Annotated in this window: 48 protein-coding genes, 1 tRNA gene and 2 pseudogenes (1 of these 51 running past the window's edge); 13 read left to right on the forward strand and 38 right to left on the reverse strand. The window is 42.0% G+C overall.

The genetic code is table 11. The features are described from left to right. Positions 1 to 160: 160 nt before the first annotated feature. From CQ839_RS19905 to sufB, 9 genes are all read right to left on the reverse strand, one after another. A complete protein-coding gene (locus tag CQ839_RS19905; RefSeq protein WP_103670100.1) occupies positions 161 to 2317 on the reverse strand; it encodes a transglycosylase SLT domain-containing protein in 2157 nt (718 codons plus the stop codon). A gap of 192 nt (positions 2318 to 2509) precedes the next feature. Beyond that, on the reverse strand, positions 2510 to 3112 hold the full coding sequence (locus CQ839_RS19910) for a hypothetical protein (RefSeq protein WP_103670045.1): 603 nt from the start codon (positions 3110 to 3112) through the stop codon (positions 2510 to 2512). Continuing rightward, complete coding sequence (locus CQ839_RS19915) at positions 3109 to 4395, reverse strand: AAA family ATPase (RefSeq protein ID WP_103670046.1); 1287 nt, start codon at positions 4393 to 4395, stop codon at positions 3109 to 3111. The genes CQ839_RS19910 and CQ839_RS19915 overlap by 4 nt, the downstream gene beginning before the upstream one ends. Positions 4396 to 4535: 140 nt before the next feature. Continuing rightward, the gene (sufD, locus tag CQ839_RS19920; protein ID WP_103670047.1) at positions 4536 to 5921 is read right to left on the reverse strand and encodes a Fe-S cluster assembly protein SufD; all 1386 of its coding nucleotides are present in this window, start codon (positions 5919 to 5921) and stop codon (positions 4536 to 4538) included. After that, on the reverse strand, positions 5921 to 6703 hold the full coding sequence (gene sufC, locus CQ839_RS19925; protein WP_103670048.1) for a Fe-S cluster assembly ATPase SufC: 783 nt from the start codon (positions 6701 to 6703) through the stop codon (positions 5921 to 5923). The genes sufD and sufC overlap by 1 nt, the downstream gene beginning before the upstream one ends. A gap of 123 nt (positions 6704 to 6826) precedes the next feature. Beyond that, entirely contained in the window at positions 6827 to 7156 is a 330-nt protein-coding gene (locus CQ839_RS19930) for a hypothetical protein (protein ID WP_103670049.1), read from the reverse strand. Positions 7157 to 7178: 22 nt separating this feature from the next. Then, the gene (locus tag CQ839_RS19935; protein WP_103670050.1) at positions 7179 to 7526 is read right to left on the reverse strand and encodes a papain fold toxin domain-containing protein; all 348 of its coding nucleotides are present in this window, start codon (positions 7524 to 7526) and stop codon (positions 7179 to 7181) included. Positions 7527 to 7528: 2 nt separating this feature from the next. Next, positions 7529 to 7921, reverse strand: a complete 393-nt coding sequence (locus CQ839_RS19940; RefSeq protein WP_103670051.1) for a hypothetical protein — start codon at positions 7919 to 7921, stop codon at positions 7529 to 7531. A 153-nt stretch (positions 7922 to 8074) separates the two neighbouring features. After that, positions 8075 to 9511, reverse strand: a complete 1437-nt coding sequence (gene sufB / locus CQ839_RS19945; protein WP_103670052.1) for a Fe-S cluster assembly protein SufB — start codon at positions 9509 to 9511, stop codon at positions 8075 to 8077. A gap of 231 nt (positions 9512 to 9742) precedes the next feature. Here sufB and sufR point away from each other — a divergent pair, with 231 nt between their 5' ends. Beyond that, the gene (gene sufR / locus CQ839_RS19950) at positions 9743 to 10420 is read left to right on the forward strand and encodes an iron-sulfur cluster biosynthesis transcriptional regulator SufR (protein ID WP_374937753.1); all 678 of its coding nucleotides are present in this window, start codon (positions 9743 to 9745) and stop codon (positions 10418 to 10420) included. A gap of 189 nt (positions 10421 to 10609) precedes the next feature. Beyond that, complete coding sequence (locus CQ839_RS19955) at positions 10610 to 10846, forward strand: NifU family protein (RefSeq protein WP_103670054.1); 237 nt, start codon at positions 10610 to 10612, stop codon at positions 10844 to 10846. Between the two features lie 39 nt (positions 10847 to 10885). Here the strand turns inward: CQ839_RS19955 and CQ839_RS19960 are convergent, their stop codons facing one another. Together CQ839_RS19960 and CQ839_RS19965 are read right to left on the reverse strand one after the other, a co-directional pair. Next, positions 10886 to 15103, reverse strand: coding sequence for a response regulator (locus tag CQ839_RS19960; protein WP_103670055.1), 4218 nt, complete (start codon positions 15101 to 15103; stop codon positions 10886 to 10888). Between the two features lie 373 nt (positions 15104 to 15476). After that, the gene (locus CQ839_RS19965) at positions 15477 to 16091 is read right to left on the reverse strand and encodes a Yip1 family protein (protein WP_103670056.1); all 615 of its coding nucleotides are present in this window, start codon (positions 16089 to 16091) and stop codon (positions 15477 to 15479) included. 67 nt (positions 16092 to 16158) lie between these two features. Between CQ839_RS19965 and aroA the strand changes: the two genes are divergently transcribed. Continuing rightward, the gene (gene aroA / locus CQ839_RS19970; protein ID WP_103670057.1) at positions 16159 to 17496 is read left to right on the forward strand and encodes a 3-phosphoshikimate 1-carboxyvinyltransferase; all 1338 of its coding nucleotides are present in this window, start codon (positions 16159 to 16161) and stop codon (positions 17494 to 17496) included. A 197-nt stretch (positions 17497 to 17693) separates the two neighbouring features. Here the strand turns inward: aroA and CQ839_RS19975 are convergent, their stop codons facing one another. Both CQ839_RS19975 and CQ839_RS19980 read right to left on the reverse strand, forming a co-directional pair. After that, complete coding sequence (locus CQ839_RS19975; protein WP_103670058.1) at positions 17694 to 20963, reverse strand: PAS domain-containing protein; 3270 nt, start codon at positions 20961 to 20963, stop codon at positions 17694 to 17696. Positions 20964 to 21071: 108 nt separating this feature from the next. Continuing rightward, the gene (locus CQ839_RS19980; protein WP_103670059.1) at positions 21072 to 21692 is read right to left on the reverse strand and encodes a hypothetical protein; all 621 of its coding nucleotides are present in this window, start codon (positions 21690 to 21692) and stop codon (positions 21072 to 21074) included. 130 nt (positions 21693 to 21822) lie between these two features. Here CQ839_RS19980 and CQ839_RS19985 point away from each other — a divergent pair, with 130 nt between their 5' ends. After that, positions 21823 to 22773 (forward strand): histone deacetylase, encoded by a 951-nt coding sequence (locus CQ839_RS19985; protein WP_103670060.1) that lies wholly within the window; start codon positions 21823 to 21825, stop codon positions 22771 to 22773. A 69-nt stretch (positions 22774 to 22842) separates the two neighbouring features. Here the strand turns inward: CQ839_RS19985 and rpsR are convergent, their stop codons facing one another. Both rpsR and rpmG read right to left on the reverse strand, forming a co-directional pair. Further along, the gene (rpsR, locus tag CQ839_RS19990) at positions 22843 to 23064 is read right to left on the reverse strand and encodes a 30S ribosomal protein S18 (RefSeq protein ID WP_055074037.1); all 222 of its coding nucleotides are present in this window, start codon (positions 23062 to 23064) and stop codon (positions 22843 to 22845) included. Between the two features lie 44 nt (positions 23065 to 23108). Beyond that, a complete protein-coding gene (gene rpmG / locus CQ839_RS19995; RefSeq protein WP_094535841.1) occupies positions 23109 to 23303 on the reverse strand; it encodes a 50S ribosomal protein L33 in 195 nt (64 codons plus the stop codon). Between the two features lie 239 nt (positions 23304 to 23542). On the opposite strand from rpmG, the gene CQ839_RS20000 reads away from it, so the two are divergent. Continuing rightward, positions 23543 to 24580: an aromatic ring-hydroxylating dioxygenase subunit alpha gene (locus CQ839_RS20000; RefSeq protein ID WP_258040806.1), complete on the forward strand. Its 1038-nt coding sequence runs from the start codon at positions 23543 to 23545 to the stop codon at positions 24578 to 24580. A gap of 88 nt (positions 24581 to 24668) precedes the next feature. Here CQ839_RS20000 and CQ839_RS20005 read toward each other — a convergent pair whose 3' ends face one another. The 7 genes from CQ839_RS20005 to nblS all read right to left on the reverse strand — a co-directional run bounded on the left by CQ839_RS20005 (position 24669) and on the right by nblS (position 30620). Continuing rightward, positions 24669 to 25286 carry a hypothetical protein gene (locus CQ839_RS20005; protein ID WP_103670062.1) on the reverse strand — a complete coding sequence of 206 codons (618 nt, stop codon included), beginning with the start codon at positions 25284 to 25286 and terminating at the stop codon, positions 24669 to 24671. A gap of 136 nt (positions 25287 to 25422) precedes the next feature. Further along, on the reverse strand, positions 25423 to 26469 hold the full coding sequence (locus CQ839_RS20010) for a DUF3326 domain-containing protein (RefSeq protein WP_103670063.1): 1047 nt from the start codon (positions 26467 to 26469) through the stop codon (positions 25423 to 25425). A gap of 5 nt (positions 26470 to 26474) precedes the next feature. Further along, positions 26475 to 26729: a Txe/YoeB family addiction module toxin gene (locus CQ839_RS20015; RefSeq protein ID WP_103670064.1), complete on the reverse strand. Its 255-nt coding sequence runs from the start codon at positions 26727 to 26729 to the stop codon at positions 26475 to 26477. Beyond that, the gene (locus tag CQ839_RS20020; RefSeq protein ID WP_103670065.1) at positions 26726 to 26977 is read right to left on the reverse strand and encodes a type II toxin-antitoxin system Phd/YefM family antitoxin; all 252 of its coding nucleotides are present in this window, start codon (positions 26975 to 26977) and stop codon (positions 26726 to 26728) included. Before CQ839_RS20020 ends, CQ839_RS20015 begins: the two co-directional genes overlap by 4 nt. Positions 26978 to 27021: 44 nt before the next feature. Further along, on the reverse strand, positions 27022 to 27786 hold the full coding sequence (locus tag CQ839_RS20025) for an ABC transporter ATP-binding protein (RefSeq protein WP_103670066.1): 765 nt from the start codon (positions 27784 to 27786) through the stop codon (positions 27022 to 27024). 22 nt (positions 27787 to 27808) lie between these two features. Then, positions 27809 to 28639, reverse strand: a complete 831-nt coding sequence (locus CQ839_RS20030; RefSeq protein ID WP_103670067.1) for an Rpn family recombination-promoting nuclease/putative transposase — start codon at positions 28637 to 28639, stop codon at positions 27809 to 27811. Between the two features lie 4 nt (positions 28640 to 28643). After that, positions 28644 to 30620, reverse strand: coding sequence for a two-component system sensor histidine kinase NblS (nblS, locus tag CQ839_RS20035; protein ID WP_103670068.1), 1977 nt, complete (start codon positions 30618 to 30620; stop codon positions 28644 to 28646). Positions 30621 to 30701: 81 nt separating this feature from the next. On the opposite strand from nblS, the gene CQ839_RS20040 reads away from it, so the two are divergent. Further along, entirely contained in the window at positions 30702 to 32306 is a 1605-nt protein-coding gene (locus CQ839_RS20040; protein ID WP_181016266.1) for a hypothetical protein, read from the forward strand. Between the two features lie 272 nt (positions 32307 to 32578). Continuing rightward, on the forward strand, positions 32579 to 33313 hold the full coding sequence (radC, locus tag CQ839_RS20045) for a DNA repair protein RadC (RefSeq protein WP_103670070.1): 735 nt from the start codon (positions 32579 to 32581) through the stop codon (positions 33311 to 33313). A 103-nt stretch (positions 33314 to 33416) separates the two neighbouring features. On the opposite strand, the gene CQ839_RS20050 is transcribed toward radC, so the two are convergent. The 4 genes from CQ839_RS20050 to CQ839_RS20065 form a co-directional block, all read right to left on the reverse strand. Next, positions 33417 to 33863: a Spy/CpxP family protein refolding chaperone gene (locus CQ839_RS20050; RefSeq protein ID WP_103670071.1), complete on the reverse strand. Its 447-nt coding sequence runs from the start codon at positions 33861 to 33863 to the stop codon at positions 33417 to 33419. Between the two features lie 117 nt (positions 33864 to 33980). Then, positions 33981 to 34403 (reverse strand): hypothetical protein, encoded by a 423-nt coding sequence (locus tag CQ839_RS20055; protein ID WP_219817823.1) that lies wholly within the window; start codon positions 34401 to 34403, stop codon positions 33981 to 33983. Between the two features lie 219 nt (positions 34404 to 34622). Further along, positions 34623 to 36284, reverse strand: a complete 1662-nt coding sequence (locus CQ839_RS20060) for a YARHG domain-containing protein (protein WP_103670072.1) — start codon at positions 36282 to 36284, stop codon at positions 34623 to 34625. A 48-nt stretch (positions 36285 to 36332) separates the two neighbouring features. After that, on the reverse strand, positions 36333 to 38393 hold the full coding sequence (locus CQ839_RS20065) for a GAF domain-containing protein (RefSeq protein ID WP_103670073.1): 2061 nt from the start codon (positions 38391 to 38393) through the stop codon (positions 36333 to 36335). A 357-nt stretch (positions 38394 to 38750) separates the two neighbouring features. Between CQ839_RS20065 and CQ839_RS20070 the strand changes: the two are divergent. Together CQ839_RS20070 and CQ839_RS20075 are read left to right on the forward strand one after the other, a co-directional pair. Beyond that, positions 38751 to 39221: pseudogene (locus CQ839_RS20070) on the forward strand (hypothetical protein); the annotation flags it as partial. A gap of 273 nt (positions 39222 to 39494) precedes the next feature. Beyond that, the gene (locus tag CQ839_RS20075; protein WP_103670075.1) at positions 39495 to 40073 is read left to right on the forward strand and encodes a Uma2 family endonuclease; all 579 of its coding nucleotides are present in this window, start codon (positions 39495 to 39497) and stop codon (positions 40071 to 40073) included. Positions 40074 to 40100: 27 nt separating this feature from the next. Here the strand turns inward: CQ839_RS20075 and CQ839_RS20080 are convergent, their stop codons facing one another. The 7 genes from CQ839_RS20080 to CQ839_RS20110 all read right to left on the reverse strand — a co-directional run bounded on the left by CQ839_RS20080 (position 40101) and on the right by CQ839_RS20110 (position 50156). Next, on the reverse strand, positions 40101 to 41288 hold the full coding sequence (locus CQ839_RS20080) for an LptF/LptG family permease (RefSeq protein WP_103670076.1): 1188 nt from the start codon (positions 41286 to 41288) through the stop codon (positions 40101 to 40103). 70 nt (positions 41289 to 41358) lie between these two features. After that, a complete protein-coding gene (gene lptB, locus CQ839_RS20085; protein ID WP_103670077.1) occupies positions 41359 to 42087 on the reverse strand; it encodes an LPS export ABC transporter ATP-binding protein in 729 nt (242 codons plus the stop codon). A gap of 83 nt (positions 42088 to 42170) precedes the next feature. Next, a complete protein-coding gene (locus CQ839_RS20090; RefSeq protein WP_103670078.1) occupies positions 42171 to 42767 on the reverse strand; it encodes an LptA/OstA family protein in 597 nt (198 codons plus the stop codon). After that, positions 42764 to 44341, reverse strand: coding sequence for a bifunctional pantoate--beta-alanine ligase/(d)CMP kinase (locus tag CQ839_RS20095; RefSeq protein WP_103670079.1), 1578 nt, complete (start codon positions 44339 to 44341; stop codon positions 42764 to 42766). The genes CQ839_RS20090 and CQ839_RS20095 overlap by 4 nt, the downstream gene beginning before the upstream one ends. Positions 44342 to 44581: 240 nt before the next feature. Continuing rightward, positions 44582 to 45673, reverse strand: a complete 1092-nt coding sequence (locus CQ839_RS25805) for a septal ring lytic transglycosylase RlpA family protein (RefSeq protein ID WP_103670080.1) — start codon at positions 45671 to 45673, stop codon at positions 44582 to 44584. Between the two features lie 740 nt (positions 45674 to 46413). Beyond that, complete coding sequence (gene larE / locus CQ839_RS20105) at positions 46414 to 47235, reverse strand: ATP-dependent sacrificial sulfur transferase LarE (protein WP_103670102.1); 822 nt, start codon at positions 47233 to 47235, stop codon at positions 46414 to 46416. Positions 47236 to 47438: 203 nt separating this feature from the next. Beyond that, positions 47439 to 50156: a valine--tRNA ligase gene (locus CQ839_RS20110; RefSeq protein ID WP_103670081.1), complete on the reverse strand. Its 2718-nt coding sequence runs from the start codon at positions 50154 to 50156 to the stop codon at positions 47439 to 47441. Between the two features lie 362 nt (positions 50157 to 50518). Between CQ839_RS20110 and CQ839_RS20115 the strand changes: the two genes are divergently transcribed. Further along, positions 50519 to 51076, forward strand: a complete 558-nt coding sequence (locus CQ839_RS20115) for a pentapeptide repeat-containing protein (protein WP_258040807.1) — start codon at positions 50519 to 50521, stop codon at positions 51074 to 51076. A gap of 154 nt (positions 51077 to 51230) precedes the next feature. On the opposite strand, the gene CQ839_RS20120 is transcribed toward CQ839_RS20115, so the two are convergent. Beyond that, positions 51231 to 51815: a hypothetical protein gene (locus CQ839_RS20120; RefSeq protein WP_103670082.1), complete on the reverse strand. Its 585-nt coding sequence runs from the start codon at positions 51813 to 51815 to the stop codon at positions 51231 to 51233. Positions 51816 to 51928: 113 nt separating this feature from the next. On the opposite strand from CQ839_RS20120, the gene CQ839_RS20125 reads away from it, so the two are divergent. Continuing rightward, entirely contained in the window at positions 51929 to 52168 is a 240-nt protein-coding gene (locus CQ839_RS20125; RefSeq protein ID WP_103670083.1) for a hypothetical protein, read from the forward strand. Between the two features lie 867 nt (positions 52169 to 53035). Next, positions 53036 to 53333: pseudogene (locus CQ839_RS26095) on the forward strand (hypothetical protein); the annotation flags it as partial. An 11-nt stretch (positions 53334 to 53344) separates the two neighbouring features. Here CQ839_RS26095 and CQ839_RS20130 read toward each other — a convergent pair. After that, on the reverse strand, positions 53345 to 54073 hold the full coding sequence (locus CQ839_RS20130; protein ID WP_103670084.1) for a Uma2 family endonuclease: 729 nt from the start codon (positions 54071 to 54073) through the stop codon (positions 53345 to 53347). Positions 54074 to 54217: 144 nt separating this feature from the next. Between CQ839_RS20130 and CQ839_RS20135 the strand changes: the two genes are divergently transcribed. Beyond that, positions 54218 to 55351, forward strand: coding sequence for a cob(I)yrinic acid a,c-diamide adenosyltransferase (locus tag CQ839_RS20135; protein WP_103670085.1), 1134 nt, complete (start codon positions 54218 to 54220; stop codon positions 55349 to 55351). 52 nt (positions 55352 to 55403) lie between these two features. Here the strand turns inward: CQ839_RS20135 and CQ839_RS20140 are convergent. From CQ839_RS20140 to CQ839_RS20150, 3 genes are all read right to left on the reverse strand, one after another. After that, positions 55404 to 55477: transfer RNA gene (locus CQ839_RS20140), tRNA-Arg, on the reverse strand. Between the two features lie 258 nt (positions 55478 to 55735). Then, positions 55736 to 57037: a TldD/PmbA family protein gene (locus tag CQ839_RS20145; protein ID WP_181016268.1), complete on the reverse strand. Its 1302-nt coding sequence runs from the start codon at positions 57035 to 57037 to the stop codon at positions 55736 to 55738. 62 nt (positions 57038 to 57099) lie between these two features. Beyond that, positions 57100 to 57671: the 3' portion of a M23 family metallopeptidase gene (locus CQ839_RS20150; protein ID WP_103670087.1), read on the reverse strand. It continues 322 nt past the right edge of the window; the window shows 572 of its 894 coding nt (coding positions 323–894); its start codon lies off the right edge, out of view; its stop codon occupies positions 57100 to 57102.

The following is a 57671-nucleotide window of genomic DNA, read 5'->3' on the forward strand; positions in this document are numbered from 1 at the left end:
CTTTCCCTCCGCTTGTCGTCGCTATTATCTTCTCCCTCTCCCTGATTCCTAATTGTTTTTTTACTTATTTTGAGAGCGGAATGTGGGTTGAAAGTGCTGCAAAAAGCTTAAAGTCTCAAGAGGCAAAGTGACCGCTATGCGGTCACTTTGGGCTTTAGTTTTAGAACTTAGATGAGGCATTGATATTATTAGGCTGTTCTAAAGCCGTAATCTGTTGTTGTACTGAAGGAGAATATAACCGCAGATAGTTCCAATAGTTACCTAAAACCTTGGACACATAATCTCTAGTCTCATCGTAGGGAATATTATTCACAAACTCATCAGGATCTCCCAAGCCTCTTGATTCTACCCATCTACCGATCGCACCAGGGCCCGCATTATAGCTAGCAACGGCAAGCATAGAGTTATCGCCAAAACGGCTGTGGGTATAGTCCAAATACCAAGTTCCAAAATTGATATTATCTTCAGGTCTATCAAGATTATAGCTATTCACTCCCTTTTTGCTAGCAATCCATGAGCCTGTATCTGGCATAATTTGCATCAGACCGATCGCACCTGAACGTGAACGAATTTGAGCTTCAAATCGAGACTCTTGACGCATCAAACCGATGACGAGAGCTGGAGAGAGTTTGCGATCGCGTGACCAATTTGAGATTACATCCCAGTAATGAAAAGGATAGAGCGAGTGTATATAAGCAGGATGCTGCTTAAGTTGAGCAATTTCGACCTTTTGAGCATTGGAAACATCAATCCAATTCAAGCTTTCCAGAATTTTGATACCAATCAAGTTGTCTTGATTGGCAACCCGTAGCACGCCATCAGTAAAAATCTCCCTTGGTTCCAGATTACGCTTGCCACGCAATTCTGTCACCCATTGAGATTGCGCATCCCGATCTAGTCCTAGAATATATAGCTCTTGTAGTTTCGCCGAACCCGCAGGTAAAGCTGTCCTTTCGCTGGGTATAGAGATCGCTGGTGCAACGTAACGTGCTGTCGTGAAGGTTCCCACATTCCATCCAAGAGAACTCGCCGATCGCCACGCGAAATAGGAATCAGGGTGTTGACGAATCGCAAACTCAAAAAACTTCTTAGCTTTAGCTTTATCACCAATTTGATTAGCCCATTTACCTGCCCAGAAGCTCGCTTCGGCTGCGGAGGTACTATCTGGACTATTGGCAATCAATGCGTCAACCGTGGCGATCGCATTCTTGATCTGTCCGCCACGTCCTTGACCTTTAGCAATTCGCCAACGCAATTCACCAGCATCATTACTACTGCCATAACGACTTAACAATAGATTCCGAACGTCGCTTGCGGTTTTGGGGCTACCAAGCTTATCTTGCAAGATCGAAGCCTTAATTGCTAAGGCTTCGGCTGCGGTATCGGGATAGCTTGTCACAATGCGATCGGTTGCGGAGATCGCCTCTTCAGGCGAGCCAATCTGCGTAATCCTAATTAAAGCGCGAGGAGCTTGAGGACTTTGAGGAAATTGCTGGACAACACGGTTATAAGCGGCGATCGCTGAGTCAAATTGTCTGCCACGATGAAGACTGCGAGCGTAATTGTATGCATTTATCGGATTGACTGTGGCGCGGGTATAGGCATTGGCGGCTCTGCCAAATTCAAAATTATTATAATATCCATCAGCGATCGCCCACCATTGGTCAGAGGTGAGTGAGGGTGAACTGGCAACTAGACGATTTAGAACTGGGACAATCTCTTTGGAATCACTAAAATAAGTCGCCAGATGCGCCATTAGATCAACTCGATTTGGATCTTGGGCTAGTAAGCGCAGGACAACTTCTTGCGATCGCGGATGAGCAGGAAATTTTTGTAAAAGCTGTTGATTTTGTCCTAAGGCAAACATTGCTTCGGCAGCTGCTGGACTATCAGGGAACTTGGCTAAAAGTTGTTGCCAAGTTGATGTAGCAGATTGGAGATCGCGCAGTTGAGTTTGGGCTTGTGCGCGTTTGAGCAAAACATAATCGGCTAAAACTGGATACTCAGTTTCCAATTTATCAAGAGCAGCGATCGCCTCGCGGGGCTTGCGGTTGTTGAGATGAATATCCGCAATTACCAAACGAGCGCGAACACGGTCAGTATCGTTACTATTAGAACTTTGCTGTTTAGCCTGAGTTTCTAATTTAGCAAGTCTTTGATCAATGGGAGAGTAAGTAAGTGGATCAAATGATTTGCCGTCTCGATTATTTCCTAAGCTTGCATTCAGAGTAATATCTGAGTCAGAAGAAGTGGTAATTAGAGGGGCGCTAGCTCCTGCTAATGTAGCACTGAGCATAAGCACAATAGACCAACGCATTAATTTTCTCATCTCGATACGTTCTTGATGCTCAGCATCCTAGCATTTTTCACTGGATGACTTATAGCACTTTTAGCGAAGTATAGAGGAAAAAAATAAGAGGCGAGGCAATTGCGTCGTCTCTTATTTTTTTAGGGTTTATGCTTTTGTTTTCTCAAATACAAAATTACTAAGCGATCGCTGTACTGAACTCTAATCATTCCTAACTAGCCATTCTTGAATATTTGTTTCTAAGTTCCCAATATCTTCAGGGCATCGTTTGCAAATGCGATCGTAACGATTAGCCGCTTCTTCTGCGAGGATTCCTCTACCTTGACAACGTGCTTCTAATAGCGATCGCTGTTCTGCAAATTGCATAAAATATCCTGTTTTAGATTTTCTCTCAGCACGAATTTCTAACCAATTCCAGTTTTTTGGAAGATCAATACATCCTGCTAAAACCCATACTTCTAATTCTTGCCAAGCATTTTCGCCTATAAACTTTTTGGGTTTTTGATATTTCTCTGCTAAAAATTCTTGCGCTCGTTTTTCAAGTCCATCAAGCTTTGCCCGTCTATCTTCATTGCCATCGCGATCAACACAGACCAAAAACAAGTCGGTCATACCGCCATATCTTTGCAAAATTTCTTGAATCTTTTCCCATCTCAGGGCTTCAGCGTGACCTCGAAGGCGTGGATTTTTGCAGACTGTAATTTTTGCTTTTGGCTTACCGATCGCAGTCATCATCGCTCTGACAATCGGTAGCACCATACTCTCATCATTGACAAAATCTTCGAGAATAATCAGAACATTCATGAGTCCTGCACCTCTTCATCTTCAAGGAAGTACATCGCATCTTCTAGCCATCCTGAATCTAGTAAGCTCGACAAGCCTTCATTTGCGACAAGTTCCCTAGCGTTGGGAATGTCCATAATTTTAGTTATACGTGACTCGGTGCGATCGCCTATTCGATACATTAAAGAAGCATATTCAAGGCTTTCGGGGCTTAAGAAATTCAACAAAAGCGGTGAGTGAGTGGTAATCACAATTTGCATTGAGCTATTAGCGACTTCTTGCTGCATAAGTTGCAACAGCAAGCTTAACCGATTGGGATGGATGCCATTTTCAGGTTCTTCAAAAAAGTAAAAGCGCGATCGCTGATTACCCAAAAGTGCTGCCAACAATCCTAAAAATCGCAATGTTCCATCCGATGCACTATAAGCAGTTGTTTTCTGTCCGCTTGCTTCTTCGATTCTCAGTAGAACTTTGCCAGTAAAGTCTTCGGGAAAGTCAAAATCTTTTGCATCCATTGGCGTTAATGATTGCAACCAATCCAATAAAATCGCCTTACGGGTTTCATCACGACAAATATCTAGCATTACCGATGACAAATTTTCACCGCGATCGCCTAAAACGTTTTGCCCCGCAAAAGTCGGCAATCTCATCACATCTGGACTGAGATCGAGAAATCTCATATCACCTATTGCATTTAAGGCAAGCTCACACAATTTTTTTGTGACTGGAATATCAAAATCTATGTCTATTTTACTAATTACCCCTTTTAGTCTATTTTCTTTCTCAATCTGAAAAAGCATTGGAATATAATTAGGGAAGTTGTCACCTCCACTGCTATGCCAAGAGTCATAAAAACGAACACTATTGTGATTATTCAGAGTAGAGTCGAAGGATGCAAAAATTGGATTATTTGTTTGTTTGCAATTCAAAACTTCAAAAATGATGTAGGGAAATGGACTAGATGAATCTAATTTAACCTCAATACGATAATCCATGTCATATTCTGTATCGCCATCATGGACAGAAAAGGAAATAGCGATCGCAAAAGAATCAGCCCCACAATAAGTTATTTCCTTTGTACCGCCGCGAATACCTCGCCATTGCAGCACACCACCTTCCCCATACTTCTCACCAATAATTTCAGCAATGCTATAGCCTCGTGAAATGCCATGCAAAAAACGAAAAGCATCACGAATATTGCTTTTACCTGAAGCATTAGTCCCTACTAAAACTGTCAAATCTCCAAGCGAAAGCTCGGCATTTTTAAAACTTTTAAAATTTTCTAAACGCAAACTCTTTAGCATTGAAATACTCAATAAGTAAGTTGTTGGAATTAAACGTAGGATGGGTTAGCGATAGCGTAACCCATCATTGACAACTAATTGATGCGTTACGTTGCACTAACACATCCTACATTTAATTAAGCTTTCCTACTTATAAGTCATTAACCCTTCGTTTTCTCAAGAACGAAGTTACTGAGCGATCGCTGTACCGAAACAATCGGAATTTGGTTAATCGCCTCGGTTGCAAAGGCATAGGTTAGCAAGTTAGCGGCACTCTCAGCATCAATCGCCCGACTTTGGAGATAGAAGATTTCCTCAGCATCGAGTTGACTGACGGTTGCACCGTGAGCGCATTTGACATTATCTGCAAAAATCTCTAATTGAGGTTTTGTGTCCACTCGCGCTTTAGGCGACAACAAGAGATTGCGGCTTAGCTGGGCGGAATCAGTCTGTTGAGCTAACTTCGCAACTTGGATTTTGCCATTAAAAACTGTATGGGAACGACCGTCAGCAATGCACTTGTGCAATTGCTTACTCGATCCGTGCGGATAGTTGTGAGCAATTACAGAATGTGTATCCGCATGCTGTTCACCATCAACAAATGCTAACCCAGTCAGCGAAGTTTGCGTTTGTTCAGCCATTTGATGCACGATCAAATTCTGGCGAGAGATCTTCGCACCGATGCTAATCGATTGATTCTTATAGACGCTATTTCGGGCTTGAGCGATCGCAATCATATTGATGTGCACCGCCTCATCACCTTGCCACTGTACCTTGGTATGATTGACTTCTGCACCTTCTGCTAGCCAAACTTCTGTTACCGTATTAGTAAAATAGGTTTGAGAATCAATTCCCACAAAAGTTTGAATAAAAGTCAAATTACTATGGCTTTCTGCAATCACCAAACAGCGCGGCTGAGTTATCAATGTTGCGCCAGCCTGTGGTGCAGATACAAACAAAAGCTGGATCGGCTTTTCGACGACTAGATTTTTGGGGACGAGTACAATCGCTACATCATTCAGACAAGCTGTATTCAGGCTTGTAAAATAATCATTCGCATCGGGATGTTGCGCGAGGTGCGATCGCAGTTTTGGCAGAATGCGATCGCCAAGAGTTGCCAATGTGCCAAGAACTAAGCCCTGTAAAGCGCCCGTTGTATCTGAGAACTTCTCACTATACTGCCCATTCACAAACACAATCAGATTATCAACGGCTTCAGAAGCTGAATGCTTAGCAATTAATGCTTCGACATCCTCTGAATTCCCCATCTGATTAGCAAAAGTTAGATTTCCCAAAGACGAAACATCAGTATATTTCCATTCTTCATCTTTGGTGGTTGGAAAAGAAAGACTCGCTAGGCGATCGCTAGCCAATTGACGAATCTCGCTCACAAACTGATCGGTGTCTTGGGAGATCGCGATCGGAGAACCTAAACTGATCACTTGGGAAGTAAACTTTTTACTGTCAACAGCCAATTTACTGCGAGTGCTTAATGCGCCCTTTAGTTCTGCTTGATTTTCCACTTGTTCAGAAACTTGAATAGCCATTATGCCAACACCGCCTCTTCTTCTTTGAGCCAGTCATAGCCCTTTTCTTCTAGTTCCAGAGCCAAGTCTTTGCCACCTGTGAGAATAATCTTGCCATTTTCCATCACATGAATGAAGTCTGGAATAATGTAATTTAGTAAGCGCTGATAGTGTGTAATTACTAATGAAGAATTGAGAGGGGTTGAGAGCTTATTCACTCCACCTGCCACAATCCTCAAAGCATCAATATCTAACCCCGAATCTGTCTCGTCTAGAATTGCCAAGGTTGGATCGAGAATTGCCATTTGCAAAATCTCATTGCGTTTCTTCTCGCCGCCAGAAAAACCTTCGTTAACACTGCGACTCAAGAAACTAGGATTCATTTCTACAATCTCTAACTTTTCTTGGATAAAGTCATCAAAGTCGATGATATCGAACTCTTCTAAGCCTTTGTGCTTTCTCAAGTTGTTATAGGACAATCGCAAGAAATCAGAATTAGTCACCCCAGGAATTTCTAATGGATATTGAAAAGCTAAAAATATACCTTCTCTAGATCTAATTTCTGGTGCTAAATCTAATAAGTTTTCACCCTTATAAATAATCTCACCGCCTGTGACCGTATAGGCAGGATGTCCTGCTAACACTTTCGAGAATGTGCTTTTACCAGAGCCATTTGGCCCCATAATCGCATGAACTTCACCAGCCTTAATCTCCAGATTAAGCCCTTTTAAAATCTCGACTCCACCAACTTCCGCAGTCAAATTCTTGACTGATAAAATCACTTCGCTATTTTCAACAATCATTTCTATTTCTCTTAACAGCTATTTAATATTGTAATATGTAGTGGACAGATATTGGTATGAGAAGGTCGGGAAACTATGTCTTACAGTGCTTTTACATTACGCAAAGCCAAAGAAGAATTAATATTAAACTGCGATTACATCTTCAACATGATCGCGAACTTGAAACTCTCTTAAAAATCTAAAAAACATTTCAAAACCTGTTTTTTCGTCATGACAGGACAGCATGATTAGCTTTGCCCATGAAGTAACAGATCTTACGCCTATTTTTTTTTGTAACCAAGGCTGAAACTCGTTGTAAAACGCTTCTTCTTCTTGGGTGAGTTCATCATTACTCTGGCTTCGGGCAAATTCATATCCAGCAAGAAACATAAATAGATCGCTAACGGATTGACGACCTAAATACATTCCTGAGTTTTTTTCGATTTTCTGCAAAAGTTCAAACAATCCAATCATTTTGTACCTCTCAAACAAATTATTACAAACTAGTCAGTTCCTCAACTACAAAAGCGCCACTCAGACAATCAAAATCTTTTATCCAATCTTCACGAGACAATCCTTCGGCGGACAAATTGTCAAATACCTTTCCCATGACTTCTACTCCATAATGAGTCCCATTTTCAGTTATTGATTCGTCTAACCCATAGCGATCGCTTGTCACAAAGTTTTCACTGCGGCGTTTGGTTCGTAACCGCAGTATTTTTGCTTCGATGCCACGCTTTTTTAGCCAACGCATTACGGTTAACGCACATTTATCACATTCCAATAGTGGATAGTTAATTGTAATTCTACCGACCGCTTGCCAAATTTCCTCCTGTCTTTCCATAGCTAAGATAAGTTTTTTTCGGTTTCAGTCTCATCTTCTTCCATAGGAACTACAAATTTCATGTTTTTATAGAGTAAATCAACTTCTATGTTAGAAGGTAGTCTGCGACCGCCTACTTTTTCCTTGATGCGCTTTTTATCAAACAGACGTAATTGCTCAAGAAATAAGTTTCTCTCAGTCTCCAAAGCATCTATTGCCTTATTTAGTCGCTCATTGGATTCCGATATGTTCTCATCAAATCCAAAAAATTTACTATATCGAAGATAAGTTACTTGAAATTTTTGCCTGATGAGCCACCGATAAACTTGTATACAAGAGCGAAAAGCAGATCGGCGGTAATGAAATGGTAAATCGTTTCTACGAACTATTCGCGCATGTGTATGAAAGCTGCTCATATCAACATTACATATTAGACAGAATTTTTACGGCTGATTTAACTATAAAAATTCTATCTAATTTAAAATATCTATCTCCATCTAAATTATTGTATACCACTTAAAAAGCAGAGATTGTAGTCTCTTCATCGCGAGAACAAAATGGCGATCGCTTTATCCAACACTATTCTCTAGCTTCAAAGCCAAGAGCTTATCAGCTTCAACAGCGAATTCCATCGGCAATGCATTAAATACTTCTTTGCAGAAGCCACTAATGATCATCGAGACAGCATCTTCAACCGCGATACCGCGTTGTTGGAAATAGAACAATTGCTCTTCGCCGATTTTAGAAGTTGAGGCTTCATGCTCAACTCTAGCGGTATTGTTTTGAACTTGAATATAAGGAAAAGTATTCGCTTGAGAGCAATCACCAATCAGCATTGAGTCGCATTGAGAATAATTTCTTGCGCCTTCAGCTTTGGGTGAGATTTTGACCAAGCCGCGATAGCTATTTTGAGAGCCACCAGCGGAAATGCCCTTAGAAACAATTTTACTGCGGGTGTTTTTGCCGATATGCACCATTTTCGAGCCAGTGTCGGCTTGTTGCTTATTATTTGTTAGAGCAACAGAGTAAAACTCACCAACGGAGTTTTCACCAACCAATACGCAACTGGGATACTTCCAAGTAATTGCGGAACCAGTTTCTACTTGAGTCCAAGAGATCTTTGAGTTTTTGCCTTGGCACAAACCACGCTTAGTCACAAAGTTATAGATACCGCCTTTGCCATCTTTATCGCCAGCAAACCAGTTCTGTACTGTGGAATATTTGATTTCGGCATCATCTAGGGCGACTAATTCAACTACGGCTGCATGAAGTTGATTGGTATCAAACATTGGTGCAGTACAACCTTCAAGATAGCTGACATAGGCTCCTTCTTCGGCAACAATCAAAGTACGCTCGAACTGTCCAGAGTCACCATTGTTAATGCGGAAATAGGTGGACAGATCCATCGGGCACTTTACGCCTTTGGGAATGTATACAAAGGAGCCATCGGTAAATACGGCAGCATTTAGTGCTGAATAGTAGTTGTCTGCGATCGGGACAACGCTACCTAGATATTTTTTGATCAGTTCAGGATACTCATGCATCGCTTCGGTGATCGAGCAGAAGATTACACCAACTTTTGCTAGATCTTTCTTAAAAGTTGTGGCGATCGAAACGCTATCAAAAATGACATCAACGGCAACATTGGTTAGACGCTTTTGCTCGTTAATGGAAATCCCTAATTTCTCAAAAGTATCCAGTAACTCAGGATCAACTTCATCAAGACTTGCTTTCTTTTTCGATTGCTTGGGTGCAGAATAATAGACGATATTTTGGTAATCGATCGCAGGATATTCGACATGTGCCCATGTTGGTTCTTGCATCTTTAACCATTGCCGATAAGCCTTGAGACGGAATTCCAGCATGTATTCTGGCTCATTTTTCTTAGCCGAAATCATGCGGACGACATCTTCGCTTAGACCGCGAGGAATCGTGTCCGACTCAATGGATGTAACAAATCCGTATTTGTATGGTTGGTTGACAAGTGCTTGAACCGTTGCAGTCATGTCAGTCGTGGCTCCTGATAATTGATGTGCAAAGTTAGTGCTTCGCGCTACCTTTGTTTGAATAAAACAACTTACTTGTTTCTTTACTAATTGTAGGTTACATTAACAACATGCAAGTTGTCAAAGTCATTTTTTGATAGCTCTGCCACTCTATCGAGTCTTGACTCTACGTAAGAGTCAGTTGTTGTCTGGAGCTTAATATTTATGAAAACTCCCATCGGTGTCGCTGAAATGATTTCAAGTGCACCAGACCTGAAGCTAGATCATAAAAATGACCATAAGCATGATGCTAAAAATGATACTAAGCAGGACATTTTGCAGCATCTGCTTAAGCGTGGAGAGGTAACAGCTCAGGACTTAGCGGAAAAGTTAGATATTAGTCCGCAGGCAATTCGTAAGCATTTAAAAGATCTTGAAACTGAGGGGCTGATCTATCACACTGCCGAGCAGTTGGGTATGGGTAGACCCCAATTTATTTATGCATTGACCACGGCAGGGCGCGATCGCTTTCCCGATAGTTACAACCAATTTGCCGTAAATTTCCTTGATACGCTGATTGATACTTTAGGCAAAGAGCAAGTGTCTGAGGTATTACAAAAGCAGTGGCAACGCAAAGCACAGAATTATAAATTGCAACTTGGAGGAGGTTCACTCAAGCAACGATTAGAAAAATTAGCCGAACTTCGCCGTAGTGAAGGTTATGTGACGGAATGGTTCCCTGTAGAAGGGACAGAAGGTTTCATTTTTACGGAATATAATTGTGCGATCGCCCATGTGGCTGAGTCTTTTCCCAGTGTGTGCGGACATGAGCTAGAAATGTTTGCAACCGTGTTGGATTGTTCCGTAGAACGCACGCATTGGATGGTTAATGGTGAGCATCGTTGTGGATACTTAATCCCAAACAATTAAAACAAGGAACCAATTTTTTGTGGCGAGGCTTCGCCTCGCCACAAAAAATTGGTTCCTTATTAGATTGCACAACCATTAGCTCTCAATTATTCTGTTAGCATAGATAGTAATAGTTATGGTTGTAGAGAATGCAGCACTTAGCACCGCATTCTCTGAGCCTATAGTTTTGAGATAAATACAGGAAAAAATATGAGTTTGACTCTGACTACAGAAAATGTCGAAAATGTTTTAGATGAGCTACGCCCTTATCTAATGTCTGATGGTGGCAATGTGGAACTTGTCGAAATCGAGGGACCAGTCGTGCGATTGCGCTTACAAGGTGCTTGTGGATCTTGTCCTAGCTCAGCGATGACCCTGAGAATGGGCATTGAGCGTAAGTTGAAGGAAGAGATTCCTGAAATCGATGAAATCGAACAGGTTTTTTAAACCCAAATAAATAAAGGCGGCACGAAGTGCCGCCTTTATTTATTTGGATGATAAAAGAGAATTTTGAATTTGTGAGAATAGAGATTGCATTTTCTTAAACATCTCTTGCATATTCTCTTCTTTTTGATTTTCCCCAACTTGTTGTAAATCATTAGCGATCGCAGCTATTGCAATCATCCCTAAGTTACTTGAGGCTCCTTTGATAAAATGAGCAATTCGAGCAATCTCATCGTAATTATTCTCAGAGATCGCCACTTCAAGTTGCCCTAAGCTTTCCGAAGTAGACTCGAAAAAAGTTTGGAGAATTTCAGCTTTAAACTCTTCACTACCATCAGCAATACTATCTATATAAGTCCAGTCAATTAATGATAGAGATTCGGAGTTATTAGAATTTGGATCTAGGGAATTAGTATCAACATTTATATTATCGATAATTGCCGTAGTTGTAACCTCAGAAGTGATAATCGAAGAAGATGCGATCGCATTCTGGGCAAAAATCTTTTTCTCCCATTCTGCTAATTTTCGAGCGACATCTTCTTTGCGTATGGGTTTACTGAGATAGTCATCCATACCACAAGCAATACAGCGATCGCGATCTTCCTTCAAGGCGTTAGCTGTCATCGCCATAATCACAATTTTACTTTTTTCTGAATCTAGCTGACGAATGGCGATCGTTGTCTCATATCCATCCATTTCAGGCATTTGGCAATCCATGAGGATGATGTCATAGTGAATGCATTCTAGGAGCTTAAGTACTTCCTTGCCATTACCTACTAAATCTGCATCATAGCCAAAACTACGCAGCTGATGTAGAACCACTTTTTGATTGATGGGATTATCTTCAGCAATCAAAATTTTAAGTTTAGAAGTCTTTTGAGGTGCATCATCAGCCAGCCTTAATGGAGTAGAAGGGAAAACTTTATGCTTAGCATCTATAGAAACCACTTCCACCAGTACTTCCAATAAGCGAGACTGTTTTACAGGCTTGACAAGATAAAACTCAAATCCCAGTTCTCTAACACGGCTGATACCACCTTGCTGGTTTAGAGATGTCAGCATGATTAATTTAAGATTTTTCAGGATTGGGTCAGACTTGATCTGTGCACCCAACATTTCGCCGTCAAGATCAGGCATTTGCATATCCAGAATTGCTAATTGATAGCGATCGCCTTCTTCCACGGCTGCTTGTAAAATCGCGATCGCATTAGAAGCATTTTGTAATGCATCAACTCGCATTTGCCAAGCAGTTAGTTGATAAGTCAGGATTTTGCAATTGGTTGCATTATCATCAACTATCAAGACGCGAACATCCTTAAGATTAACTTCTTGACGTGGTTTAAGCTGTGCGATCGCGACTGGCGACTGCTTCGCAAATGGAATCCTAAACCAAAAATGTGAACCCTTGCCTTCTTCACTATCGATGCCAATTTCGCCACCCATGAGATCGATAATTTGTTTGCAAATAGCAAGTCCTAAACCAGTACCACCATATTTGCGTGTAGTCGAAGCATCAACTTGGGTAAAGGGTTGAAATAGCTTTTTCTGAGCTGTCGCGGATATACCGATGCCAGTATCAATAATCCTAAATTCGATCACTGCCGTTGATTCAGTTTCTGAGTTGAGGGATACCTTAACGATAACTTCACCTTCCGAAGTGAACTTAACGGCGTTACTAACCAGATTGGTTAATATTTGCCTGAGACGCGATACATCACCACATAGGTAAATAGGCACATTTTGATGAACTAGTGACGCAAGCTCTAATCCTTTAACCTGAGCAAGCATGGCAAGTAAATCAGTTACTTCCTCAACACAGGTGTTAAGGTCAAAATCAATCTCTTCTAATTCCATCTCATGAGCTTCAAGCTTTGAGAAATCAAGAATTTCATTGATTAATGTAAGGAGATTTTCACCGCTAATTCTTACAGTTTCCACAAAATCTCGCTGGAGAGTCGAAAGCTCAGTGTCGGCAAGCAAACCTGTCATTCCTAATACTGCATTCATCGGCGTACGAATTTCATGGCTCATAGTCGCGAGAAAAGAGCTTTTCATCTTTGTTGCTATTTCTGCTTGATGACGAGCTTTGTCTAATTCAATATTCTGCTTAGAGAGTTGCTCGCGGCGTAATGTTTCTTGTTCTAATAAAGTAGCTTGGTAAAGAGCAATACCTACTTGATTACCAAGCTCCGCTAAAAAGTTAACTTCAAAACTACTCCAATGCCTTGGCTCGCTGCATTGGTGGGCGATGAGTAGTCCCCATAGCTGATCGCTTTCAAGGATTGGTACTACTAAGGTGGCTTGCACTTGACACTGAGCCATCATTTTCTTATAGCAATCGGGCATATCCGAATTAGGAATATCGTCATTTACGACTTTACGACCTTGGCGAAAATCTTCCCATAGTCCATTTCTAAAGCACGCATCTTTGATATCAGCTGTCAATAAAGCAATCCAAGGTGGCTCCACGGACTCAACAGCAACGACACCGTCCCATTCACCATCAAATCGATATACAACTACCCGATCTGCTTTGAGGTATTTTCTCACCTCTTCAACAGTTGTATTTAAGATCTCATTAACATTTAACGATTGTCGAATGCGTAGAGTGATTTGAGAGAAAACTATTGATCGCCAATTCTGCAAACGCACTTCTTCTTCGACTTGTTTGCGATCGGTGATATCAAGCCCTGATCCAATGATAAAAGCAATTTTATTTTCTGATTCAACTACAGCCGTAGTTGACCAAGAGATTAGCCGACGCTTACCACTCTTTGTTAACCAATGATTTTCGTATGAATTGGATAAACTGCCATTAGAAAATCGTGTAAAGGTCTTGCTAACTGCCGTAGCTTCTTCATGCGGCAGAAAAATCTTGCAAAAATTCTGATTTCTTACTTCTTCAAAGTAATAGCCAGTTACTCTTTCACATTCACGATTAAATCTAATTATTTTGCCTTCTAGATCTAATACAATTACAAGCGCACCAACTGTATCCAGCACTGTAACTGTAAAATCTCGTTCTTGCTTAAGGCTAGTTTCTAGTCGGCGACTTGTAAGTGTTTCATTGTAGACAGAATAAAACAGCAAACCAAGTATGCCTAAAGTCGAAAGCAGTGTAATTAAGGAAATATTAACAGCATTAGCAGTTGAAGCTTGCTTTTTTTGGAGCCATAACGATAAATCATCCCTAGAAATATTAATTAGTTCTTCTAGTTCAGTTTCAGTAAGATCTTCAGCATCCCAAATTCTTTTCTCTAATATTAGTTTCTGAGTAGGTTTTAGTCCAGAAGATTTATAAGACTCAACAATTTCATTCGAGTCTTGCAATCCTTTGCGAAGATGTTTTAATAAGAGTGTGATCGTTTCCTGATAGTCAACTCTACTCTTCTGACCATCCAGATTAGCTAACTGTTCTCTACTATTCTTCTGACTCAAGTACTGAAGTTTTAGAATGTCCACTTCCAATTCTGCGACCAAAAGCTTGTATGCCTCTAGACTTTCTTGATTACCTAAAAGAAGATATACTCCTACTGAATTTTTTAAATCACGGATTTGATTGAGTGGTTTCTGGATTTTCTCTAGTTCATCTTGTTTTTGCAAAAAATCAATATTTGAATCTTTTAAGCTGCTGAGATTTACATAAGAAATCACACCCATCCCAATAACAATTGAGGCGATAATTCCAGTCCAAAATGCAATCTTCTTAAGAAAGTTTTTCTCCGCAGGTTTAGCGCTTTTCGGTATGGATAAACGACTAATTTCATTTAAGCTACGGCGAGTTTCAATCAAATATGAAGTTTGGTTGCCAAGTGATTTGAGTGCTAATATTTGTTCTGTACTCAGCTCTCTTGGTTGTCGATCAATTACACAAAGTGTACCTAGAGGATAGCCTTCTGCCGTTTTAATGGGGATTCCCGCATAAAAGCGAATGTTAGGCGGTCCAGTTACCAGTGGATTGCTAGCAAATCTCTCGTCTTTAAGAGTGTCAGGAATTATAAAAATTCCATCTTTTAGGATTGCATGAGCACAAAAAGCTACGTCCTTCGGAGTTTCTGTTTCAATGATTCCAACTTTTGACTTAAACCATTGCCGCTCTTTATCAAGTAAACTCACCAAAGCGATCGGTGTTTGACAAATATAGGCTGCTAATTTCGTAATATCGTCAAAGCCTTGCTCTGGCTCAGTATCTAAAATATTGCACTGATACAGAGCTGCAACTCTTTCTATTTCATTCGATGGTTCTGGTGCTGAAATCATGTAAGTTTTGGGTTAGGAGTTTGGGATCAAGCTTCCCAAATCAAGATTTTTTAATTAGATATTTTTCGTTAATCCCAATTCAACTTTACTTATACCAAAACACAAAGTGGCGCAGCCACTTTTGTTTTTAAAACCCTTACAGGGTTTGGTTTTTAATTCACAGAAGTGTTGTCACACTTTTGTGAATTGGTATTACGCCAAGACTATAAAGTGTATATCTAATATATAGCAATCCTAAATGGTTTGTGGAAGAGAGCCCTCAAAAGTGGTAGTGCTCCAAAAAGCCTCAAAACTATAAACAAAATCCAAAGAGTGAGAGGTGGCACAAAGCGCCGCCTCTCACTCTTTGGATTTTGAATTAATGAAACAAAAATCACAGACTAATACTTAGTATCAACTTAAAGGTATTTGCTAGCCAAATTAAGGCAACTATGCCGCCAAATATTGCTAAAGGCACGATCGCTAAAGTTTTCCAGATTTTAATTCCTAATGCCACTGATGCGCTCCATACTTGCCAAACGATAAACCAGAACAGTACAGCGATCGCCGCAATAACACGAAATTGGGGCGGCAGGCTTAGCGCTGGAGCCATAAATAGCCAAGGTAAACTAGCAAAACCCGTCAGGGTTAGCAATTCGCGCATCTCGATATTCTTTTGAAAAACATTAGCTAATTGCTTAAGCAGAAAAGTAAAAAACATCCAACCAATAAATCCACTAATCACTGACCAAATGATTCTATAAATTACAAGTTGGTCAAGGCGTAAGGTTTCTAGAATATTTACTAAAGCGATTACGATCGTGGCTTGCGCAAAGTTTGGATTTGCCTTGAGCTGCTCAAAAGTCACTTGTGGCAAAAACAATGTCCCATAGAGGCGATCAAGAAACGTTCCCAGATTTTGTGGCGTTTGGGGATTGGTGTCACTGTTTAGGATGCTATCTGTAGCGATCGCATTTAAATCAGTAGAATTTGGCTCAGGGGGATTCATAAAAAGCTAATGCTAAATTTGCCGTGATTTTGTCTTACTCTAATACTAACTGCTAAATGACTCTAACATGATTGACCTCGATACTACTCAAACCCATCACCTTCTCAGCATTGATGCAAGCCAATTACCACAAGGTTTACATGGGAGAATTACGATCCCTGGAGACAAATCAATTTCGCATCGGGCGTTAATGCTTGGCTCACTAGCAGAGGGCGAAACCACCATTCGAGGGTTATTACTGGGTGAAGATCCGCGTAGTACTGCGGCTTGTTTCTCGACGATGGGTGCGGAGATATCTGAACTTAACTCGGAATTAGTAACGATTAAGGGCATTGGGCTAGGCAATCTTAAGGAACCGTTAGATGTATTGAATGCTGGTAATTCGGGAACAACTCTACGCTTGATGTTAGGGATTTTGGCAAGTCATCCCGATCGCTTTTTTGCCGTCACTGGCGATAGCTCTTTGCGATCGCGCCCCATGTCTCGCGTGGTCAATCCTTTGCGCCAGATGGGAGCAAGCATCTGGGGTCGGGAAAATGGAGCAAGAGCGCCACTAGCAATTTCAGGTCAAAATTTAAAGGCAATTCACTATCAATCACCTGTAGCTTCGGCTCAGGTCAAGTCCTGCATTATGCTAGCGGGTTTAATGATCGATGGCGAAACGATTATCACCGAGCCAGAGCGATCGCGCGATCATAGTGAAAGAATGCTAGCTGCCTTCGGGGCAAAAATCACAGTTGATATTGATACAAATACTGTCGCCGTTAAAGGCGGCGCAAAACTAGTTGGGCAGGAAGTGACCGTACCTGGAGACATTAGTTCGGCGGCATTTTGGTTAGTAGCGGCTTCCATTGTTCCCAATTCTGATTTAGTAATTGAGAATGTTGGGGTTAACCCTACTCGCACAGGCATTCTCGAAATTCTTGCTGAAATGGGCGCAGATATTACCTATGAGAATCAACGCGAAGTTACAGGTGAACCCGTTGCCGATTTGCGAGTAAGATCTTCCAGCCTCAAGGCTTGTAGGATTGGTGGCGCGGTAATTCCGAGATTAATTGATGAGATCCCGATTTTAGCGATCGCAGCTAGCTGTGCGGAGGGAACAACCATTATCGAGGATGCTGCCGAGTTGCGAGTCAAGGAAAGCGATCGCATTGTGGCGATGGTCAAGGAAATGACGAAGATGGGAGCGAATGTTACGGAACTTCCAGATGGGATGGAGATCGTTGGGGGTAAAGCTCTCACTGGTGCTGAAGTAGATAGCTATGACGATCATCGTATTGCTATGAGTCTGGCGATCGCTGCTCTAGTCGCCAAGGGCAAAACTTCCATCAATCGCGCCGAGTCTGCTGCCATTTCTTACCCCTCGTTTATTCCGACCTTGCAGGGTTTATACGCAAAATAAGAGCGATCACATCAAACTTTTAGGGGCTTAGCATTTGCGCCACCATTTTTATACTTCCACAGGAACCTTGATCCGCAAATGCTAAGCCCTCTCTGCTTTCACAGACAAATGATCCCTACGTTGTAAGGTTTTGGGCAAAGCATTCCCAAATAAATAATATCTAAAAAATTATAGATTGTGGTGGGAATGCTTTGCCCCTACGAACTCCTAACTTGAATCACAAAATGAAATGTTGCTCCTTGGGTAACTAGATGAGACTGCCAGTTTAAAGGAGGATTACCGCCAACTCCCCCAAAACTCTCAGCCCAGATCGTTCCATCCATTAGCTCAATTAATCTCCTACTAATCGCTAAACCTAAGCCAGTACCACCATATTTTCGGCTAATCGAGGTGTCAGCTTGCGTAAAAGCTTGAAATAGACTAGATATGCGATCGCCTTGAATACCGATGCCAGTATCAGTAACCGCAAATTTAAGTTCATACTGATCACCATCAGATAATGGGCTGCCACTAACCGCAACCGATACCTTGCCCTGAGGCGTGAATTTGATCGCATTCCCAACTAGATTAATCAGAATCTGACGCAAACGAGAGCTATCACCGATCACATTTAAAGGAACATTAGAGTCGATTGTGTATTGCAGTTCAATTGTTTTGTCTTTAGCTTGACCATTCATTAAATTGCAAACTGAACTTAAGACCTCGGCTAAGACAAATTCTCTTTGCTCTATTTGGAGCATCCCTGATTCAATTTTAGAAAAATCAAGAATATCGTTGATGACCGCTAAAAGGACATCACCACTTTCTAGGATAGTTTGCACAAAGTCTTTTTGATCTTCCGTAAGTTCAGTCGTGGCAAGCAACTGCGCCATCACCAAAACTCCATTCATCGGCGTGCGTATTTCATGACTCATGTTAGCCAGAAACTCACTCTTCGCTCTAGTTGCCGCTTCTGCATCTTCTTTAGCTTTTGCCAAAGCTATTTCTGACAGTTTCCGTTCTGTGATATCCCTTGAAATTTGGATAACTGTATCTTCAGCCAAGGGCGAAATATTGGAAGAAAACCATATTTCTCTGCCATCAATTTCTAAAACATAATCACAACTTGCCATTTGCTTGGTCGTTAAAGCTTTGTGAATGGTTTGCAAAATAAGAATCGCTACTTCCATCGGCAATTCTTCTTGAATTGGCTTGCTTAAAACCTCCTCTTGAGTTCCCTTTAGATTCACACCTTTGGTCGGAGCTACTTTGAGACAACGTCCCTCTGCATTACGCACTAAGATCACATCAGTAAGTGCATTAAACAGAGTATTCTGTTCAATATATGCAGTCTTGAGATCGGCTTGACTTTCTCGCAGATCACTTTCAGTTTGTTTGCGATCGGTAACATCTATAGAGATGCCAGCAGTAGCATAAATATTGCCTTGCAGGTCACAAAGCGGAAACTTAGTTGCAAAAAAAGTGTGAATTCCATCAGGAAATTCTACGCTTTCTTCAACTTGAATCGTAGATTTTTGTAGGATTGCCTGACGGTCGTTAGCCCGCAGACTATCGGCAACTTCTAAAGGTAGAAAATCATAATCAGTTTTGCCAAACATATCATCTTGACTAATTTTCGATACCCGTTCAAATTCTCTATTCACATTTAAATACTTGCCTTCTAGATCCTTGATATAGCTAATAGCAGGCATATTATTTAGAAATGCTTCTAATCTTGACTCATTCTCAATGAGTTTAATTTTTAGTTGATTGCGATCGCTAATATCCTTCATGACACCGATCACACAGTCCTGATCGTCTATACATATAGTACTAGCCGATATTAAGACTGTTTTTCTCTGTTTCGTCTTAGTATGAACTACTGCTTCAAAATTTTGAATAATCCCTTTACTAATTAGGACTTCTCTATAATGCTGGAGATCTTCAATATTCTCCCATAGTTCAAGTTGCACACATGTTTTGCCAATAATATCGCTTGAGTAAGCTTCTAGAAAATTACACAGGCTTTGATTAACATATAAACATCTTCCTTCGGCTAATGTCGCAATCCATGCAGGATCGGGACTTGCCTGAAAAATTGTCGAAAATTTGACTTCTGAATCTCGCAGAGAATTTTCTACTAGTGAAAATGATTGATGGAGTTGTGCAGACATCCAGTTAAACGATGTTGCTAGAGTTTTGAGCTCAGCAATCTTTACGTCTTCTGGCAAACTTTGCCAATTACCCTTTGCGATCGATTCACTTGCCTTACTTAACTTCAATATTGAGCAAGAAATCCATCGAGCCGTGAGTAACCCCACCCCAATTGCAACAAACACAATCAGTCCACAGAAAAGAATTGTCCAATTAGTACTTGTTTGAATCTCGGACATAAAGTCAGATTCTGGTATCACGATTACTGAGAGCCAATCTAAATCATTAGATCCAACTTCATTTTTTAGCGGTGCAATCTGCACAAAATATCGGGTGCCATCTTTCTCAAATCGAAACTGTTGACGTTCAGAAATATTTTCTAGACGACCAAAACGCTCTTTTAAATAATTTGCGGTTATTTGGGTTGTGGTATTTTGGCTATCAAAAACGCTTAGCCTCCGATTATCAGGATTAACATTTTTAGCAAGAGTCTCTTTGTCTTGCGTTAATGGTGTCAATATACCTTGGCGAAAGGGAATTTCCCCTGTTGACATACCAATCATCTGCCCATTGCGATCAATTATAAAGGCTTGTCCTGTTTTTCCAATTTTGAGTTTCTGGAGAAAATCCCCTAATTGAGTCAGCGATACCGAAGCTCCCAACACACCCTGAAAATTATTGTTGCGATCGAAGAATGGTAAGAAGTTGACCGCAATCAGTGAAGGCATATTCGGATTTGCCAGAGAAACAGTAATCTGCCACAGCGATCGCCCTGCATTTTTAGCCTTCCCATACCAAGGATTATTCGGCGGGTCGTTGTGAGGATCATATGTAGTCGAGCGTCTAAGAAGCTTGACACGATTTCCATCTCTATCAGCCAGATAGTTATCCCATATATTATTAGTTGATTTATCTCTCAGTCGAATCACACGAGAACCATCATCTAATTTTTCCACAATGAGAATTTCTTTTTGCTCATTCGAGATCGCCACAGCAGATACTTCTGGAAAGATCTGCGATTGTTGCCAAAAATATTTCTCTACAGCCGCTAAATCTTGCCAGTCTAGAATCCCCAGCTTGATACTAGCAGCATTATTGAGGTTGATTTCAGTTGGTTTGTTGAGATAGCTAACAAGGTTCTGATCAATGCGATCGCCTAATTCACTCATTACCTGATTTGCCATTTTATCGACTGCCGTCTCGCTACTGCGATAGGACAAATAGCCTACCAGACCTACAGTCCCGATAATTTGTATCACAAACGGTACAAGCAACACCCAATAAAGCGAGATGTTACTTAGCAAAAATCGTTTGCGTAGATCTTGAAAAGACATCTATAAATTTATGCCCATGAGATATATAGCTCTAAATTGTATAGCGATTGTCAGTTGTGAAACCAATTTTTGAGTTATCAGCACCTACGGCACTAACTAAAAAGAAAGTTAGACGGGGCGGACAAACCATAAACTACGTTTGCCATCGTGAGAAATACAATCCAGAATCAGGTCTTTGACCTTAATTGGTAAGCGCCCACTCCTACGCGATCGCCGTAAACTACTGGGGGAACATTCCAGAATTTTGGCAATCTCGGTAGTTGTCCAGAGTCGAGTAAACAAATCATCTGGGAAAGAAGACATACTCAGAGCTAGATCTTTCCATGCCTGAACATAAATTTCAGTTGCATCAGTATGCTGGATTATTGTTTCATTGTCATTGCTATTGTCTAGCTCCACAAGAGCAGGAGGTCTAGGATCTAATTCACCAAAAATATCAGTATCAATATAAACTTGGACATTGAAGATATCATCCCAACTTTTAAGAAATGCCTCCTCATTCACTATTTCCAAATTATTTTGATCGCTTCCCAAAGATAGACCTGCAAAAGATTGTACCTCTGTATCTCTTTTTACTGTAGAGATAAGGTTTTTTAGAGATTCGATTATATTTTGTTTGTTATGTTTTTTGTAGAGACGAATGATCTCTTGGATATACAGAGCAAGCTCTTTTGGGACAGCTTGCATCTCGACATCTGATTGCTGCGTTGTAGGTAAGGGATCAACCACATGAAAGACCCAAGTAAAATTGCTGTGGAACAATAAAAGATTTCAAATAAATCCACGATTTTAAAAGTATAACGCTAGTCTCTATGGTGACAACAACTATTCACTGATTTGGTGATCAGCAAAAGCACGTATGTTTTCAAACAACCTTTCAATCTCTTCAAAATTTACCAATAAATTCCCAATAATTTATTCTGATCGTTTTTTGAGTCATGATACTGGGCTTTATCATCCAGAAAAATCTGGTCGGCTTACAGCGATAGTTGAGGCTCTCAAAAATTCAGCGATCGCAACGCAATTAACTTGGCAAGAACCAACCTATCGGCAAAGCATCTTAAAAGAAGTACTTCGCTTTCATACTCAAGAATATCTTGAAACTTTGCAAGCAATTACTGAGCGTGGCGGAGGTTATATAGACGGAGATACGATCGCGTCAGCGCAAACTTACGATGTGGCACTACTTGCCCTGAGTGCTTGGCTTGATGGTGTTGATCTAGTTCTAGAGTCAGGTCGCCCCGCTTTTGTACTAGCACGTCCGCCTGGTCATCATGCTCGTGCTCATTCAGGGATGGGATTTTGCATTTTTGGTAATGCCGCGATCGCAGCGATGTCTGCGATTGATCGATTACATCTCCAGCGTGTTGCCATCCTCGACTGGGATGTCCATCACGGTAATGGCACACAGGAGGCAGTTTGGGATCGTCCTGATATTGCCTATATCTCTACGCACCAAGCACCGTTTTATCCGATGACAGGTCGCAAAGATGAGACAGGAAATCATGACAATATTTTGAATATCCCAATGCGATCGGGTTCAGCGATCGCGGAATATTTACCCGTGTTTGAAAATCAGATCATGCCGTTTTTACGAAATTTCAATCCTGACTTATTAATTGTCAGCGCAGGATTTGATGCTAATGCTGACGATCCTTTAGCTAGTATTTTGCTGAAGCCAGAAGATTTTGGCACATTTACTAAAATGTGTTTAGATCTAACCCCAAAGATCTTATTTGGGTTAGAAGGCGGCTATGACTTTGATAGTCTTTCGCAATCAGTCATTGCGGTAATCGAGCAATGCCTATAAAAAAAGAGAGACGCATCGCGTCTCTCTTTTTTTTGAAAAAGTAAAGGACGCATCGCGTCCTTATACTTTTTAACCTTCTTTGTTGATGAAAGGCAGTAACGCAACTACACGGGCTTGTTTAATCGCTGTCGTCAATGCACGCTGTTGCTTTGCAGTTAAACCTGTAATGCGGCGAGGCAAAATCTTGCCGCGCTCAGTGATGTATTTACGCAGTAATTCGACATCTTTATAGTCGATTTTGGCAGCAGGCGCGATCGGGGAGAGGCGCTTGCGATAAAAAGAGGAGTTCATTGCCATGATTGGGATTACGCGGTTTTAGTTATTGGATTAGTGGACTATTTGATTTCTTTATGAACGGTATGAGAGTTGCAATGAGGGCAGAACTTTTTGAGTTCTAATCTTGCGGTTGTATTACGACGATTTTTCATAGTCGTATAACGAGACACACCAGGCGATCGCTTGTTAGCATTAGTGCGACATTCGGTGCACTCTAATGTAACTACGAGACGGACACCTTTGTTTTTAGCCATTTTTTTAGTTGTGAGATTACTTAAAAGTGCGATCTACAATTGTTACACAGAAATATACCAATTTTCAATTTAGAATCCAGAAACTTTTTAAAAAGGCTGCTTTTTAGCCATTTCAAAAACTTTTCAGAGTCCAAATTGAGTTCAAAGTTGAGCAATTGGATTCGTGCAAAGTTATACAGAATAGATTTTTATATCGCTGTAACGTCAGGCTTGTAGATCAATGCACAAGAGTGATGTTTATGGTAGCAACCCAAGAAGTATATTTGCCACGCAATTGCACCTTTAGCCCAACTGATTGGCATGCGCTTGCGCCCTTCTGGTATCCTGTTGCCTTCTCCCATGAAATCACAACCGAAAAGCCCTATGGCACGCATCTATTAGACGAGCGCTTAGTAATCTATCGAGTTTCCGATGGTACGATTATCGTTGCCAAAGATCTATGCCTACATCGAGGCGCACCCCTAAGCTTGGGCTGGATTGAAAACGATCGCCTCGTTTGCCCCTATCATGGTGTGCAATATGACTGCGATGCCAAATGTGTCTTTATTCCTGCTCAGCCCGATGCCACAATTCCATTAAGACTCAAGCTTAAGACCTATCCAGTTATGGAACGCTATGGTTTAGTCTGGACAAGATTGGTAGACAATGGTTCAGTTCCATTTCCTGAATTGGCTGAATGGGAAGATCCAGATTATATTCAGGTACTGCCCAATTCTGTTGATTTGGATGCGGCAGCAGGTCGGCAAGTAGAAGGATTCTTGGATGTCAGTCATTTTGCCTTTATTCATGCTAAATCCTTTGGCGAAGCTGATAATCCAGAAGTTCCAGACTATACCATTGAGCAAACTAGCTCTGGATTCAGAGCTGACTATATCAGCTCTGTTAGTAACTATGCTCATGGCATGAAGCATTTAGCTCCACCAGATTTTTCGTGGCGCAGACTATTTGAACTATTTGTTCCTTTCACCGCCAAATTAACCGTCTTTTTCCCTCATGGGAAACTCCATGTTCTCAATGCGGCTTCCCCAATCTCTGCCCGTAAAACTCGATTATTCGTGCCGATTTGTCGGAACTTCGATAAAGATGCTCCACTACAAGATACCCTCGATTTTAATGATCAGGTGTTTTATGAGGACAAGGCGATCGTTGAGGAGCAATGGCCTGAAGATTTGCCCATTTGCCTTGCTGATGAGGTACATATTGCAGGTGATAAAAGCTCGATCACTTTTCGGAAAAAGCTAGCAGCGATCGGCTTAGGCAAATCTTTCACTTCCTAGTTTGATATTAATATTCGTGCTGCAAAATGGGAAGAATCGCAAAGCGATTCTTCCCATTTTGCGGTTTGCGATCGCATTGCTGGATAAATTATTTACCTGAATAAGGTAGTGAGGAGTGGTGAACAATAATGCGTAGCTTACCAGTATCGTCCTTAAAGAACTGCCAAGTTTTGTCTACGGTGATCACATTGCCATCTTTATCGGTAAGAGTCACTTTACCCATAGAAGTAGCCGTATCGCCAGAAATAAAGATTCCAATATTCTTACTCTCTACTTTTCGCCAACCATTCAAAGCAAAACCTTTATCTCTCGGAAATGTAGGATCATCGCCGACAAAATAAGCCAGAGCGCTTGCACGGGTAGTTCGGAATGTCTGGGGAGCTGTAGTGAGTGTTGGCTTGAAAAGAACAAGTCCAAATTGGTAACCGTAGGCTTCGTCAATTACCTTTCCAGCTAATGCTTTAGCAGCATCTTTTCCCTCAGTCTCGTATGTCTTGGAAATAGATACCAATGCGTCCCCCCAAGCTTTTTGGGCTGCTAAAACCTCGCTTTCAGTAATTGCTCTGTTTACAATAGTTGTCTTCAGGCTTGAAGGAGCTATTGTGCTACTAGGTTGTGCAACAGCTGTCTGAACTACTAATAGAGCCTCAGAAGCAAATATAACTGTAGCAAACAATGCTGAAACGCTAGTCTTCCAAAATTTCATAATTGTTATAGTTTGGGAATATTATCTAGCTAATCGTCCCATAAATTCTGCACTTAAAACTGCAAAATATCGCTTAATAGTCTAGATTTGTTGCCACAGCGATATTCCCCGCAACGTTTATTCATAAAAATATCGTTTATATCCGTAAGCTTTGAGGATTAATTCCAGATTTAATCGCGGTTAAAACCCCGATCGCTTCCCAATAATTTTCAACTTGAATACCTTTTAAGCCCAACATTTCAGGCGTAACATTCAATGCTGTTTGATTTTCTCTAACAAAAATAGTCTGCACATGGGGAAGTGGATTAAGTGCTAGTAAACCTGCGCCGCCACAGGCACTATAGGGAGTGACGATCGCATCAATATGATCGGCTGTCAAATCACCAGCATTAAATAAATCTGGCGATGTAATGATTTTTGGGGCGCGGCTCAAGCCAACCAATACACAAGGCAAAAACGTATAACCTAATTCTTCGGCAGCAGCGCGAGGCGAAACGCTCGGATCTAGTGGCAATGGTTGCAAAGCAGGAGCATGGGCGCAGGGAATAGCAAATTCTCGCACGATCGCATGACTAATTACGGCTTCGGCTCCCGCAAGCGCATCCACACCTTTACCTTGGCGATAGTTTTGTAATGCTTCGCTATCTGAGTCATCAGGAAATCTTGCCACCACTGCGATCGCTTCGACTTTGGAGACTTTAATTAATTTTTCGGCGGCTCTTAATAAGCTATCGAGATTCGCGATCGTTCCCCATGTCGCGCCAGAGGCTCCCGATCGCAGTTCTACACCAAGAGGCTGATCGGTAACGAGAATATCCGTAATATTTAAACCTAACGTGGCTTGAGCAGCTGCGATCGCTTGACGATGACGCAATTCTAAATCTGGCTCCATACTGCGATCGAGAATTACACCAATTCGATTAGCTCGCACAGGACGCAAACCCCAATTCCCCCTTGCCATGCGATCGATCGCATAACCTTCCACATACAAAACATTCGGCATTGACCAATATAAACTCGCGCCGTTTAAGACATTGGGATGCGTAATCACGTTATCAGCTATAGATGCGATCGCTCTCGCCACTGGCAATGCATCCCCTGCATAGCCACCAATAGCAGCATTAATTCCCGTTGGAACAAGCAGTAAGACATTAAAACCTTGAGAAGTAGATTGTAGTTGCATGAGACTTAGTAATGATAGCGAAGTTGAGCAACTAGTAAAGAATCAGCTTCAGACTTGTAAATAATGCGATGCTCGTCAGTAATACGTCTTGACCAATACCCTGAAAAGCCATGTTTTAAGGCTTCTGGTTTACCAATCCCCTCATAGGGATTACGTTGAATTTCTTTGATCAGCATATTAATCCGTTTGAGGATTTTAGAATCAGTGCGTTGCCAATAGAGATAATCTTCCCATGCATCGTCAGAGAAAGTTATCGTCATTCGACAAGTTCTCTCTGCTTGCCCTTGCCAGATTCTAGATCAGCGATCGACCGAATCAATCTCTGAGCATTTTTGGGACTACGCAGAAGATAAGCAGTTTCTGTAAGAGATTCATAATCTTCAAGCGACATAATCACCACCGAATTTTGATTCTGGCGAGTGACAATTACAGGATCATGATCATCACAAACCTTTTCTAAAGTTTTGGCAAGATTGTTGCGTACATAGGTATAAGTAACTGCGTTCATGTCAATCACCTAACGAATATTTATGTACAATACATTGTACATGTCTACGAGCCCAAATACGCCTCTAAAACTTTAGGATCACTTTGAACTTCAGAGGGTGAGCCATCGGCGAGATTGTGACCTTCGGCTAAGACCCAGACGCGATCGCACAGGGACATAATCACATCCATATTGTGTTCAATAATCAAAAAGCTCATTCCCTCTTGATTCCACTTGTGGATATAGCAGCAAATCTCCTCAATCAAAGCAGGATTTACACCCGCCGCAGGTTCATCGAGCAAAATCAATTTAGGGTCAGTCATCAAAGCGCGAGCAATTTCTAATAATTTGCGCTGTCCACCCGATAGACAACCTGCAAAATCATCTTCCATTCTAATTAAGCCCACAGACTCAAGAATATGTCTGGCTTTTTCGCGGTTCTCTCGCTCTTGAACAGCAATTTTTTGTCCTTGAAACCAAGTGTTCCAAAACTTTTCGCCCACCTGATCTTGAGCGGCTAGCAACATATTTTCTAGCACTGATAACCGCGACAACACACGCGGCACTTGAAAGGTGCGGATCATACCAAGTTTAGCGATCGCATGGGGTGGTTTGCCTTGGATTGGCAATCCATTAAACTGCACCGTACCGCGATCGGGCTTAAGGAAGTTGGAGAGCAGTCCAAAAAATGTAGTTTTACCTGCACCATTGGGACCAATTAGCCCTGTGATACTTCCCGCAGGTACTTCGATTTGAGCGTTACTGACAGCATGAATGCCACCAAAGGATTTCGAGATGTTTTCAGCTTTGAGGATTGGCGCTAGGAACATAGAAAATTAGAGCTTGGTTTAATTAGTGATTATTCAGGTTAGCTTTTGGCTTTTGTCCCTTTTTTGTGGATAGTTTTTGCAGTTTTAGGATTTGTTTTACGGTTAGCCCAGTTAACTGAGCTACCAAATCTGGAGACATATTAGATCGCAGCATGTTTAGAGCTATTTGATTAGCTGCTTCAACCTTACCTTTGGCTAAACCCTCAGCTTTTCCTTTAGTTAAGCCTTCGCGCAAAATTTCTTGATAAACTACTGACTCTTCCATGATTTCACTCCTAAGTAATCGTTGAATTACTTCATGATCTAATGCTAGCCCAGAAATAATTGCTGTGGCAGCAGTGACATTACTTTTAACTTTTCGATCTTCAATATTGTCGATTAATTTGGCAACTTCTCGTAAGGTTTCGCTGGGATTACCTGTTTTTGTTAGAACTGCCAGAGGTAAAAGCCCTTGATACTGTTGAAAAGGTTCGGTGGGTTGTTCCCATAGTCGAATTACATTAAATTCATGATTTAGCTTGTTTGTTTTAAAGTTGGTTTGATACGCAAGTGTTGATTTTGTTGGTCTTAAGTAGATTACGGTTTGATGAATTTCTTTGGCGGGATATTTACCGTAAAGCCTCAAATAGTAATTTGCCATCCGATAAGGCATTATGTCATCGGTTTTGGTTTGAAACTCCAGATGCATAATAACTGCTGAGGATTCTAGAAGAATAACTGAATCGGCACGAATCGGATCGACTGAGAGTTCCGATGGTTCGAGTTTGGTTAGGGCGATCGGTTTCCCCAGCAGCCAAGTAGCAAAGTCGGTGGGGAAATTTTCAACTAAGAATTTACAGGTATTGTCATACATCGCGCTATACCGACATTGCTTGCACAGGTGCTGCGATCGCATTAACTACAGGTAACTCACACCGATCTTGATACACGCTTAGATCAAACCAGAATGTACTACCAACGCCAACTTCACTCTTGATATGAATCTCACTGTGATGTTTCTCAATGATATTACGCACAATCGATAGACCTAGTCCCGTCCCTTCGAGCGTATGCACTTTATCCTCTACGCGATAAAAACGATCAAAAATGCGATCGCAATCTTCGGCAGGAATGCCATAGCCAGTATCCTCAACCTCGACCCGCACATAATTGACGACACGATGGGGTTGAGTGGTAGTTTGATCTTGCCAAGGATAGATCCGAACCGTGACCTTGCCGCCAGTTTCGGTGAACTTTAAAGCATTCCCAACTAAGTTGTATAAAACCTGCAATATCAAATCATAATTCCCCCAAATCCTTTCGAGGTTGGGCGAAATTTCATGCAATAGCTCAACACCCTTAGAAGAAGCATTGAGCTTGTAAGTCCGCACCGTTTGCTCAATCGTCTCAGATAAGTCGATCGCCGTGAAATGATATTGACGACCTGACTCTAAGCGAGATAGATCCAACACATCATTCACAAGGCGTGTCAGGCGATCGGTTTCATTATTGGCTGTACCGAGAAATTCTTTCTTCTGATCATCACTCAGTTCATCACCATATTCGTGCAAAGTCTCAATAAAAGACTTGATATTAAACAAAGGTGTGCGTAATTCATGGCTGACATTGCTAATAAATCGACTCTGCGCTGCATTTAGCTCCACCTCACGGGTGATGTCCTGAATCGTAATTGCTATCCCCTTAATTGCATTACTGGAGCTGAGCACACTCGTAATCCAAATCCTAAAAGCATGGGCAAGCACTGAGTCGCCCTTCTCACCAGAAGCCATAATCCGAAATTCGCCGCCCTCGCGATCGCCTGTGGCAATTTGCATGAGCGATCGCCCTAAGTCAGCACTGAGTCGCTCTGGCAAAATGTTCAAAATGCTTTTGCCTTGCCATGTATTTTTATCTAAATCCTGATCCCACCCCATAATCTTGATCGCCGCAGGATTGGCAAGCACGATTCGCATATCTGAGTCGAGTAACAATGCGCCATCTGCGATCGTCGATACTAGAGTTTCCAGCTTCGCCTTTTCAGCAGTCAACTCTTCGATATTTTGCTCTTCGTATTTTTTCAGCCGTTGCGCCATCTCATTAAAGCTACGGATTAATTCCCCAAGCTCCCCACCAAAAGGCAAATCGATCCGTTGCTTGAAATTGCCACTAGCAATATTTTGTACCCCCGCCACCAATTCCCTGAGTGGTCGAGTAATCGTCACTGAGTTTGAGGCTGCCCCCAAAATCACCATCGCCCAGATCGACACAAATACTGCTGTTGTCACATCTAGAGTCAGGCTCGACGAAGCAACCGCTGTCGGGTTAGGGTTGATGCCGATCGCAATAATTCCTAAAGCTTTGCCGTCGTGCTGCAAATTGACAAATATATCGGTGACTTCCCCCTGTGGCGTGACATGTTGCCTTACCAAAGGGCGATCGGGACGCATCATCGGATCTTCAGGTAACTGAATGCGTCGCCTGATACTTAAAGAATTTTTTACCTCATTAGAGTTAAATGGAATCCCGTAAAAAATCTCACCATCGGGATCAGCGTAGAGAATATAGCGAATGCTAGAGCTACTTTCGTAAAATTCTTTAGATAGACGAGTTACTTCTTGAAGATCATTTTTGGCTACCAAGGGGGCAACATTAGCTGCAAGTAACAAACCTAAATCCTTACCAAAGCGCGTATCATTGAGTCGAGCATCAGTCTGAATATCATTGACAGCCCAAAAGGTGACAGCACTCATCAACAAAGAAACTAATAGCGTAATCAAAGCCATTAGCTTAGTTTGTAAAGAAAACTCTGTCCACCAACGTCTGGGTGTATTGTAAATTTGAGGCAAAAAGTTCATCTTTTTGTAGTCATTTGGTTGGATATTGTTGGATATTTGTTGGATATTTGTTGGATATTTGTATGGCTTTTCGTTTAATATGTGCGATCGAAACGCAAGGATGAGGATCTCAAGATGGATGAGGCTAGCATTGTCAATGCGATAGAGGCAGACCTTCAAAACTATAAGGTAAAAACTCAAATCCGCCGCAAAGAATCTCAGTTGCATGTTCTGATTACCAGAGCAGATGGCGATGATGTTGACTATGCCTCCCTCTATAATATTGTGAAACGCTGTATTGATAAGCTACCAATCGAGGGGGTAGATAGCTTAGTTGTGTATGGTAGATTATCTGGGGCAAAGCATCCCGAATGGCATAGAACGGCAGAGATTAAGCCACCTTTACCTTTAATTGAACTTGATCTTGAAGAATTAGAGGAATTTGGCGATATCAATAACATTCAGAATCCGTCATTTCTCCCTGACAATGATGAGACAGAGATTCAGTCGGCAAATCTTGAGCCTGATCACGACTTAAAAAGCTTTAAGAGTAGTATCGATAATGATCTAAAGGCTGCTGCCAATAAAGCTGTCCATCAAACTAATAAAAATGAAATTAATAATATTAAGAATGAAGATTTTGGCTTAGACAATCTGGAATTGCAATCATTTAACCTAGAGCCTCTCCAGCAAAATACGTTTGCTCTAGAGTCTTTTGAGACAGATCCTTTTGAAGTAAATATTCAAGAATCCAAATCGCAATCGCCTATAGAGAAAAAAAACTCTTGGGCTGATAGGGATGAAGACTTTACTTTCGATTCTCCAACTGTGGCAGCAAAGCCAATGCCATTGCCACCGCCACCAACGGTTAGGCGCACTACTAAAAAACCTATCGATAAGATCCAAACCGAAAATGAACCGATAAAAACTGCTTACCCTAAGGATAAGTCTTTACTTCTTTCTATAGCTTTTGCCGTGGCTGCGATCGGCATCGTCGGAATTTGTGGATGGCTAGTGTGGGATCGTTCTAATCAGCAACAATATCTAGCTAATGCAAGGAACTTTAGTAATCAAGATATTAATCCCAAGAAAATCACGAAACTAGAAACGCTCACAGGAACACGTAATCGTTTACAAACGATCATTTCACAGCTGGAAGAAATCTCTGATCGACCTGCTTCTCTATATGCGGATGCACAGGCTGAGTTAGCAACTCTGCGTCCGAAACTTGCCGAGTTCGATCGCAAAATCAATGTTGAACAGACAGCTAATAAAAATCTAGAGTCATCAAAGAATGTCACGATTGAGGCGGCGAAAGCAACTCAAAATCCACCGCACAAGTCAACTGTTTGGAAGTCTGCCCAAGAAAAGCGACAACAGGCTTTAAAGCTTTTAGAGAATGTGACTACTGACTCTGTGCTATATGGCGATGCCCAACAGCGTATCAAGGCTTATCGCGCAGAATTAGTCCAAATCACAAAATGGGTAGAAATCCAACAAAGGGCTGAGACATCAGTAAGTACTGTCAATCCTGCTACTGTAAATCAACTTAAACAGTTGAAATCTAAAGCGCCAGAGAAGCAACAGTTTTTACCGCAATGTCAAGCGATTTTGCAGCCCCAAATTTCTAATGCTGAATCTCAGAGAACTGGATTTCCAGTTCCCGTTTTGACTAGCTATCTATGTGCTTATTTCTGGGATTCATAGAAAGCGCTAATGACTCAACCACAACTTACTCAACTTGAAAGTAAGTAGATGGACATAATTAATTAAAATCCAAACTCGTAAGGTTTCGTCCCTGCGAGGCACATCCTCGCGAGTTTGGATAATTTATTTTGCACAAGCATAGCTGCCACAAAGTGTCTTAGGACAAATCAATCATTTCTATATGACTCTTACATCTCTCTTTTTTCTGGGTTTTTATTAGCAATTACGATAAAATACAGAAAATATTCTTGCAACACTAGGTGCGATTTTAGATGACTTATTCTCTGCGAATTGTGGATATGGCTGAAAGCGATCGCCCCCGCGAAAGGCTACTCAGTCAGGGAGTTCGCAGTTTATCTAATGCAGAATTAATCGCAATTTTATTAGGGACAGGTCAGGGACCAGGTAAACTCTCAGCAGTGGGCTTAGGACAGCTAATCTTACAAACCATTGGCAAAGATCGCACCAGTGATCCTGTGGCAGCTTTGCAGACTGTCTCACCACAGGAACTAATGCAAATCGAAGGAGTTGGCCCCGCAAAAGCAACGTCAATCTTAGCTGCGATCGAGTTAGGCAAGAGGGCACTCTATGCCAAGCCTCCAGATTTGACCGAAGTAACTGATCCATCAGTGGCAGCAGCAGCACTCAGTCAAGACCTGATGTGGCAACCCCAAGAGCGCCTTGCTGTAGTAATGCTCGACAACAAAAATCGGATTATCGCCCAGCGCATTATTACCATCGGCACAGCGACAGAAACCCTCGCTCATCCCCGTGATATTTTCCGAGAGGTTCTCAAAAGCGGTGCAGTGCGTCTAATTGTGGCGCACAATCATCCATCGGGAAATACATCTCCAAGTCCCGAAGACATCACGCTTACACGCCAATTACTTGAAGCAGCAAGAATGCTGAGCATTCCACTTTTGGATCATTTGATTTTAGGAAATGGAACCTTTTCCAGTATTCGCGAAACTTCAACATTATGGAAAGAAGTTCCCCAAACAGAATAAAAACCAATAATTTTTAAAAGTGTTGCAGAGCAACACTTTTAAAAATTATTGGTTTTTATTTCAGCGCAAAGCGCTGTAAATGTAGGGACTAGCGAGGACTTCCTTAACGAGTCGTGCCGCGATTTGATTGGCGTTGTTGCTTCATTTGCTCAAGTTGTTGTTGCTGAGCAGGAGTCAAAACATTCTTCATTTGCGCCTTGGTGTCTTCTGCGATCGCCTTCATTTGTTGCTTTTGAGCATCGGTTAGATTCAGAGACTTGCGTACACCCTTGCGATCGCCAGATTGACGAGCTTGTTCCATAATTGCGCGTTGTTCAGCAGTCAAAACAGCTTGGCTACGAGCTTTGGCACTTTCGCGAATAGACTTCATTTGTGCCTTTTGGGCTTCAGTCAAATTCAACTGTTTCCAGCCTTCGCCTTGACGGGGCTTGCGTTTTTCGGTGCTATTTTGAGTGGTATTTTGTGCAGCAACGAGATTTGGAATTGCCACGGCTCCGACTGCCACAGTTACACAAGCGATCGCCAACAATTTTTTGATATTACGAAACATTTGATTTTCCCCTTTGTGAGAAGGCTTAATTATCTGTACGAGGGTTTTGACAAGCGCCACGATCAAAAGGTTCAAAATTAAAAAATTAGATTTGGGCTGCGCCCAAATCTAATTTTTTTAACTGGCACAACTTCTCAAAATTACACCGATAATTATGCCAATCCCGACAAAACGGACGATTTGCCAAAAAGGTTCACGAAAACTACTCCAAGAGAGTAAACGACTTTCAAGATCGGCTTCGATTTGTTCGAGTTGCTCGCTTACTGCTTCTAATTGCTTGAGCAGCTCTTCTTTATGTGGGCTTGTGCGCTCATTGAGAGAATTAGGCTTACGTCGAATTTTTTGATTTTTGTTTCTGTCAGAGCGATCGCTAGAAACATCTTGAAGTTGCTCTCTAATTTGTTCTTTTTGAGTTTGTAATTCGTTCTGCTTGAGCGAATCACGACGAACTTGCAGGAAACGCTGTTCGATTTCTTCTAATAGTCCTTTGGTTTCTTGGAGTTGAGCTTCTATATCGCTCCAATCAGAAATTTCTGTCACAGCATCAATCTAAATAAGTGGGATTTGATGGCGGTGCGCCGCACCGCTAAGTAGCTAAGCAATTAAATATAAAACCCCAAAAACTGTACCGCCCGCGCATCGGGCGGTACAGTTTTTGGATTGGGGTTTTTAATTATGCCAAGATATTTATAAATGAATTTTACCGTGATTGTTGCGATCGCCCATATGTCTATAAAAATACGTGCGCAGCAGGTATTTTTATAGACATATGGGTTTGGTGCGATTAGCCGCGACCCAACCTGCGATCGGTTCAGAAATTTGGAGCCAGCCTTGCTTTTCGCTCTGCACTGTAATTTGTGTGCCATTGTCGAGTTTGCCAATGATCGCAAAATCTACGCCCGCATCTTGACGGACATTAATCGGCGGATTGGGATCAGAAATTAAACGTTTAGTGTAGTCACATAGAGAATTTGAAATATTAGTAGGAGTAGATTGCGACGTATTAGAGTTTCTAGCAAAACGATCTTGAAAATCACGAAGGTACTTCACATTTTTTATTTCCGTTGTGGTTAGAAGATCCTCAGGAAATTTATCAGGTTCATAGATGGGTTTATACCAAGGTTGCATATTGAAATATGACTGCAATTCAGGATCTTTAAAGCGGCGACCATAACGGGCAAAAACTTCATTGCGCATGATATCTAGCTCAAGAGCACTCTTATTCGCTAAATCTTGATCGCCGATCGCACGTTCTGAGAGAAATAGATATTTGGGGCTAGGTAAACTAGCATTAGCGTTAGCATTAATATTAAGATCACTCTTGATTGTGGGTGAAAGACGGAAAAATATCCATACAGCACCAATAGCCACGATCGCCGATATGATCCCCACCGCGATCAGCACCAAGCGATTTTTTTGACTAAATTGTAGATGATCCATTGCTGAGACTTTTGAGGAAACCGTTGTTGCCACATCATCATTTGGATTAAAAGCTGAGACTAGCCCTTGAAAATTAGCCTGCACCGTCGTAGATAAAATTGTGGGTGCGATTGGCGATGCTAATTTTCGTAAATCTGTCAGTACAGCTTCAGCAGACTGATAGCGATCGCGAAAGTCATATTTGACTAACTTATCGATGATCATCGCCAATTCATCGCTGACACTGGCACGATATTTTAAAGCTGCATAGTCAGGAGATGTTCGCCAAGCTAATTCACCTGTTTCTAGATTTTCAGATAACAAATTTGGGGCAACTCCCGTCAGTCCTTGCACTGCGATCGCCCCAACAGCGTAAAGATCACTACAGGGTCTAGGCTTGCCGATCGCTTGCTCATTGGGCATATAGCCATCTGTACCAATGGCAACCGTAGATCCAATATTGGAAACAACCGCCGTTCCCACTTGCTTAACAGCTCCAAAATCGATCAATACTAATTTGCCATCGGTACGCCGACGCATCAAGTTAGCGGGTTTAATATCCCTATGGATCGCGCCCTGTTGATGCACAAAAACGAGGGTTTCTAGTACATCGATCAAAAAAGCGATCGCCTGAGCTTCATTCATCCGCCCCAATGGATAGCCATCAGCAGATCGCTCAATAGAGATGATTTCGTTAGTAAGCTCATAGCCATCGATCAGCTCTTGCACCAAATAAAACTGATGATCTTCTTCAAAATGAGCTAACAAACGAGGAATGCGATCGTGGCTACCAAGCTTATGTAAAACCCTTGCCTCAGTCTCAAATAATCGACTAGCAATTTCCAATACAAAAGTATCGCTAGAAGTAGGCTGGAGTCTTTTAACCACACATTTCTGATGGTCTGGCAACTGCAAGTCTTCAGCCAAATAAGTCTCTCCAAAGCCCCCACTTCCAAGAGCTTGGATGATTTGATATCTCCCACTAATCACTTTGCCAATCATGTGCAGGTAGACCAATTTAAGTAGAGAAGCGCAACGCACTCATCTACTTTATAACGCATAGCGCGATCGCGCTATGCGTAATGCATCAGTTGCTCTCTGTGCCTCGATTGCTACCTGCGATAAGCAAGCATAAATTAGCACGACATAATTCGCTCTTATCGCCAATTCGAGTTGACGGCATTGATATGCAAGTGTCAAGGCTCCGATATAGTCACTACTTGAGCGTAATGTATTTAAGGACTGTAAAAGTCTTGGGCGATCATCGACAGCCAGTGCCCTGTCAATAGATTGGACTAACTGAGGGGTCTCTTCCAAATACGAGTCAATCACATTTAACAAAAATTCAGTTGCTTTAAGATCATTACCCGCGATCTCCAAAATCGTTTCCATGAACTGTGGTTCGATTGCAGGCTCTTCATCTTCTTCATTATTATGCGAAAAATCTATAGTTGTATCGAAACCAGTCTGAGGCTCATCCATAGACTCAACTTCAGACGACTCATCTTCAGGCTCCTCGATTTCTGATTCTATGGCTTCTTGTCGAACAAGCTCTGGTGCAAGTATTGCTGGCTCCATTGATTGGATCTCGGACAGAAAATCTGTCTTGCTCGTCTTTGGTTCCAACTCTTCAGATGCTAAAGACTCTGATTCTTCTATCTCCGATAATTGTGGTGGGGATAATTCTGTCTCGGCTAATTCTGTAGCGATCATCTCTTGTTCAGATTCTTGTGATTCTATATCTTCAGCCTCAGATGATTCTAATTCACTTTTTTCATCTGGATAACCTTCAGCCTCAGACGTTTCTAATATCATTGTCTCTGGAAGAATTACCTCCGTCTCAGCTACAGAATTCTCTACTGATTTATCTTGGTCTAATTCGTCTGGAGCAGATGCAATGTCTGAAATCACTTTAAGATTATCAGGCATAATCACATAGGAGATGTCATCTCGCGTGAAATTTATCGCTGGCTCATCTAACGTAACTGCCTCATCTGGCTCCACATCTTCATCTGAGATTGGAGATATAGAATCTGGAACTAAAAAGAGTGGAGGCAATCCATTCTGAGAGATGGAGTCATCTCTAAAGTTATTAATTTCGTCGGTATTAATATCGGTATTAATAACTATTGCTTCTAATTCATTCTCTTCTGCATCTGTATCTTTCTCATTCTGGCTGACTGCTAAATCATCAGGCTCTACATCTTCGTTTACAACAGTATTTTCCAGCTCTTCAACTACATTTTGATTGATTGCAGTTATGGTTTGCTCATCAATAGTTGACGCAGTGGATTGCTCAGCATTTGAGGCAACCTCTGACTCAATAGCCAACTTAATCTCTTTCTCGACGAGTTCTGCAACTGTTTTTTGTAAATTATCTAATTCACTCTGTAAAGCTTGCAAATCATCAGTTAGCTCTTGAGATTGTTGGCGTAAATTAGTTAAGGAGATGGAAATACCAATCTGTGCTGCAATCAATGATAGAGACGTGCGATCGCTCTCTGACCAACTATGATAAGCACTACCATGAAAAGCAACTAGAGTTCCCCAAACATCTTGTCCTGCATATATCGTATTAGCTGCATAGGATGAAATGCCGATCTGTTCAAGTAGCGTCACGATATAAGACGACAGGCTAGAAGTCCGAATACTGTCAATAGTCTGAGCAGAATTTTCTGGATCTGTAGACTCAATCATGTACCGAGCTAGTGAAAGCTGTCTTTCGGGCATATCGCTAAGAGATGTCACCCCTGAGGCGATCGCATCAGTGGCGAACTCGCCTTTTCCATCAGGAAGGCAGCGAAAAATTGCGACGCGATCGACTTGGATTAATTTCTGGGCTACTTGCACAGCTATTTGTAAAACTAGCTCTAAAGATTGCGATCGCTGAATAGCATCAGCAAGCTGTGCAAGTGCTTTTTCCCTAGCAATAATATTGCTAAAAATATCCGTCTGTGTGTCTGATGACTGTGCTGTTATCAGTTTTTCATACCGCTCTTCCCAGCTCATTTGGTGAACACGCTCCTGCTGCACCAAAATAGCTTTGAGGTGTTCATAGGCAGCGCGATCGCGGCATAGGTGGCGGACTTGATCTAAGAGGGTAGAATCCATGGGTAAGAACGACTATCCCCGAATATTTTCTAGCTTTGCTTAGATAGGATTTACTCTATCTAGACAATGGATTTTAGCTGACTTATTTTGGCGATCGCATGAGACACAAAGCGTAACTTTGAGCGCAACTTTTGTTTTTAGCATGAGAGTTCGCGATGCGAACTCTCATGCTAAAAACAAGTTAAAATCTCTATTGAACTAGAAATAATTTGAAAAAGCCTTGTAAAACAAGACTTTTTCAAATTATTTCTAAGTGCCTCGGCATAATTAAACAACAGAGCTAAGATCTGTACTGCCCGCACAGCGGGCGGTACAGATCTTGGGGTTTTGTATATAAACCAAAGTAAGTTAAAAAATATGGCACGCTATACCCTTGCCCAGAGTCCTGAAGTCGTCTTAACTGTTGCTGGCAAAGATTCGCCAAAAGCACGGGAAAAGGCGATGGCAGAGCTAATGGAACTAATGGACTCAGGCAAACTAGATACTGATCTTGCTGATGGCTTTAGTCCCGATCAATTTATAGAAGTGAGAGAACTTTCCATGTCTGAAGATCGTGAAGATCCAATTACTCAAGCCGTACAAGTCTTAAACAACCTCGCGACGTTAAAAATCAAGGTTCAAGAGTTACGCTCTGATGCGATGCAGGTGCGATCGCAAATCGATATTTTGTTTAGCGACGAGATTGTATCTGAGGAGCAAATTAACAGTATTAAGGAAGGTTTTAAAACTCTCAAGAGTTTTGCCCAGCTTAATATGAAATTTCTTGATGCGCGATCGCAAGCTGAAAATGCGCGTCAAGTCCTTGATGAAGCACTGAAGTCGCCCAATTCAGAAGTTAAACCTCCTGTTGAAAGTGTAATTAGTACTGAGGTAGAGACTGCTGAAGTTACTAATGTTGCTTCTGAACCTGTTGAAGCTGTAACTAGTGCTGATGCGGAAGAGCCTGTAACCACAATTGAGGATGCGATCGTTGAAGTCCCTGTGAGCAAATCCACCAAAAAGAAATAAATTAACAACAAATTAAAAAGGCAACGCGAAGCGTTGCCTTTTTAATTTTCGGTGAAGTTAAAATTAAATCTATAACCACTACATCTGAAAATTATGGTTGCTTTACCCGATCGCTTATTGATGACCTACGAAGAATATATCGCTTGGGAATCAACCCAAGAAATGCGCCACGAATTTTGGGATGGTGAAGTTGTGGCAATGGCTGGCGGCACTCGTGACCACAATCGAGTTTCAGGAAATTTCTTTAAATCATTAGACGAGGCTTTAGCCGATCGCCCCTGTGAAGTTTACATCGCTGATGTCAAGGTACAGATTCAGCCAAAACGCAAATATTTTTATCCTGATGTCGTAGTTACTTGTGATGAACGCGATCGCAATGATGCTCTAGTAGTTGCTTTTCCTTGTCTAATTATCGAAGTTCTCTCACCATCGACTGAAGCCTTTGACCGTGGATTTAAATTTTCGCAATACCGCAAGTTTGAGACTTTGCAAGAATATGTATTAGCGCAAGTCGATCAGCCAATTGTGGAAGTATTTCAACGCAATGATCAGGGGCAATGGGTGTTTTTTGAATATGGTTTGAGCGATCGACTATTCCTCAAATCTGTAAATCTCGAAATAGCCGTTAGCGATCTGTATCGACAAATTCAATTTGAACACAAAAACGAATAAAGGTGGAGCAAAGGTCAACCTTTATTTTTATGTAACACGAGTAAGGATAATCACCCCAGCCGTTACGCCAATTAAATTAGGCAACCATGCAGCTGCGAATGGGGAAAGAAACTCAACTTGTCCGAGAGCGCCACAAATAAATAACAACAAATAATAACCAAAAATAATTAACACACTCAATCCAAACCCGATCGCTGCACCAGTACGCTGAGGACGCATTCCTAGAGATGCTCCAACAAGCGCAAAGACTACACAGATAAATGGTAGGGCATATTTTTGTTCAAGCCTTACTTCTAGCTTTCGGATTTCTTTGGTATTACCAGACTGCTTGAGCAAGTCAATATTGCGACGAATATCAGAAATATTCATTTCTTCAGCGCTACGTTGCTCTTGAGCAACATCAAGGGGAGCGCGAGGTAATTGCAGGTTTTGATCATCAAAGCGGAGAATGCTACGGTAATTGCCATCTGGCCCAACCAGATAGGTAGTACCTTTGCTAAACCTCCAGACATTTTGCTCGGGAATCCAAACAGCGGAATCGGCGGCAAGAATTTGCTGAAGTTGTCCTTGCGAAAAGTCCAAAACCGTTAAGCCCCGCATCTGTTTGCCATCAAAGCTCCGTGCATAAAAACTCCGAACTAAGCCTTGTTTGCTAGTGCCATCTTCTTGGGGCACCTCACCATATTGCTGATAAAAAATATCTTGGCTTTTAAACTGCACATTTTCTTGATTTAGAGCCGCTCGCAATGTACTACGAGATTGCCAATTTGCCGCAGGGACGATCGCTTCATTAAATACATAGGTCATGCCCGTGACAAATAGGCTCAACACTAGTGCAGGTGCAACTAAACGATAAGCACTGACTCCACAACTACGTAAAGCAGTTGTTTCTCCATCGCCAGACATGCGACTGTAGGATAACAATGTCGCTAGCAACATTGACATCGGGAATGAGTACACCATGAAGCCTGGGATCTGGTAGCCAAAAATCTGAAACGCCGTTAAAACGCTTAATCCCGCATCAGTAATCAGTCGAATAAGTTCAAATAGAGAGCCAATCGCTAAAATCACAGAGGAAAATGCACCCACCCCAAACAAAAATGGGGTCAACATTTGCGTGAATAAATAGCGATCCATGATCGACAATCTCGGTAGCCATCCTAGCGACACGTTTGTAACTTTTTTCCTTGGTTGAGTCGTTTGTAAGGTTGCCATTTCCTTTATCGAGATTACATGTTTTTGGGTTAATTATTTTTTGCAACACCTACGGTGTTGCAAAAAATAATTAAAAATGAAACTTTTCGCCAAGATAATATTTGCGGACATCTGGATCGTCTGCTAATTCTCGGCTAGAACCGTCCGCAAATACTTCACCTTCACGCATGATGTAAGCGCGATCGGTAATAGATAAAGTTTCGCGAACATTATGGTCAGTAATTAGTACGCCCATATTGCGATCGCGCAAGTTGCTTATGATGGACTGAATTTCGCTAACAGCGATCGGATCGATCCCCGCAAAAGGCTCATCTAGCAAGATAAATTTTGGGCCTTCGAGTCCAACCGCCAATGCTCTGGCGATTTCAGTACGACGACGTTCTCCCCCCGAAACTTGGATTCCCATCGTATCAGCGATCTTAGTCAGTCGAAACTCTTCCAACAAAGTACGGAGTCGATGAATCTGTAATTGCTTTGGAACATTGGTTTGTTCCATCACCAATAACAGATTATCACGCACCGATAACTGTCGAAAAATGGTAGCTTCTTGGGCAAGATATGCCATACCCATACGCGCTCTTTTATGAATTGGCAAGCTGGTAATGTCTTGTTTGTCGAGCCAGACGCTACCGCTATCAGGCTGAATCAGTCCTGTTGCCATATAAAACGAAGTGGTCTTACCAGCACCATTCGGGCCCAGTAGTCCAACAATTTCCCCCTGCTTGACGGTGAGACTCACTTGCTGAACGACTTGCCTGCCACTGTAGTTTTTACTGACGTTGTCGAGGGAGATTTGCATTACTCAATTTGGGTTGGAAATTTGGGAATGTAACACTGAACTTATTTATGGCAAAGCATTTTTTGTAGCTTTATACATCAACATTACTTACCATCAGGAAGAATCTCTTGTGGTTTTGGTCGTAACTTGTCAGGAGGAATGATCAATGTCGGGGGGCTCACCTGTTGCTTTTTAAAGGCAGGCTTGATCTGGGTTACAGGCGTTGCCGAAGTTGCAGGGCTACTGACAGCATCGCGATCTGGGACAACATAAATTGTTTCGACCTGTTGGTTATTAGGAGGGGCAGCGATAAATTTCCCTTCAGTGACGAGATAGGTGATGGTTTGAGCTTTGATGCTATTGACACCTTCTTGAGTGACGACCACATTGCCAGTTAAAACTACACGCTGCTCCTTAGAAAAATACTGTGCTTGCTCAGCTACCGCATCAATCTGTCGGGCGGGATAAGTCATTTTTACGTTACCAGTTGCCGTAACGACACCTGTGATCGAATTTGCTTCTTGGACATCGGCACGGATTGTTAAAGCCGTGTTCGGTTGGGCTTGGGTGGGTGGCATTGAGCTAGAGGCGATCGCCAAAAGAGAAATAACAGCCAGCAATAACTTAGAGATCGCCGATTGATGCTTTATTTTTCCTTTTTCCTTTTTCCCTTTTAATTCAAATCTGCTTAATGGCTTCATCGGTTTTGTACCTTTTGTTCATACAAATTTACAATGGCTGCGACCACTTCTTCTATAGTTAGACCATCTGTATTAACTAAAGTTGCGTCTTCAGCCTGAATCAGAGGCGCATGGTCTCGCGTAGAGTCTTTGCGATCGCGCTCTTGGATTTCATGCTCAAGTGTGGCTAGATCGGGGGCAACTTGACCTTGGGCGATCAGATCGGCTTGACGGCGTTTGGCGCGCTCTTCTGCTGAGGCGGTCAAAAAGATTTTCACCTCTGCATCAGGAAAGACATGGGTTCCGATGTCCCGCCCTTCCATGACTACACCGCCTGTTTGCCCAATGAGTTGTTGTTGCTTAACCAAAATTTCCCGCACAGCAGCTTGAGCCGCGATCGACGATACATTGGCTGTAACTTCAGGTGTACGAATTTCAGTGGTGATGTCTTCACCATTGAGCAAGACTTGCATCGGCTTACCTGCGATCGGATTAGCAAACAGCTGGATTTTTGATTCAGCCGCGATCGCTTGCACTTTTTCTTGATCTCTTAAATCAATTCCTTCTCGTAACACCGCAAGAGTAACACTACGATACATTGCGCCAGTATCTAAGAACAATAAGCCTAATTTGTTAGCAACCTGTTTGGTAACCGTGGATTTGCCCGCACCTGCGGGGCCATCGATCGCAATGATCGGATTTCTGGGAGTGATGGTATGACTTAGCAAAATATTATCGATCAAGCGTGTATTTCCAATTCGAGCCGCGATCGCCAGCATCAACTCTGCTTCAGACGTAATTTGATTGCATGGTTGCAAGTTCTTGGCATCGACTAACTCAATATACTCTAGATTAATTTCAGGTAGCTTCGCTAAATAATTTCGCGCAGCTTCTATGATTTGCTCTGATTTACAAAGTTCGTAGCAAAGGAAAAACTGCTGTTGGGATTGCAGCAAACTTTGATAAATATGTGCTGCCAAAATTCGTTCTTGGCTTGACAAGTACTGATTACGAGAACTGTAAGCTAAGCCGCTAGGTTCACGCACCGTCGGGCATCCAATAATTTCCACAGGCAAGTTTAAATCAATCACCAATTGCCGAATAATTGCCAGCTGTTGACCATCTTTACGCCCGAAGTAGGCGCGATTAGGTTGCACAACATTAAAGAGCTTAGTCACGATTGTGGCGACTCCCTGAAAATGTCCAACCCGCGATCGCCCACACAAGATATTGATCATTTCTGGTGGTGGGATCACTTGCGTTATTTTGGCTATATTACTTATGCCTATCTCCAGAGCATCTGGCGCAAAAACAACATCAACTCCTGCGTTCTCACAAATATGAAGATCATTCTCGAATGTGCGCGGATATTGATCAAAATCTTCACCTGCACCGAATTGCAAAGGATTGACAAATATACTTACAACCACACAAGCATTTTCAGTCCTTGCTCGATCAATTAATCTCAAATGCCCAATATGCAAAGCCCCCATTGTTGGCACAAGCCCTACAGAAACTTGACCTAAGGGCTGTTTTTCTTTTTGGGCGTTTAAGTAATTACGCAGAGAAGCGATCGTAGTAAATAGCTGTGTCAAGCAATCAACCTCAACGAAATCACTATGTAAAGCAGCAATTCTAATTATGAAACCAATTTTGAGTTTTTTAGCGATATGGTTCGATAAAAAACAGAATAGGTTTTGAAGAAAGTCATCCTAGGATAACTTTCTTCAAAACCTATTTTGATAAAAAATATGAATGAGGCTATAAAGAGCATAGCCACTTGCAAAGCCCTAAATAATAGAGAATGCAAAGCTCTCTCTATTATTTTGCTTGGGTTACTTGGACAATACTTCAAGTCTAACTGGAGCAACTCCAGAAGAAATTAAACCAATTACATTAGCTGCCGCAGTAGAAATATCGATTACTCGCCCATGAGCATAAGGGCCACGATCATTGATGCGTACTACCACCGACTGATTGTTGTCCATATTTACGACCCGCACTAAAGTACCAAAAGGCAAACTTGGATGGGCAGCAGTTAAATCACTAGCATTAAATATTTCACCACTAGCACTGTAATTTCCATCAAAGCCGGGCCCATACCATGAAGCCATTCCAGACATTACGCCCACAATGCGACTATTTAAGGCTGAGCTAGAAGAGCTGGCAGTAAATTTAGTCTTTGGAGAATTGACAACTTCTAACACGGGACTAGCACCACCGAGCAGACGACGCAATAAATTTGCCGATTCTAAAACATCTTGGGTTTGATTTTGTAAAGATGTAGGAAAAACGGCTTGCTGATCAAACCTCAACATAGCGCGATCGCCCAATTTGATCACATAGTTGCCATTTTTCCAAGCAGGGATAATCTTGTTTGCATCGATGCCATCACGATTAAGTTGATTAATCAAAGCGGCAGCGGCGGTGGCACGTTCGATTGGATTTGATGACGTTAGCAAATTTTCAGAGCTATCATCTGCTGATTTTGCTGGACTATCAGCTGAATTGGGAGGTTCTAAGTTAGTAGTGTTTGATGGTAACTTTACCGATTCAGAGTTCTTTTTAATTTCACCTTTAGGTTCACTTTTGTTTTTTGATGAATCTAAGGCAATATTTTCTTGGGCTGATTTTGGAGATTCTTCAGCTTCAATATAAGTAACTACAGGAATGCCACGGACATAGACTGTAGCGGCATTTTTACCATTTAGTTTGTGTGTATGGATACGAGCGATCGCATCATCTTTAGTTCTAATCAAGGACTGTGATCTAGTTTCACCAACTTTAAGAGAAGTAGATGCATTAGAAGGTTTAGCTTCTAGTTGAGATCCTGATTGAGCCTGTGCGCCATGGCTAGCAAGACTTGATGCGATAGCAAGAGCTACTACTGAGGTAGAGAGAGTGTAGCTCCAGTTCCAATTAAGCATAGGTAAAACAGAAAATGAAGATAAACGACTAAATTATTTATGGAAGCTTGGCTGGGAATGACTTGCAAATGAAATCGCCAACAACAAGTTTCTTAAACTAGGAACAAAACTTTAATAGTTCGTTCATGTGATTCAGATTAACATGGTTATTCAAAATGATAACAACTTAGCCATATAACCCTTACTACAAGAAGATTTGAGCTCTTCTTTTCTGTTGAAAATCAAAATTTTGCTTCTTTCTCATTAGAATTCTTTATAAAAATGGAACTTTGTACTCATTAATACAAAAAAAACTCCGTAAAAGTATGCCTTTAGAGATAGGTAGTTTTGCTCTCAAATAAGTTTTATATGCATAAGTCCTCAATATACAAGAAAATTTCAGTTTTGAAGGTCATCTATCTTTAGTTATGTTCGTATGTAAACCTTATGAAGACATACTCTCAGAAATAAAGTGCCAGAAATAACAATAAATCAACCTTAGGATAGATACAAAAAATAAGTCTACAGAAATTATTTAGAAGGGTTTTGACAAATATGTTCGATATGGACTGATTTTAGATTTTCGCGTTTAAAAAAGTCGTAACTAAAGCAGAATCACTAAGAAGTTAAGCAAAACATTTAAGGGCAACACATAAGAATTTCTAATCAATCGACAGAAACTTTTTCAAAAATCTTGAAAAATTCAGGCAATAAACAAAGAAAAAGGAGGCTACATAATATGTAGTCTCCTTTTCTTTAATTTATTGCGCGATCGCATCATTTAGCTTTCCGCTCCGAAATCCTTCTAAGTCCAAGGTAATTAGACCAAATCCATATTCTCGAAAGGCTCTAGTCAGATCAGCGATCACCATAAATTCCATAAATTCGAGCAGACGATCGCTTGGCACTTCGATTTTGGCAGTATCACCCATCGATCGCACACGGATATCACCTTTCCAGCCATGATCGCGCAGATATTGTTCTGCATTTCCGACGCGACGTAATTTCTCAATGGTAATTTCCTCGCCATAGGGAAACCGTGAACTTAAACAGGGTTGTGAAGGCTTGTCCCACCAAGGCATTTCTAGATATTGCGATAGCATACGGACTTCGATTTTGCTAATCCCCACTTCAGCAAGAGGCGATCGCACACCGCGTTCCTTTGCCGCTTGTATTCCTGGTCGATAATCTTGCAAATCATCAGCATTTAAGCCATCGACGACAAAGCTATAGCCCATTGTTTTCGCAAGTGGTTTAAGGGTGTCATGCAGTTCGCTTTTGCAGAAATAGCAACGATTAATCGGATTGGATGTGTAGTTAGGGTTATTCATCTCCTCGGTTTGGACGATTTGATGCTTAATACCCATAAATTCGGCTTGAACTTGAGCGGAGGCAAGATCGGCGGGTAATAATGACGGTGAGTTGGCAGTAATCGCTAAGGCGCGATCGCCTAAAACATCAAAGGCAACTTTAGCGACAAGAGTACTATCGATGCCGCCCGAATAGGCTACCAAAACTTGCGATGATTCGTTGAAAATTTGACGTAAGCGATCGAGCTTGTCGGACAAAGTAGCATTTAACATAAAAATATTTACAGCGCTTTGCGCTGAACTAAAAATTATGAGAACATACGCAAAACGTCTTGAAACCTGCATTTTATCGTAGGGGCAATTCATGAATTGCCCCTACATTTCGTAATTTTAGATAAGTCACAATTATGTTGAAAGTGCTGCTTTGCAGCACTTTCAACATAATAAATAGAGAAGGCGCTTTGCGCCTTCTCTATTTATTTTTGCAACTGAGCTAGACGTGCTTTAAGAATCTCTTGCTGTTTCAAGGATTCTTCCAGTTCTGCACGGGCGGTAGCGACCACTTCAGGTGGGGCTTTTTTAACATAGCCTTCATTGTTTAAACGACCTTGGCTAGACGCGATCGCTCCTTCTAACTTCTTAAGAGTGCGCTCTAGCTTGGCAACCAATTGAGAAATATCGACAACACCGACTAACGACACAATCGCTTGGACTGTCCCAACAACACCTGCGATCGCCTCCTCAGTGGCTGATTCATCAACGGTTGCCAAAATCACCAAATCTTCCACCCTTGCCAAATCGAGAATATAGCTTTGTCCTGCTTCAAGTAAAGTACGTTCGCGATCGCTGTCGGATTGCAAAATCACTTTAACCTTAAGGCTTGGCTTAATTTCGGCTTCGGCACGGAGATTGCGAATTGTGCGGATTGTGCCAATAATCAATTTGAACTGTTCCTCTAGTTCTTCATTAATATGGGTTGTATCAATTTCGGGATAGGGTTGAATTGCTAAAACAGCGCGATCGCTTGATGGTTCGCTTGTGCCATAGGTGAGCAATTGCCAGATTTCCTCAGTAACGTGAGGCATAAATGGATGCAATAGGCGCAAAATTCCATCAAGGACAAAGGCAAGAGTTTGCTGGACAGTGGCGCGCGAAGTTGGGTTGGCATCTTCCTGTAACCGTGATTTGACTAGCTCGATATACCAATCGCAGAAGTCACCCCAGAAAAACTCATACAGGCTCTTAGTTGCTTCGCCCATGCTATAGGCATCAAGTTGTTCCCGCACCTGTAAGACAGTCTGAGCATAACGCGACAAAATCCAGCGATCGGCAAGTTCCAGATTCTCAGTTGGCAAACCTGCGGTGCGAGTTTCCACACCATCAAGGTTCATCATTACAAATCGCGAAGCATTCCAGAGCTTATTTGCAAAATTCCGTGCGGTCTCTACGGTTGTAGATTCATCAGTTTTGCGATTGTAATCGAGACGAATATCTTGTCCTGCACCTGTTACTTCTTTAACGAGAGAATAGCGCAAAGCATCAGTTCCATATTTATTAATCAGAACTAGCGGATCGATGCCGTTATTTTTGGATTTAGACATCTTCTGATTATTTTCATCGCGCACTAGACCATGAATATAGACAGTATGGAAAGGCATCTTGCCCGTGAAATAACCTGCCATCATCGTCATCCGCGCCACCCAGAAGAAAATGATGTCAAAACCTGTAACAAGAACACTAGTCGGATAGAAAGTTTGGAAATCCTGTGTTTCCTCTGGCCAGCCCAAAGTCGAGAATGGCCATAAACCTGACGAGAACCATGTATCAAGTACATCTGGATCACGCTCTAGAATTACATCTTCACCAAACTTTGCTTTAGCTTGCTCGTAAGCCTTCGCTTCTGTATGGGCAACAAAAATTGTGCCATCGGGGGCATACCATGCAGGAATCTGATGTCCCCACCATAATTGACGAGAAATACACCAATCTTTGAGACGAATCAGCCAATCACGATAAACTTTCCCCCAGCGATCGGGAACGAAGTTGGGAGAATTCTGTTTGTCAAATTGTTCCAATGCAAAATCTGATAGTGGCTTAATATTCACAAACCACTGAATTGAGAGCAATGGCTCAACAGGAACTTTGCCACGTTCAGAATAGGGAACGGTGTGGGCATAGTCTTCAATCTTTTCTAACAAGCTCAGTTCATCGAGTTTTGCCACGACGTTTCTACGCGCAACAAAACGATCTTGCCCTTGAAATTCACCACCATTCTCATTGATCGAGCCATTTTTATTGAGAATATTGATTAGTGGGAGCTGGTGACGCTTGCCCATCTCAAAGTCATTCGGATCGTGAGCAGGTGTAATTTTGACGCACCCACTGCCAAATTTGGGGTCAACATATTGGTCGGCAATAATCGGAATTTCACGATTCATGATTGGCAACATAATTGTCTTACCAATTAAATGCTTGTAGCGATCGTCATCAGGATTGACAGCAACAGCAGTATCCCCCAACATTGTTTCGGGACGAGTGGTAGCAACTACGAGATAGCCAGAGCCATCGGTCAAAGGATAACGAAAATGCCAGAGATTACCATTTACTTCTTTACTATCAACTTCAAGATCAGACACGGCTGATTGGGATTCGGGACACCAGTTGACTAGATATTCACCACGATAAATCAAGCCCGCTTCGTAGAGTTTGACAAAGGCTTCAGTTACCGAGTTTGATAAACCTTCATCCATTGTGAAGCGCTCGCGTGTCCAGTCGGCGGACACACCTAAGCGCCTCAATTGCGAAACAATCGTCCCGCCCGATTCGGCTTTCCATTTCCATGCGCGATCGAGAAATTTTTCACGCCCGACTTCTTGATTAGTTTTGCCTTCGGCTTTGATTTGTTTATCGAGAATAGCTTGCACAGCAATGCTGGCGTGATCTGTACCTGGTAGCCAGAGGGTATTAAACCCACGCATTCGGTGATAGCGGATTAAAATATCGATTAATACTTCTTGAAAAGCATGACCCATATGTAGGCTGCCCGTGACATTAGGCGGCGGGATCATGATGCAGTAGGGTTCTTTTTCGCTTTCGCTGGCTGCTACAAATACGCCACTTTCCTCCCAATATTTCTGCCATTTAGCTTCAGATTCGAGAGGATTATATTGTTTGGGAAGTTCGGTCGTACTCATAGCGGGTTACTGAAAATTTAGACAAAATTAATGGGCAACTTAATTAAAGTTTATATTCAGCTTATATCTTATAGTGTCTACCAGACCAGCAGTATGCAAATCTTGCAGTAATTATCACAAACCCCAAAGGTGTAAGGCTATGCTTTGCGAAGGCTTACACCTTTAGATTTTAGTTTTGTCTTAAGCATTGAAGCGATCGCTATAACTCACATTTTGGCTTGAGTTAAAGTAAGCTAAAATTTTAGCCCATACCTGTAAATTATTAATTATCAAAAAAATTGTTAGTTGCTTGCAATCGCTATATTTTTATTACCAGCAACTCAAGATAATTAACCAATACCATTTTGTTAGGAGTAACCGCTTTGGAAGTCGCGCAACTGTTGGAACTATACAAACAGGGACAACGGAACTTTTCCAACATAGATCTTAATAACGCTCAATTACGCAGTGTGATCTTGATTGGGATTGATTTGCGTGGGTCTACTTTGAACAAAGCTGATTTGAGTAGCGCTAATTTAATTGAGGCAAACTTGACTGGAGCTAACCTGATTGAGACGAATCTTAGGGGTGCTTTGTTAAGGGGCGCAAACTTTTCTGATGCAGACTTAAGTTGGTCAAATTTAACTTGGTCAAATTCTTCTAATAGTAAATTTATTCGAGCAAACCTTAGTGTCACTAATTTTAGTGGGGCAAATTTAATTGAAGCTGATTTTACTGGCTCAATTATGAAAGGGGCAAATCTACGGGGTACAAATTTGCGGGGCGCAATAATGAAGAATTTGCGAACCTGCGCTGATACTGAGTTTACAGGTGTTCGGAATTTGGACGATCGCACTCGTTTATATCTTTGTACGATCGCTAGTGGTACGCATCCATTTACCAAAAATGACAGCCGCCAAACTTTAGGTTGTCCAATTTAATTCTATAGAGATACTCCTTTCCCACCAAAGAAATATACCTCAAAAACCAAGAATTAGCGTTGCGGCGCTTCGCGCCGCAACGCTAATTCTTCACTGGGAAGGGAGTAGTTGGCGCAAAGCGCCGCCTATCTCTACCTCTTTTTTGATGTGGTGGTTAGGGCTGCTCGGTAAGTTGGAGTAAATAAGGAAAAGAGGTGTTTTCTTCGTAGGAGCCAACCCATATTTCGTAAGTTCCTTCTAGCCAGTCGCCGCCAATCTCTGGGTTGCGATCGCTAACATCGTCACTACACCAACTTCCCCCTGGCCCTCGCACTAGCAAAATTGTGTCGCCAGAACTTTTGACCTGCATGTTGAGATATTTAAATGGTTTTGTAAGAGTAATTTTGTGATCGGGTTCTGCATCCACAAACCCAATACAGTCTCCAGTCTCGGTAACTTTGCGTCCTGATTTTTTTTGAGTCTCGACTCCGCCGCCACTAATGCCCCGCAGTTCGATTGCTTTCGGAGTAAATCTTGGAGCGATCGCAATATCCTCAAACATTTTCACAAAACTAGCCTTTTTGCCCGAAGTGTTTTCTGGCTTCTCAGGTCGCGAAATCTCGACTGAAGTTGTTGCGTTTGGCGTTGTGCTTGGCGTTGTGTTTAGCTTAGTCTGCGATCGCACAGATGCTGTCACAGCTAACATCGCGGTTGTCATAGCTGCAAGGGTAATTAGCGATCGCGCTGCAAATTTTCTCATGACACAAATATATTGGCTCTAAGAGGTGGATTTTAGCATTAGCCACAACGGAAAACCAGATTCTTTTATAATCGAGCGAGAAGTTGTGATGAGAATTTGCAAGGTGTTTAGCAATGACAGTAATCACTAAGGAGTACCTTAAGCAAGAGTTAGACCAACTCAATGAGAAACAACTAAAGCAAGTTGCAGATTTTATTGCTTTTATCAAGTTTCAAACGAGATTTAGTCAAGAGACAGTTGATATTAGTCAGTTTGCTAATCTCTATCAAGAATTTGCTCAGGAAGATCGAGAACTGGCTGAAGCAGGAATTTCTGAGTATGCTGAACTCTTGAACAGTGAGGGCAAGTATTAAAAGATTGGGATAGTTGGAATCAGGGGCAATCGCTAATCCAGAAAATATCAGTTTGTTTATGCTTGAGTATAAAGTGTGAATCTAGGCAGATTAGGCGATATCTTTCGTGCTATATCGCTGTAGTCATAGCTGCAAAGGTAATCAGAGATCGCGCTGCAAATTTCTCATGACACAAATATATTGGCTCTAAGACGTAGATTTTAGCATTCTGCACTAAAGTCAGGGTGTGTTTTCCATAAATTAAGTCATCATAAGTTTTTTCGTTAACAACAAGATTCAATAGACCTAAAAGTCTCTGCCAGCAAAGGTTTGATGGGATACAAATTCGTGGTAGTAATAAGGGCATCTCTATTAATTACCTTCTGAGCGAAAAAACAAGGCTGAAAGTACTGATCTCTCGTTGCTTATTTCCCCTAAATTAGAATTAATAGAGATGTCCATAACTTGATTGTGTGGTAGTATTATTTTTAAGTTAAAACTTTTAACTTAAAACCAAAAAAGCAAGCGGATGTTTTTTACACCCAACTTGCCTTACTGTAGCTACAGTGCAAATGTACCTACTACTAGAAGCACTAAAATAAACGCATCGTTTGCATTCATTTTTCCACGCAGAACTGCCAAGACAATGGCAAGTACTGTTGTTGAACAAAGAATTTTCATAAATTCTTCCCCTCACTACTTGTGTTACTAGTCAAAATTAAGACTAGCTATCTACAACAAATCAACGACCAGCATAGTAATCGCTTTCCAGAGCGACTACTATGCTTAATCTGTTTAGATTCAAAAACTCTAGCACGCATACACAGATAAAGGCAAATCAATAGGTGGTATTAAGCTTAGTGTGACTATACCTATCAATAATGGACGATGTCTAAACTCTACTATCGTGGCATGGCAAAGCAGAACGGTAAACAGAAAATAGGTCGGAGTGTTGGGCTACTGGGGGGTAGACATAGTATTAATATAAATATTGAGCAAATGCCCGTAGGCTAGCTCGATGAACAAGAGTATTTGTTATATAGAGTCAGAACGCGAAATTCGAGAGGAGCTTGTGACCTTTGCGATCAGAGAGCACCAAGGAATACCTGCTTCTCTCTCCATTGAAGGCTTACCAGATTTTCGTAAACCTGCCAAATTTGACGGAACAGGTAAAGATCTACTTTGGTAAGTGGTCTGTTACTCTTCAGAAATACCAAGCGATCGCAACTTTGCCATTAACAATTCCACCTGTTTCTGTGCCTCATCAGCCCGTTGTCTTTCGATATTAGCCATTTGACGCTCTATCTCAGCCTGTTCCTCAGGGGTAAGATAGCGATCGCATTTTTGATCAAACCAGCTTAAAACTTCACGCCCGAAGCGATCGCTTGGCAAGACACAACGTCCAATCCCTAAACCGATCTCTGGCATCCATAGAGGCTCACCAATTTGTAATTGGTAATCGTCATCAACTAATTGATAAACCTCAAAGGGCAAATGTCCATCGCGCCGCCAGAACTGAGGATTGTAAATTACATAATATTTGATACCTAATTTGCGATAAATCTCTAATTTCTTTCCATATTCATCGCCATAAGTATGGGATACCACTTCTAAGGTCAAAATCGGTGAGATAAATTCTTCTTCCCACATCACATAGCTGCTACGGGAACCACCATTTTTGCGCCTTTCCACTCCCAAGCTCAAAAATCCATCAGGAATTACAGGAACTCTAGGACTTACGCCAGTGGTGTGATAGATCCCCATATCGACACCAAAGTACCAATCATCGCGAGTTTTCCAAATATATTCCAACAAAAATAATAGTAAATTCGGTACAAAATTCTGATCTTCGTTATCCACAGGCGTATCATCGGAATCAGGTAATTCGTCGCTGGTGGGTAGATATTGGCGATCTATTTGTAGCATCAGCTAATCCCAGAAGTATCCTAGCTATTCGGATTGTACTATACAAGATAAGAGTGGTGGCGCTTCGCGCCACCACTCTTATCTTGGTTTTGATAGGGTTGCTATACTATTGTATTGCGTTGTGAAAAGAGACTAAGTAAATACATGGCAGCGATAGGCATCATGACCGCACAGGTGCGTCCCGAACGTGAGATCGGACAAATCCATGTTTATGACGGAACAGGCAAAGGCAAATCACAGGCAGCATTGGGCGTAGTGTTGCGATCGCTAGGACTAGGAATGTCCGACACATCACCCTTTGGTACAAGAATTTTGTTATTGCGATTTCTCAAGGGTGCTGAGCGTGAATATGCCGAAGATGCCGCGATTTCAGCATTGCAACAAGGATTTCCCCACTTGATCGACCATGTGCGCACTGGTCGCGCCGAATTTTTTGATGCCGAGCATGTTACTCCCTTCGATCGCCAAGAAGCCGAACGTGGTTGGGCGATCGCAAAAGGCGCAATGGCTTCGGGACTTTATTCGGTAGTGGTTTTAGATGAGATTAATCCCGTACTGGATTTAGGCTTAATTCCCGTCGATCGCATTGTCAAAGATTTAAAAAATAAGCCCCCGCATCTCGAAGTCATCTGTACAGGTCGCGGCGCACCCCAATCTCTGATCGACATTGCGGATCTCCATTCTGAGATGCGATCGCATGATGATGCCCATGCTGAGAAATATGGTGTGACAGGAATTGAGATTTATACGGGTGCGGGTAAGGGCAAAAGCACATCGGCATTAGGGCGATCGCTGAAGGCGATCGGTACAGGCATTAGTCGCGATTTATCGCACCGCGTTTTGATTATGCAATGGCTCAAAGGTGGTGCTGGCTATACCGAAGACGCAGCGATTGCCGCACTCAAACGTGGCTATCCCCATGTGATCGATCATCAGCGCTGTGGACGTGATGCGATCGTCTGGCGTGGTCAACAACAGGAAATGGACTGCATCGAAGCTCAACGCGGCTGGGAAATTGCTCAAGCAGCGATCGCCTCAGGGCTTTACAAAACGATCATTCTTGACGAATTGAATCCCACCGTTGATCTTGATTTGCTACCCGTAGAACCAATCTGCCAAGCCTTACTAAAAAAATCCCGCGACACAGAAGTAATCATCACGGGTAGATGTTTCAATCAACCTGCTTATTTCGACCTTGCCTCTGTTCATTCAGAAATGGTCTGCCACAAACATTATGCTGAAAAAGGCGTAGACCTCAAACGTGGCGTAGATTTTTAAGCAAAAGAGAGTGGCGGCGCTTCGCACCGCCACTCTCTTTTTTGGGTGATAACAGGGTTGACGAGGATCGAACTCATGACCTATCGCTTAGGAGGCGATCGCTCTATCCAACTGAGCTACAACCCCAATACAAAAATGTAATTTTAATTAGTAGTTTTAACTAGGTATTACACTGCTAGTCCAGACATTATAGCAATTGCCATTCAAAAAAATAACAAAAACCCTAGAAGTCTGTCGGATAAACATCATTTCTTGCTAAACAGATTTGCTGTAGGGTGTGTTAGCGTCAGCGTAACGCACCAACTGCGGTTATTGGGTGCGTTACGCTATCGCTAACACACCCTAAGAGAGCGATTTGGGTTTTCCCCAACAGGCTTCTAGAAATTATTCTCGGCTAGTAATCGATAGACCTTCAACGATCATCGCCGAGCCAAATAGCGAGCCATGCCAATGCCGATCACTACCTACCGCAACAACATGATTGAGAGCAGTATAGACATTTCCAGATAGCATCGTGTCCTTGACCCGTCCAATAATTTTGCCATTTTTAACACGATATCCAAGATCGACATTAATCGAAAAATCTCCTGACACATCCGTATCATCACCTAATACTTGATCGACGATTAAGCCATTTTTTAAAGTTGCCGCCAATTCCAAAATATCGCCTTGGATGGTTTGACTGGCAGCGATCGCTAAATTCAATAGACTAGGACTAGGATAGTTGCCCAAATCTCCGCGAAAGCCATTACCTGTGGCAGCAATTCCCAAGTCCTTACAAGTACGCATATCGCCGTAAAAACCTTGCAAAACACCATGTTCAATCCAAGTAGTTTCCCTCGTGGGTGTACCTTCATCGTCAAAGGGTGAACTGTAAGCCCCAAAATCTGGGTGTTGGGTAACGGTAAAAATATCAGAAATTACGGTTTGTCCAACTTTATCTAGCCAAGGTGTCGTTTTTTGCTGAACCTGCCTCCCACTCATAGCGATCGCTACTACACCCCATAACAAATCTGCCGCCTTGCCCGTAAAGATCACAGGCGATTTTCCTGATGGTGCAGGTGCATTTTTCTTCGCCCAATCGAGATATTGCAATACCTTTTTAGCGATCGCTTCAGGCGATAAATTATCACGCTCAGATTGACCATACCAAACATTGAGAAAGTCGTCCCCTCGCGTTAACTCTGCACTCAGAGAGCCATCCACCGTAATATCCGTATAGCCACAGTCCAAACCTTTACTATTAAGGATTCGCACCGTTTCGCTTCCACAATCCCAATCTGCGCCACATACTGCTTCAGGATAATGTTCAAGAACCTCCGCGATCGCCTGCTGTCCCCAATCAATCATCTTCTCAACACTGACTTCCTGTCCATAAAGTTTTGGATAGTTATCAACCGTTGAGGCTCTTAATAAAATCTCTTCAGGTTCATTCAAGGCACTCAAGGCGATCGCTTGTTGTACCAAGTTTTCTGGCTCTACTGCACCATAAGCGATCGCTAAGCCCACCCTGCCGTCTTTCCAAATCCGTAACCCAACACCCTCTGAGTCAATACTCTCTAGCTGCTTCAGTCGATTTGCCTCAAAAAATACTGGGCGTGAAACTGAGCTTGATGAATACACTTCAGCGGCTTCAGTTCCAGATTTGAGTGCAAGTTCTAATAATTGTTCGGGGTTAATTGTCATGGCGATCGCTAGCTTATAAAAGAAAGCGCAAAGCGCTTTCTTTTATAAGCTTAGCAGGACAGCTATTCGACACCTTCATATCGCCATGCAACAGGATCGATCGCTTCACCATTCACATACAGCCCCCAATGCAAGTGTGGCCCAGTGACTGCACCCGTCGCACCGACTGCGCCAATTACTTGTCCAGCCTTCACAAAATCGCCTTCTTTTACATAGATTTTGCTGAGATGTAAAAAGATACTTGCTACACCCTGACCGTGATCCAACCCAATTGTATTGCCATGGAGAAGAAAACCCTGCGATACATTACCCACTAAGCGAATATAACCCGCAGCTGGCGCAACCACAGGCGAACCAGTCCCTCCAGCATAGTCAACACCCCGATGGTAATAGTCATTAGCAAACTCGCCATTGTAATAGCGCTGCACTCCAAAACCTGTCGTAATCTCACCATCATTGGGTCTTAAAAAAGCGCCATTCCAAAATTTCTGAGGAGTAACTAATTTTTTAAAAGCCGAAACCTTATCCCATTCATAATCTGTCGGTTCCGACCCACTACCCGAATCATTAATCCAAATACTTTGCGTAGGAAATTGGCGATTACCTAATTGCATCGGCAAAGTTTGCTGTAAAC

It is taken from the genome of Pseudanabaena sp. BC1403 (assembly GCF_002914585.1).
Taxonomy (GTDB): domain Bacteria; phylum Cyanobacteriota; class Cyanobacteriia; order Pseudanabaenales; family Pseudanabaenaceae; genus Pseudanabaena.

Coding starts and splice junctions, on each gene's coding strand:
- CQ839_RS20130 (WP_103670084.1), bottom strand. CDS start 54,073: ATGCTACAAATAGATCGCCAATATCTACCCACCAGCGACGAATTACCT.
- sufB (WP_103670052.1), bottom strand. CDS start 9,511: ATGACTGCAACGGTTCAAGCACTTGTCAACCAACCATACAAATACGGA.
- CQ839_RS20050 (WP_103670071.1), bottom strand. CDS start 33,863: ATGTTTCGTAATATCAAAAAATTGTTGGCGATCGCTTGTGTAACTGTG.
- CQ839_RS20145 (WP_181016268.1), bottom strand. CDS start 57,037: ATGACAATTAACCCCGAACAATTATTAGAACTTGCACTCAAATCTGGA.
- sufR (WP_374937753.1), top strand. CDS start 9,743: ATGATTTCAAGTGCACCAGACCTGAAGCTAGATCATAAAAATGACCAT.
- rpsR (WP_055074037.1), bottom strand. CDS start 23,064: ATGAACTCCTCTTTTTATCGCAAGCGCCTCTCCCCGATCGCGCCTGCT.
- CQ839_RS20060 (WP_103670072.1), bottom strand. CDS start 36,284: ATGATTGGCAAAGTGATTAGTGGGAGATATCAAATCATCCAAGCTCTT.
- rpmG (WP_094535841.1), bottom strand. CDS start 23,303: ATGGCTAAAAACAAAGGTGTCCGTCTCGTAGTTACATTAGAGTGCACC.
- nblS (WP_103670068.1), bottom strand. CDS start 30,620: ATGAACTTTTTGCCTCAAATTTACAATACACCCAGACGTTGGTGGACA.
- sufD (WP_103670047.1), bottom strand. CDS start 5,921: ATGGCTATTCAAGTTTCTGAACAAGTGGAAAATCAAGCAGAACTAAAG.
- CQ839_RS20080 (WP_103670076.1), bottom strand. CDS start 41,288: ATGGCAACCTTACAAACGACTCAACCAAGGAAAAAAGTTACAAACGTG.
- CQ839_RS20030 (WP_103670067.1), bottom strand. CDS start 28,639: ATGTATGACAATACCTGTAAATTCTTAGTTGAAAATTTCCCCACCGAC.
- sufC (WP_103670048.1), bottom strand. CDS start 6,703: ATGATTGTTGAAAATAGCGAAGTGATTTTATCAGTCAAGAATTTGACT.
- CQ839_RS20135 (WP_103670085.1), top strand. CDS start 54,218: ATGGCAGCGATAGGCATCATGACCGCACAGGTGCGTCCCGAACGTGAG.
- CQ839_RS19930 (WP_103670049.1), bottom strand. CDS start 7,156: ATGATTGGATTGTTTGAACTTTTGCAGAAAATCGAAAAAAACTCAGGA.
- CQ839_RS20110 (WP_103670081.1), bottom strand. CDS start 50,156: ATGAGTACGACCGAACTTCCCAAACAATATAATCCTCTCGAATCTGAA.
- CQ839_RS19955 (WP_103670054.1), top strand. CDS start 10,610: ATGAGTTTGACTCTGACTACAGAAAATGTCGAAAATGTTTTAGATGAG.
- CQ839_RS20020 (WP_103670065.1), bottom strand. CDS start 26,977: ATGAACGCAGTTACTTATACCTATGTACGCAACAATCTTGCCAAAACT.
- CQ839_RS25805 (WP_103670080.1), bottom strand. CDS start 45,673: ATGCTTAATTGGAACTGGAGCTACACTCTCTCTACCTCAGTAGTAGCT.
- CQ839_RS20025 (WP_103670066.1), bottom strand. CDS start 27,786: ATGTTCCTAGCGCCAATCCTCAAAGCTGAAAACATCTCGAAATCCTTT.
- CQ839_RS20000 (WP_258040806.1), top strand. CDS start 23,543: ATGGTAGCAACCCAAGAAGTATATTTGCCACGCAATTGCACCTTTAGC.
- CQ839_RS19940 (WP_103670051.1), bottom strand. CDS start 7,921: ATGAGCAGCTTTCATACACATGCGCGAATAGTTCGTAGAAACGATTTA.
- CQ839_RS19985 (WP_103670060.1), top strand. CDS start 21,823: ATGTTTTCAAACAACCTTTCAATCTCTTCAAAATTTACCAATAAATTC.
- lptB (WP_103670077.1), bottom strand. CDS start 42,087: ATGCAAATCTCCCTCGACAACGTCAGTAAAAACTACAGTGGCAGGCAA.
- CQ839_RS20065 (WP_103670073.1), bottom strand. CDS start 38,393: ATGGATTCTACCCTCTTAGATCAAGTCCGCCACCTATGCCGCGATCGC.
- CQ839_RS19975 (WP_103670058.1), bottom strand. CDS start 20,963: ATGTCTTTTCAAGATCTACGCAAACGATTTTTGCTAAGTAACATCTCG.
- CQ839_RS19905 (WP_103670100.1), bottom strand. CDS start 2,317: ATGCGTTGGTCTATTGTGCTTATGCTCAGTGCTACATTAGCAGGAGCT.
- CQ839_RS20075 (WP_103670075.1), top strand. CDS start 39,495: ATGGTTGCTTTACCCGATCGCTTATTGATGACCTACGAAGAATATATC.
- CQ839_RS20010 (WP_103670063.1), bottom strand. CDS start 26,469: ATGCAACTACAATCTACTTCTCAAGGTTTTAATGTCTTACTGCTTGTT.
- CQ839_RS20125 (WP_103670083.1), top strand. CDS start 51,929: ATGACAGTAATCACTAAGGAGTACCTTAAGCAAGAGTTAGACCAACTC.
- CQ839_RS20005 (WP_103670062.1), bottom strand. CDS start 25,286: ATGAAATTTTGGAAGACTAGCGTTTCAGCATTGTTTGCTACAGTTATA.
- larE (WP_103670102.1), bottom strand. CDS start 47,235: ATGTTAAATGCTACTTTGTCCGACAAGCTCGATCGCTTACGTCAAATT.
- CQ839_RS20120 (WP_103670082.1), bottom strand. CDS start 51,815: ATGAGAAAATTTGCAGCGCGATCGCTAATTACCCTTGCAGCTATGACA.
- CQ839_RS19935 (WP_103670050.1), bottom strand. CDS start 7,526: ATGGAAAGACAGGAGGAAATTTGGCAAGCGGTCGGTAGAATTACAATT.
- CQ839_RS19915 (WP_103670046.1), bottom strand. CDS start 4,395: ATGCTAAAGAGTTTGCGTTTAGAAAATTTTAAAAGTTTTAAAAATGCC.
- CQ839_RS19960 (WP_103670055.1), bottom strand. CDS start 15,103: ATGATTTCAGCACCAGAACCATCGAATGAAATAGAAAGAGTTGCAGCT.
- CQ839_RS19965 (WP_103670056.1), bottom strand. CDS start 16,091: ATGAATCCCCCTGAGCCAAATTCTACTGATTTAAATGCGATCGCTACA.
- radC (WP_103670070.1), top strand. CDS start 32,579: ATGACTTATTCTCTGCGAATTGTGGATATGGCTGAAAGCGATCGCCCC.
- CQ839_RS19910 (WP_103670045.1), bottom strand. CDS start 3,112: ATGAATGTTCTGATTATTCTCGAAGATTTTGTCAATGATGAGAGTATG.
- CQ839_RS20015 (WP_103670064.1), bottom strand. CDS start 26,729: ATGACGATAACTTTCTCTGACGATGCATGGGAAGATTATCTCTATTGG.
- aroA (WP_103670057.1), top strand. CDS start 16,159: ATGATTGACCTCGATACTACTCAAACCCATCACCTTCTCAGCATTGAT.
- CQ839_RS20090 (WP_103670078.1), bottom strand. CDS start 42,767: ATGAAGCCATTAAGCAGATTTGAATTAAAAGGGAAAAAGGAAAAAGGA.